Here is a 57054-nt window from a genome sequence, read left to right as displayed (position 1 = left end):
TGTGCGTCGGTGAGGCCGCCGGCGCGCAGCGCGCGGCCGAGCGCGCCGGGGAGCGGCACCCGGACGGGGGCGGCGCGCGAGCCGGTGACGTCGCGCCAGGCGCGCGCCAGGTCGCGCAGGTCGACCGCCTCGGGACCCGCGACGGTCGTGATGCGGCCGAGCGGGTCGCGCTCGGCCGCGTCCGCCACGGCGGCGCCGACCTCGGCGGCCGCGACCGGCTGGACCGGGGCGCGCAGCAGCGGCACGACGCCCCGGCGCGCCGCGGCCCCGAGCGTCGCGGCGACGAGCTCGTGGAACTGGGTCGCGGCGACGACCGTCCACGGCACGCCCCCGTCCGCGACCTCGCGCTCCTGCGCGACCTTGGCGGCGTAGTAGGCCATCGGCACATCGTGGCACCCGACCACCGACACGAGCACGTGGTGCCGCACCTCCGCGTCGCGCTCGGCGGCGAGCAGGCGCCGCGTCCCGTCGACGACCGCCGCGCGCACGTGCCGCAGCGACGTCGCGGTGTTGCTCGCGTCGACCACGACGTCGACGCCGTCGAGCGCCGCCGCGAGACCTGCGCCCGTCGTGAGGTCGACGGGGTGCTCCCGCGCGTGCCTGCTCAGCGCCCGCACCTCGTGGCCGCGCGCGGCCAGCCGCGCCACGACGTGCCGACCGACGGTCCCCGTCCCACCCACCACAGCGATCCTCATGCCCGGACGACGACGCGGCGCCCGCCGATGTGACATCTCTGCCCCGTCGAGAGTTGTATACAAGTGCGCAGGACGTGTGGCACGATGGCCGGGTGACGACGACGCCCGAGCTGCGCACCGCCGTCGGGCCGTCCGCGGCGCCCGGCGACGCGGGCCTCGCGCGCCGCCAGTCCGGGGCCCGCGCGGTCTACGACCTGCTGCGCGGCCGCATCATCGACGGTTCCCTCGCGCCCGACGCGCGGCTCACCGAGCCCGTGCTCTCCGCCGAGCTCGGCGTCTCGCGGACCCCGGTGCGCGAGGCGCTGCGGCTGCTCCAGGCCGAGGCGCTCGTCGTCGAGCTGCCCACCGGGGGAGTGCGCGTCGCGCCGCTCGATCTCGCCGACGCGCGGCGCGTCTACGACGTGCGCGCCCGCCTCGAAGGCCTCCTCGCCCGGGACGCGTGCGAGCGCGCCACGCCCGACGACGTCGCGCGGCTCGCGCGCCTCGTGACGCTCATGGACGCGGTCCGCGACCACGAGGACGAGGTGCTGCGCATCGGCGCCCAGTTCCACGGCGAGATCGAGGCGCTCGCCGACAACCGCTGGGGGTCGGCGCTCCTGCGCCAGATCCGCGGCCACGTCGACCGGTACCGAGCGCTCGCGGCGCGCCGCCGCGTGGGCACCACCGACCACGTCGACGAGCACCGCGCCGTCGCCGACGCCATCGCGAGCCGCGACGCCGACGCCGCCGAGGCGGCGATGCGCGCCCACATCGAGCGCAGCGCCGCCCTCGCCGAGCAGTCGCTGCGCGGCGCGGGGTCAGCGACCGACGACCTCCCCTGACCACCGCCCACCGCACGACGGAGACACCGATGCCGTACACCCACCACTTGCGCGTCTACCCCAGCGCGGAGCCGCTCGACCGCACGGACCAGCTCGCGTGGAAGCTCGCCGAGCTCGCGACCGACCCCGTCGAGGTCACGCCCGAGGTCGTCGACATGGTCGTCAACCGGGTCATCGACAACGCCGCGGTCGCCGCGGCCAGCCTGACGCGCGGCCCCGCGGTCGCGGCGCGCGGCCAGGCGCTCGCGCACCCCTACACCCCGGGGTCGACGGTGTTCGGCTGCGACCTCACCACCCGCACGAGCCCCGAGTGGGCGGCCTGGGCGAACGGCGTCGCGGTGCGCGAGCTCGACTTCCACGACACGTTCCTCGCCGCCGAGTACTCCCACCCGGGCGACAACATCCCGCCGATCCTCGCCGTCGCGCAGCACGCCGGGTCCGACGGCGCCGCCGTCGTCCGGGCGATCGCGACCGGGTACGAGGTCCAGGTCGACCTCGTGCGCGCGATCAGCCTGCACCGGCACAAGATCGACCACGTCGCGCACCTCGGGCCGTCGGCCGCCGCGGGCATCGGGACGCTGCTCGGCCTCGACACCGAGACGGTGTTCCAGGCGATCGGGCAGGCCCTGCACACGACGACGGCCACCCGCCAGTCGCGCAAGGGCCAGATCTCCACGTGGAAGGCGCACGCCCCGGCGTTCGCGGGCAAGGTCGCGGTCGAGGCGGTCGACCGCGCGATGCGTGGCCAGACGTCGCCCGAGCCGATCTACGAGGGCGAGGACGGGGTCGTCGCGTGGCTGCTCGACGGCCCGGACGCGGCGTACGACGTCGTGCTCCCGGCCCCCGGCGAGCCCAAGACGGCGATCCTCGACACGTACACCAAGGAGCACTCCGCGGAGTACCAGTCGCAGGCGCTCATCGACCTCGCCCGCGCGCTGCACGACGAGCACCCGTGGCTCGCCGACCCCGAGAACGTCACGTCGATCGTCATCCACACGAGCCACCACACCCACTACGTCATCGGCTCCGGCGCGAACGACCCGCAGAAGTACGACCCGACGGCGTCGCGCGAGACGCTCGACCACTCGATCCCCTACATCTTCGCGGTCGCGCTGCAGGACGGCGGCTGGCACCACGTCGACTCGTACGCCCCCGAGCGCGCGGCCCGCCCCGACACCGTCGCGCTGTGGGCCAAGGTCACGACGGCCGAGGACCCCGAGTGGACGCGCCGCTACCACTCGACCGACCCGGCGGAGAAGGCGTTCGGCGGGCGCGTCGAGATCGAGCTGGCCGACGGCGGCCGCCTCGTCCGCGAGATCGCCGTCGCCGACGCGCACCCGCTCGGCGCGCGGCCGTTCGGGCGCGAGCAGTACGTGCACAAGTTCCGCACGCTCGCCGCGGGCGTCCTCGAGGACGCCGAGATCGAGCGCTTCCTCGACCTCGCGCAGCGGCTCCCGGAGCTCACGCCCGCGGAGGTGCGCGAGCTGACGATCGTCGGGCGGCCCGGTCTGCTCGACTCCGTCCCCACCCCGACCGGCCTGTTCGAGCTCGGTCGCGACGACGCCCCCGCGCACCCCGAGGTCGAGGGCGACGGGTTCACCATGCACGAGGCCGACGCGACCACCGAGGGAGAGGCGCGCTGATGCTGTACAGCCAGGTGACGCCGTCGGACAAGCGGCGCGCGTTCCGCGCGGCGCTCGACGCCGCGGCGACCACGGGGGAGCCGCTGCGGCTCCCGGGCGCGTTCAACCCGCTGTCCGCGCGCCTGATCCAGGACAAGGGCTTCGAGGGCGTGTACGTATCGGGGGCCGTGCTGTCGGCCGACCTCGGCCTGCCCGACATCGGCCTCACGACCCTCACCGAGGTCGCGGGGCGATCGCAGCAGATCGCGCGCGTCACGGACCTGCCCGCGCTCGTCGACGCCGACACCGGCTTCGGCGAGCCGATGAACGTCGCGCGCACCGTCCAGGCGCTCGAGGACGCGGGCGTGGCGGGCGCGCACGTCGAGGACCAGGTCAACCCCAAGCGGTGCGGCCACCTCGACGGCAAGGAGGTCGTCGGGCTCGACGAGGCGGCGAAGCGCGTGCGGGCGGCCGCCGACGCGCGCCGCGACCCCGGCTTCCTGATCATGGCGCGCACCGACGTCCGCGGCACGATCCCCGGCGACGCCGGGCTGCGCGCCGCGATCGACCGCGCGAAGGCGCTCGTCGACGCGGGGGCCGACGCGATCTTCCCCGAGGCGATGAAGGACCTGTCGGAGTTCGAGGCCGTGGCGTCGGCCGTGGACGTGCCCGTGCTCGCCAACATGACCGAGTTCGGCAAGTCCGAGCTCTTCACGCGCCGTCAGCTCGGCGACGCCGGCGTGCGGCTGATCATCTACCCCGTCACGCTCCTGCGAGTCGCGATGGGCGCCGCCGAGCGCGCGCTCGACGAGATCGCCGCGACCGGCACCCAGGCGGGGCAGGTCGAGGGCATGCAGACGCGCGCGCGCCTCTACGAGCTGCTCGACTACGCCGCCTACAACACCTTCGACGAGGGCATCTTCACCTACCGGCCCTGACGACCGGCCGGTGCCGCGCGCCCGTCGGCCGCGGCACCGGTATCTCCCCGCGACCCGTGCTGCACGAAGGAGTGACCGCATGACCACCACCGCACCGACCACCGACGCGCCCGAGATCCGCAAGGGCCTCGCGGGCGTCGTCGTCGACGTCACCGCGATCTCGAAGGTCAACCCCGAGACGAACTCGCTCCTGTACCGCGGCTACCCGGTGCAGGACCTCGCCGCGCGCCGCAGCTTCGAGGAGGTCGCGTACCTCCTGTGGCACGGCGAGCTGCCCACGCCGGAGCAGCTCGCCGAGCAGACCGCCGTCGAGCGGGCGCACCGCGCGCTGCCCGGCCACGTGCGCAACGCGATCCTCGAGCTCCCGACGACGTGCCACCCCATGGACGTCGTCCGCACCGCGATCTCCCAGCTCGGCGCGCACGACCCCGACGCCGAGGACTCCTCGCCCGAGGCCGAGCAGGCCAAGGCGGTCCGCCTGTGGGCCGTGCTGCCGGCCGCCGTCGCGCTCGACCAGCGTCGTCGTCGCGGCCTCCAGCTCGTCGAGCCGCGCGACGACCTCTCCTACGCCGAGAACTTCCTGTGGATGACGTTCGGCGAGGAGCCCGAGCCCGCCGTCGTGCGCGCGTTCGAGGTGTCGATGGTGCTGTACGCCGAGCACTCGTTCAACGCGTCCACGTTCACGGCGCGCGTCATCACGTCCACGCTGTCCGACCTGCACTCCGCCGTGACGGGCGCCGTCGGCGCGCTCAAGGGCCCGCTCCACGGCGGCGCGAACGAGGCCGTCATGGCGACGTTCGCCGAGATCGGCACCGCCGACCGCGCCGCCGCGTGGCTCGACGACGCGCTCGCCCACAAGCGCAAGATCATGGGCTTCGGGCACCGCGTCTACAAGCACGGCGACTCGCGCGTCCCCACCATGCGCGCGACGCTCGACGACCTCGTCGACCACTACGGCCGCCCGGACCTCCTCGAGCTCTACACCGCGCTCGAGAGCGCGATGACCGAGCGCAAGAACATCCTGCCGAACCTCGACTACCCGGCCGGCCCGGCGTACCACCTCATGGGCTTCGACACCCCGATGTTCACGCCGCTGTTCGTCGCGTCGCGCGTGGTGGGCTGGACCGCGCACGTCATGGAGCAGCGCGCCGCCAACGCCCTCATCCGCCCGCTCAGCCAGTACGTCGGCCCGGAGCAGCGCGACCTCCCCTGACTCTGCCCCTGACTCCCGGCCCTGGCCCCCCGCCCCTGCGCCGAACAGGTGGTCCTGGCGCGTCCCGTCCCCCGGACGGACCGGGACCACCTGCTCGGACTGCCGGGATCGCCTGGTCGGCCGACGGAGGGGGTCAGCCGACGAACGACTCCAGCTCGGCGCGGTCGGGCGGGCCGTCGCGGTGGATGAGGGCCTTGATCTCCTCCATGCGGTCCCAGACGTTGACGGCCATGCCGGCCTCGACGCGGCCGTCCTGGAGCCAGAACGCGACGAGCTCGCGGTCCGGGACGGAGCCGGAGACCACGACCTCGTCGTAGGCGTCCGGGCCGGCGACGAAGCCGAGGTACTCCATGCCGACGTCGTACTGGTCGGAGAAGAAGTAGGGCAGCTCGGGGTAGGGGTCGGTCGCGCCGAGCATCGCGCGCGCGGCGTGCGGGCCCTGGTGGAGGGCGGTCGCCCAGTGCTCGACGCGCAGCGACCGCCCGTAGCGCGCCGACGGCACGCTCGCGACGTCACCCGCGACGAAGACGTCGGGGTCGGTGGTCTGGAGCGTCGCCGACGCGACGACGCCACCCGTCGCGGAGTCGAGGGCGAGCCCGGCGTCCCGCGCGAGCCCGACGTTCGGGACCGCGCCCACGGCGACGAGCACGAAGTCCGCGTCGACGTGGGTGCCGTCGGCGAGGTCCACCCCCGTGGCCCGACGACCGTCGCCGGAGACGCCCGTGACCTGCGCGCGGCGGTGGAGGTGCACCCCGTGGTCGGCGTGGACCTGCCCGTACAGCTCACCCATCTCGGGCCCCAGCACGCGCTCGAGCGGGTGGGTCCCGAGCCCGATCACCGTGACGTCCAGGCCGAGCGTGCGGGCGGACGCCGCGACCTCCAGCCCGATCCAGCCGTCGCCGACGACCGCCAGCCGCCCGACCCCGTCTCCCCGGGCCGCGCGCAGCGCCGCGGCCAGGGCGTCGCTGTCGTCGAGCGTCCGCAGCTCGTGCACCCCGGCCAGGTCGCCGCCGGGCAGGGGGATCCGGCGCGGGTCCGAGCCGGTCGCGAGCAGCAGCTTCTCGTACGACAGCGCGCGGCCGTCGTCGAGCGTCACGCTCCGTCCGGCGAGGTCGAGCGCGGTCGCCTGGGTCCCGGTGAGGAGCTCGACGTCGTGCTCGGCGTACCAGTCGGTCGCGAGCGGGAACACCGCCTCGCGCTCGGCCTCGCCGCGCAGGTAGTCCTTGGACAGCGGCGGCCGCTCGTACGGGCGGTGCGGCTCGCGCGCGACGACGGTGATCCCGCCGTCGTAGCCCTCCGCGCGCAGCGTCTCGACCGCCTTCGCCGCGGCGAGCCCTCCTCCGACGACGACGTGACGTCCAGCGCTCATGGCGACCTCCGCGGTGGTTCGGGACAGCGGGACGGCCTCAGTCTCGCGCGAACCGGGTCGCACCGCCGGGGGAGCGGCGGGCGGGAGAACGACGAGAGGCCCGTCGGGTGACAGGATTTGAACCTGCGACCTCTTCGTCCCGAAGGCAATCCGACGCCGGAAGTCGACCTCGGTTCGTTGTGCTTCTGCGGGTTGTCGTTCGCCGGAGTCCGCCGGTGGTCGAAGCAAAATGCCCCAAGTAGCGCCCCCGGCGCCTCATCTCGTGGAGGTGGGGACACTGGAAGGCGCTGAACCAATAGCGGAGCGCGAGAGGCTCGCGGAGGTCCGGGTCAGGGGTGCCGCAGGTCATCGCGAGCGACGCCGAAGGCGCCCTTGACACGAGCCGGAGGCGGCCGGATGCTCGGCGGTCGGTGCGGTACCGGATGGTGAGGTGGCTTCGGGAGCACCTCGAGGTCGCCTCTGTCATATGGGGGAGGCCGGACGGGTGGGGAGCGCGGAGCGAACCTGCGAGCGGAGCGCGGGCCCCCGCCCAGGAGGCCGACCCGCGCGGCGGAGCCGCGCGCTTGAGTCAGTAAGGGAAGTCCGCACGCATTGGACCGCAGCCTGGCTTGGGCGGCTCGGCATCGAACGCTGCCTCATCCGCTCCACGACACTCCCAACGCCTCGGGGCCATACCGCGTTGCGAGTCTCCATGTGACAACGGGTGAAGTCTGTGGCATCTGCGACTCGGGTTGTGGGCAGAGGCACGCGACAAGAGGGCGTTTGCACCGCGTAGTGGCTCGTCTGCGCTACGGTGCAAGCGTGCATCCGACCATCATCAGCGGCCCGCGATCCGCTGTCGTCCCTCGATCGGTTGAGGAGGGGGCCAATTGACACGGCTGCCTGTCCTGAAGAGTGTCGCGGTCAATGACTATGCGCTGTACCCAGGAACACCGACGTCTCCGGGCCTGCACACAGAGTTCTCCGCCGGCTTAACGCTCGTGATCGGAGCCAACGGCCTTGGCAAGACTACGCTAATAACCATGCTGTTTCGGCTCCTAACTGGGCCCTTCGACATGCAGGTAGCCACTGCCGGGGGAGCGCTTGGGACCCGGCGGATCGAAAGCCGACGACTGAGCACGTCTGAGGCACAGACTTTCGCCGCGCGAGTCGTAGACGGGGCAAAGGGGGCCACGGCCACCCTTGACTTCTCAATTGGTGACGACAACTACTCCATTACACGCAGCCTCGCATCTCTAAGTCTGGACTCTGCTTCCAAGAACGGCCAACCGATCGAACCAACCGAAGAATCGGTACAGAAGGAAGTAATTCTCTCGGCGCAAGTTGGAAGTTTCGGCGAGTGGATCCTCCTGCTCAGACTGTTGGTCTTCTACTTCGAAGATCGCCGGGCGCTGGTTTGGGATCGTACGGCACAGGTGCAACTCCTGCGCCTCTTGTTCCTTAGCACGACGGCATCGAACTCATGGTCGGAACAATTTCGGGAGATCGTCGAACTAGACAGCCTAGTGCGCAACTTGACCTACGTGATCAATAAAGAGGAGCGGTTGATTGTCAAGAATGAAGCCGCGATCGGAAGCTTGCCAGAACTACGGCAGCAACTCGACCTTCTAAGTGAGATTCAACAGCAAGAGCAGGCACTTCTCGAGTCGCTCAACGATCAATTGGTCGAGACTACGAGCGAGCGGCAGAACGCACGTCTCAGCGCTTTGCGCGCGGAGCAGGCTCTCGAAACTGCGACTAGGTCGCTCCAAAGACTAGAACTGCGAATACTGCGCGATTCCTTCCCTGACTCGACCACCACTTTCGAATACATCGCGGCCCAGATTCTGACGGACAATGTTTGTCTGACCTGCTCGAGTACCGTTCCCGAGTTCTCTGCCATGATGCGGCACCGGATTCACACAGGTGCCTGTCCCGTCTGTAACTCGCAGTTTTCCACTCGCGCTGGCGCGTCCTTGTCGGCGGGCCGCCTGGATGAGGCGAAACGCGACGTTGCGACGGCCTCAGTACAGATGGAAACGGCGCAGGCAAGGCGCGAACGTGTGGAAGAGGACTACGGGGAAATCCTCGAGAAGGTCGCGTCACTCTCTGCTTCAACGGCGATCCGAGATAGCGAAATCGGGGAACTCATTAGACGGCTTCCACCGGATCAGGCATCGGTGCAGGAGCGACGACACGGGCTCAACGCGGACAAAGCGCGACTTGCTACGCACAAGGAACGCCTTGGGCGATTGCGCGACGCTTTTGAAGCTACACAGGCCGGCGTGAATCGGATTATTGCAGAAAGCGCGGGCGAAGTTAAGCATGCGTTCCACGGGTACGCATCGGGGTTCCTTCTTGAGGACTGTGGCCTGGCCTGGACGACATTCAAGGACCGTGTCGGCGAAAGCGGAGTGCAAATCGACTTCCCGGCGTTCGAGCTCGACATGTCAGGCGCTGGCTTCCAATCCCCTGTGCGGCGGAGCGGACCGGAAAGTGTGTCAGAGAGCCAGCGGGAGTTTATCGATCTGTCGTTCCGAATGGCGCTTATGGACGTTGCCACGGCAAGCGCTGGAACTTTGATAATCGACGCCCCAGAATCATCGCTCGACGCCGTGTTCGTCGATCGCGCGTCAGAGGTTCTCACTCGGTTCGCGAAGTCGGCGGGCGACAAACGACTGGTAGTTACCTCGAACTTAATTGATGGCGATCTCGTCCCCGATCTTATGGCGCGTTCAGGGGTCACGTCCTCGGAAAGCCGCCGCGTGGTTGATCTGCTGGAGATTGCCGCGCCAACAGCTGCTACAACACAGATGCATGACGCGTACCTCAGGGTTCGGGAGAGGATCTTCGAACGCGCAAGGGAGAAGAGTGATGCCTAACTCGCTTCTTCCCGTCGAACTCCGGCAGGTCGAGCGTTGCACAAGACTTGTCCAGATTCTGAGTGCGTGCGCCGAGGTAGGCATGGTCCCAGTCACGGGGGCGGTTGTTCACGTCTTCGCGTACTTGACCGACGCCCTCGCCCCTGTATGGCATCTGCCTATCGTTAACGCTCAGTTGTTGAAGCGAGAGTCCCGACCGTTCTTTCCCGTCCTTCAACGCGATCTGGACGGCCTCGTGGGATCAGGCGTGGTCGTTGTCGATGCTCTCGACTACGGACGGGAGTCGAGCAACGGTTGGCGGCTTGCGGCGTGGTACCGCCTCAATGCGGATGCAGCCCGACCAGTCCTAGAACTCTCGTCGGAACTGGATTCGCAGGCGGCGAGTGCTACATTCGTTCGCGAAGTTGTCTTGGCTGGGTCCGGGCTGGGCGATGACGAGTTGAACGCCATCGGAAGGCTCGACGCTGCCTACTCAAACGAGATAACGGACATCGGCGAAGTCCTAGATCTGGAAACACAGGAGGGTGGTTTTGGCGCTCGCGCGGAGGTAAATCAATCCGCGGCAGTCGCGGTGAGGCTTGGCGAACTGGCCAGTGCATCCTTCGTCATGTCGGACTCGGAATTGATTCACATGTATATTCGACACCTCTACTCGCGAGCGCGCGTTGCGTGACCTCGGATCCGACTTTGCGGATGACCGCCTGCGTGAGACGTTGGCGAGGGACATCGGAGTGGGCGCGGACTCAGGGCAGCCTACGAGTGTTCGGTTTCTGAGAAGTGTCCAGAGCGTCGTGCGCAGGCGGATCGGCGTTGAAGTGGACGGTGACCTGCCGGCAGTATTCCTGCTGAACCGATCACGAGATATCCCGAACGGTGCGCGCCGTGTGGGCATGATTGACTACGGGGATAAGGCGCTCGAGGGTCAGATTTGGTATGTCGGCCCCTCGTTGGGGTTTGCCAGAGCACTTGATCACCAGTGCGGGCACGATGACGTCGCTCTATTCGATATGGTGGACCATCAACTCGGTGAGGGTTCAGCGCCTGCAGTGGTGTTTCTTCCGCGGTTGAGTCGAACAACTGTGCGCTATTATCCATCGGGGGTGGCGAACGAGGATGACTTCGAGGTCCTGTCTGTAGAGGCGAGGCCGGTGTCACTTGAGGAGGTTTTCGCGACTCTCGACCGGCTGCATCAGAATCAACTTGTAACTCCGATTGCGCAGAGCGCTGGGAACAAGTTGTGGAAGAACGCCGAGCGGTTCTACCCGGTGACGAACGCTGAACTGGTCGCGCAGTCGTACGTGGAAACTGCACTCTGGGCCCGGTTCAGCCACTGCAGAGTGAGGGCCGAAGGTTCGCAGGTCTCGGGTCGATTCGACGTAGCTCTCTTGGAGTACGACGTCTCAGGGGATTCTGCATTTACACGCTGCTATGCCGTGCTCGAACTCAAGGTCCTGCGTTCGTTTGGCGAGAATGGCTCCAGCGTGACAAGTGGGTATAACCGGGACTGGGTCCGCAAGGGAATGGAGCAAGCGTTCGCCTACGCAGAGGAACTGCAGGCCGAGGTGAAGGCCTTGTGCTGTTTCGATATGCGAAGCACTGACACGGGGGTTGAGTGCTTCGAACACGTTCTGTCCGACGCGGCCAAGCTTGATGTGAACCTGAGGAGATGGCACCTGTACGGACGTCTTTCAGATTACCGCGCCGCCAGGAGCGCGCGGGCGCTTAAGGGGTCAGCGCGAGAGAATGATGAGTGATTCAGGAAGATCGGCATTCCCGCCCTGCTGTGCGGAACTTCGCATGTGGCGGATCGGTTCCGAACTTTCAACGACCCACCCATTGGCGGCGCTTAGTTCGCAGAGTATAGAAGCCACCGGCACCGTGACGCCTCCGTAGCGACTGTCACCTACAACCATCCAAATTTGTCCCCCGGTGGTTAGAGCGAGACCGACGTTGTGTAGCACGTCAAGCATATCGCGGAAGTAGGTGTCGACCATTTCCGGGATCCGCTTGTTCCAAAGGGTTGGGCCGACATTCCGTAGCCTCGTTGACATCTCATCGAGGTGCGTAGACCCGGACGGCCGGGATGCGTATGAGCGGAGGACCTGAACATGTGACGATAGGGTCGATTGCCGCAGGAGACGGTTTTCACGCATGTCTCGGAGATAGCCCAGCATCCAAAGTTCCAGATTATACACGTCGGTGTAGTCGAAGGAGTTGGGATACGGGGGGGAGAAGACGCAAAGGTCGATCGGGGAAGTCGGCACGTTTTGCCTGGCGTCACCTTCGATGACATTCGCGTCTACCCGCGGACGGTCGTTAAAAGTGTTGATATCGCGGATCGCCTGACTGGCGCGGGTCGCGAAGAGACTCTCCACAGACGACGGGTCGCGACCTTCTGACGATAGACCGCGGCGATAGCGTCTGCCCTTGCCGCTCACTACTACATTACTGACGTCGACGAGTAGGCCTCCAACTATCACGCGAAACAGCCGGATTGCTTTGGGGTCGCTTAGACTGTCGATTGCCGTTAAGAGGGCCGCAAGCCTTTCCGCAATCGGTTGGTCGAATATCCATCGTCCGTTGCGCCCGGGTGGGAGAAATGTGGGGGGCAGCCCGGCAAAATGTGCTAGTGGTTCACCGGCGCCGACTCGTGTTTTGTGACGGATGTGCGCAAGAGCCCGTGTGAGGTTGTCAACGTCGTAGTATTCAAGTTTTGACCTGATTACATCTGCGAGGAACGGGTTAACTTCGACGGTTTCCGAGTTTGCGCCGAGGAACTGGGATGCAAGCGCGGTGGTGCCGCTGCCACCAAACGGATCGTAGCAGTTTCTTACCGGTATGGGCGATAGCTGGACTGCCTTGGCAACAAGTTCGGGTGTGTACGCTTCTTTGAACTTGTGCCATTTCTGGAATGGTAACGCGGGCGAGCCGTCATTGGTGCCGAGCGATGAGATCTGGCGGCCTGCCGTCCACTTCGCGAATGCTTGATAGTCGGGCGAGCCGTTTGTCGCCTGTCCGGACGGTTCTTGCACCGTTACTTGCTCCCTCGCGACTCGCGGGCGGTTGGTTGGTGTTACTCGGCCGTGTGATGATAGTGGATCCAGCGCTGTGCTTCGCTCGACTGGCCGTGAATCGTTGAAGCCGGCATCGGTTGCCGACGCGTGCGACCCGTTGCACGGAGGCAGTAGTGTTGCGTCGTGGCCGCAGATGTACGTCGGAAGTATGGCTTCCACCGGGATCGCGCTCGGAGGCGATCGAGCGCCAGAAGGAGGCTGCTGAGCGCGAGCGCGAGGCTCGAGTGGCTCGCGACGCTGAGGTGCTGGCGATGCTGGGGGGCGCCCGGTGCGTCACTCGGCTCCGTCGCTGCCGACGTCGGGCTGTCGAGGAGCATGGTCGCCTACGTTAACCGCACTGCCCGTGCGAACTTCGACAACGCTGAGCAGGCGCGCGTGCCTCAAGCAGCGCGACGCGTAATCAAGAGTTCACCGCCGGGCTGCTCGTGCCCGGCGCGTCGCGTCCCCGTTTCGTCGCCCGCGGCTAACCCTGGGACCGCCGGGCAGCGCATCGCAGCGCGTGCGAAGCGCCGTCGACATACCCGCGGGACAACCTCAGACCGCTCTGCGCCGAACCGCTCGTGGTCAGTCATCGGTCGCGGGCTGGCTCTCTGAGAACATCCTCGGGACGAAACGTCCGAACCGCTTCCTAGCAACTGTCGGATCCCGCGTGCTGTGCGTAATGCGTTGCACGATCGTGCATTGAAGTGGATTCCATCATGTTCGGTACCGGCGGCATCGCTCAGTGGATCCAGGACAACGTGGTTCCGCTCGTCCTGATCGTCATCGCGATCGGCGTCCTGTGGGCCGGCAACGCCGGCAACATCTCGAAGGCCGTGACCAAGGTCGGCGCGACCCTCGGCGGAGTGGCGTTCCTGGCCATGGTCGTAACCGGCTCGTTCGATCGAGGTCGGACAGTGGCTTCTCGGGCTCTTCCAGACGGCCTGATCATGCGGCTCCCGGACGACGACGAGATCTACGATGTCGACCAGACGTACCTTTGGCCCGCCGGGGTACTACATCGGCCGGTTGCGCTACCAGATGATCGCAGTCACGCCGGTGCTGCTCGGGCTGGCCTTCCTGCCCGAGACCGGAATCGGGTTCACGCTCCTGTCCTTCGCGCTGACAGTAATCGTCGCGTTGCGGCTGTCCCAGTGGATCGTCGACAGGATGACGCTCGAGCGGCCGATCAGCGTTCTGGTCGCCACGTTCTGGCACGAGCTCACCGCCACCCGCATGCCGATGCGGCGGGAGCAGGCTCGCCAGCCCGCAGCATTCCGCCGTCGCGCAACGTCCATCGGCGCCGACCACCGGCTCATGACGGGACGACGGCGGTGGCGGTGGCGGTCGTACGCGATGAATCGAACGCGAGCTCGACCGGCTCCGCCTCGCGCGCGAGTTCGTGCCGATGGAGCCGCTCGCCAAGAGCGGACACACCAGGCACCGGCCGGTCCTCAAGCTTGCGGCGGGCGTCCCCGCAGCCAAAGCGGAGGTCGGAGACAAAAGTGGAGTCCTGATCGGGTACACCAGAGGCTTTCCCGAGCGGCCGGTGGCCTGGGATCCCTGTTACGGGCCCGAGGTTGTCGAAGGCTCCGGCTTGGTGCCGATCGTCGGCGGGCTCGCGGGCAAGAGCTTCCTCGCCGGCGGCATCGTCTATAGGACGGGCGCTCAAGGGGTGCCCTGGACCGTCCTCGACCCCTCGGGCCGGCTCGGATCCTTGGCGGACCTTCCCGAGTTCAGGGTCGCCGCGACGGCGATCAACCTGCTGGAGCCGGCGCCTACCAGCAGCTCACGGGGAACAACGACCGGTGGGACGCCGCCGAAACTGTCGCGCTCAGGGTCGCCTTGATAATGCCCTTCCTGGCGGTCGCCGCGGTCTTCATCGTCATCGCCTACGTGGCGACGCTCGTGTTCGTCCCCATCGCGCCAGCGTTCGGCGTACTCGGGCTGCTGTACGTCACCCAGGCCTCGGTGATCGGGGTGCTCAAGCAGGTTGGCGGATTCATCATCCTCGGCCCAGCGTTCTTCGTCGCGGCCCTGGCGAACCTCCTGCTCGCCACAGCCGTACTCGACTCTGACCTGGCGTTCGGCCTCAAGCTTGTGATCGTGGCCACGGTGCCGTTCATCATGGTCAAGCTGCTGCGTCCTGGGCGCGCAGTTCCGGGCTCGCGGGCAGCAAGGCGCATGGCCCGGTCGGGGATGGGGACGCTGCTCAACGCGCTCGCCACGCGTCAGGCGGTCCGAGGGGGTGTCGAGGACCCGAAGAAGGGTGACGGCGAGCAGTCCGACGAGAAGAACCACGGGCGAGAGCCCAGCGTCTACCGACATGCCTACGCCAAGAGCGCTCCGGTGGCAGCGGGGAGCACCAGGGCACCGACCGCCGGGAAGGGACCACCGCGCGAGCTCGTCCCCGGTCGGTCGTCCGCCTCGGGGCGGGAGCTGCCAGAAGCGTCAGGCACTACGAGCCAAGGTCGTCACCGGGCGGATGAACGAGATCCCTGTGGCCCTGCAGGCCGAGCGCCGAACCCTGTCTCGCCGCACACGCGGGGAACTGGCGGCGGGCGCAAGCGTTGGTGCCATCGCCGGGGCCGCGGCGAGCCCCTCCGTGTCGAGATCCCGTGAAAGTGAAGGCCGAAAGCTCGTGGACGGAGCACGGCCTCGTGTTCACGACGACACTCGGCGCGGCGCTGGACGCAGCCAACGTGGGTCGTGGGTTCCGGTCAACGCTCAAGCTGGTGCCGAGCATCGAGCCTGCCGAGTAGACGCCGCGGGAGCTGCGGCACTCGTTCGTCTCGCTCATGTCGCTGGGCGGCGCGGCCGTCGAGAAGATCTCCGACGTCGTCGGGTACTTGGACACCTCGACCACGGAGCGCACCTACCGGCACGAGCTACGCCCGGTGATCCAGGACGGTACGACCTTGAAGAACTCGTTCGCCACCATCGAGGTCGTCACCCCCCCGCCTGGCACATGGAACCGCTGTTCAAGATGCCGGGAGACGGGCGCACTTCTCAGGCGTAAGCCCCTAGTTAAGCTCCCAGCGGCCGTTCCGGGGTACCAGGGGGCAAAGCAAGAGGCCCCCTGTCCAGCGTTTCCGCTGCTCAGAGGGCCTCTCTGGTGGGCGGGGTGACAGGATTTGAACCTGCGTCTTCGTCCCGAAGGGCTGAGATGGTTGATTTAGCGGGGCGAAACTGGCGGAAACGCGGGGTGTTCTGCCGCTGCGCGTCGGTCATCGTCGGGCCGGACGGTGCGGCGGTAGTCACCCAGATGGTCACCCAGGGGGAGGCGGGGACACTCGGAGGCACCGGACCGATAGCGGAGCACAAGAGGTCGCTGGAGGCCCGGGTCAAGGGTGGCCGAAGGCCATCGCGTAGCGACGCCGTAGGAGCCCTTTGGGCGGGGTGGAGACGGCCGGATGCTCGGCTGTCGGTGCGGGGCAGGGCGGCAGGGGGCGGACAGCTCGACGTGGTGCGGTCGCCGGCGGTGTAAGGGCGGTTCCGAGAGGACTCGGGGCCGCCTCCGTCGTGCGGATCGACGGTCGGACGGGTGGGTGCGCGGTGGGGTGCGCGCAGCGAGCTTGCGAGCGGAGCGCGGGGCCCCGCCGCGCGGGTCCCGCCCGGACGGCCGGGCGCGCGGCGAAGCCGCGCGCTTGAGCCAGTAGGAAAGTTCTCACCAGGCATCAGGCAGATCGGGCACATTACACGGGACCGGACAAGCAGGCACAGATGAGGCACGGGTCAGGCACGGATCTACGGAAGCTCCGGAGGCTCCGGGTGTGCCTGTCAGTCCGCACAAGGACGAGGTGACCAAGAGGTCCTGCGCTCAGAGCTCAGGGGGGACGCCGCGGAGGCGCCTCGCGTTGTGCCGTGACCGCGCAGGAACTACCATGGGGAGCGATCCCGGGGATGCGGCAACGCATCGCTGGGAGGCTTGGACTCGTGGAAGGCCTGCGAGAACAAGCACCCACATCGAGGATACCGGCGATAACGGTGGCGCATATAGCGAGCCCCGAAATTCCAACTTTCGAGTAGCGGTCCACCCGCACCGTCGGCGCAGAATCGATGCTGGACAGAGTGCTCGCCTCAAAGCTCGCAATGCCCCGGGTTTCTCCCGGGGCATTGCTGTTGGTTGGAAGGTCAGCGCTTTGCCTGCCACCACTCCTTTGCCCTGCCCCCGTGCCGGATGTGGGCGTCGGGGTAGATGTTGAGGTACCCGTGGCGCTCAACTTTCCAGACAGCCCTGCTGTTGGTAACTGTTGTTGCACTGGAATTGTTGGTTGCGTCCCAGTGGAACCCCCCTGGGAGCTCGAATTCACCGACGTAGAGGGCGCTTCGCTGGGCGCCTGCGGCACCGTGACGCTCGCGCGGGTCAGCCGGCTTCCATGTCCCAGCGGTCGGGGACTCCCAGACCCCGCCCCGGACCTGATGGGTGCGGCGAAAGCGCATGCGGCCCGTTTCGTCGATCAGTTCCGACGGTTGGACGCGACTCCCGAAGATGTGGTGCGGAATGATCCTGGGGTCCTTGAGTTCGGCACAGTCAGTCCATCGCTCCGCCAAGAGAAGCTCAGCCTGGGCGACAGGATCGCGTCCGTCTTCTACCACTCCGAAGTTCCCCTTATGGGACACGAATTCGCTCAGCGGGATGCAGTCACGTTTCGTCGGAGGGTCTCGGCGTGGATCTCTGAGCACGAAGATCTTGCCCTGGCTCAGGATACAACTCCTCTCAAGGTGGATACTCTGGTAGAGCTCATGAGCATCCAGGGGATGGAGAACTTCGATTGGCCGCCTGCGGCCGCCGTCCTGCGTGAGTCGGCGCTCCTGGCTGCGAAGGACACGGAAAGTGACGAGGTCGTGTCTAGCCTGCCATCGCTGGAGTCGGTCGATCACGCTCTTCTGAAACGGAGTGGACTTGGCATGAATGATGAGCCAGACAAATCCGGCTACGTCCCCGTTGTGGTCTCCAGTGCAAACTTCGGTCACCGCGACACCCGAGCGGCAACAGAAGCAGGGATGAGGAGTGCGCGAAGCTCACTCGGGCGCATTTCAGCAACGCACTTGAGCAGATAGCGGCGAAGTGCCTCGGTCTCTGAGTTGTTCGTGGTGCTGTCGGTGCGCGATTCGGTGTACTCCACCATATCGGAGGGAGGACTGATCTTGTTCTCGTCGAACCACATGTGGAGTCGACCGAGCGCCTTGAATCGGATGAACCGATTCCACTGCCCGCGCAGTGCGCCCGGAAGACCATACGTCGAGTAAGCCTTTTGACCCCACGCCTCAAGGTCGAGGTCTGGGTGCTGCAAAGAAAACTCGTGACGCCAACCGTCGAACTCAGCCTCCGTCAGGGTGGGTAGGCGCAGCGCACCTGTCGGCGTAGGAGTGACCGCCTGCTCGGCTTGAGTGCCGTTCCAGATGTACTCGCCTGGACCGCTGAAGTCGAAGACGGCATTCCAAAGGTCCGTTCGAATGCGAGCTACCTCAGGCCGACTCGGCTGAGGCTCGCGCGTTGCCGCAGATAGGAGTGTGACGCGGGGTGGCTTCGTGCTGTCGTCGACGCTCACCGTGTCGGGGATCAGGCGGACGAGGTCGAGGACAGCGTCCACGCCGTAAGTGGACTCGGAAAACTGCCTTGACGTGAGTTGGAGGAGTCGATTCTTGAGGACGGCTGTAGTCATCACCTGCCACTCCTGACGTCCAGACTGACGGGCCTGCTCGAACGCCTGGCGGACGAGGTCGCGCAAGCCGGCGAGATCGCTACTGCGCGTTGCGCTGAGCTCTGCATCGGTGGGAGCTGCTTCAGACATGCTCAGAGTCTCCCAGGGATACGAGTGCGTGACGACAGTGTGCGACGCTCCGGGCCTGGATGCAGAGTGACAAGCCGTCTACCTCGGCGCCGACCTGGGCTCGCGATCCACGATGATCGACCTGACGGCGCGGGTGCTCCCCGCGGCGAGCTCGACGCGCTCCAGCACCGCCTTGACGACGTCGACGAGATCATGGCCGGCCCGGGTATCGAGGCGATCCCCCGCCGTCGGGAACGAAATGGCCTGGCTCCTGGTCCGTTCCTTCGTCTTCGGCTGCCTCGCCCCGCGGCTGGAGCCACTCCGCTCGGTCTTCGACGCACCGCAGAGTAACGTCGTCGTCCGCGCCTCGGGCGTGTTCCACCAAGGATCCCGGGTGAGATGTGTCACCGAGGAACGCTCTGGGAGGACGAGGACCATGGCTGCTGAAGATGTGCTCGGGCAAGGCGAGTTCATCGAGCAACTTCTCGTGTCGGTCCCAGAGGTCGAACCTGAGGTGCGCGAGCACTTCGACGACAAGGGCGAGCTCCTGCTACACCTGCTAATGACCGACTTGCTCAGGGCCGCTGTCCGGTTCTTCCACGCAGGCGAACTCGAGGTCGAGCAGCGCCTGCTCCACTTCATCGGCTCGGCGCTGCGTCAAGGTGACGCCATGGTCGAGAACGCGGTCCAGGTCTCGTTCATCGAGCACGCCGGCGCCTTCCCGGAGGAAACACCGGCGTTCCTCGCATCGTGGCCGCCAGAGCTGCGGGCCGAGCTAAGGCGAGGGCGGAACGCCTAAACGGCATGAAGGACCGGTCGCCGGGTTGAGATCGGCTCTCGCAGTCCTACAGCTTCTCGCGCCCTTCGAGGGGGTCGACTTCAAGCTCGCCGGTCGCGAACGGGATATTCCAGGGCAGGTAGGGTCCCACGCCGAACAGCGTCCAGCCCCTGTCCTTGCGCCAGACCAGAGTCAGGACGTGGGCGCGTTGCGTGCCTGCGTCTCCCGGCAGCTCATCGAGCATCCGGACGTAGGCAATCCGCGGAGTCGGGTACCAGACGTGGAGGGCCAGATTTGCCATGCGGAGGAGCGTTCCACCTGCTGCGCGCGGTCTGGCTCGCGGTCCATCCGTTGACCTATGAGGCGGTGCTGGGCGGGCCGCTGCGTCGGAACGGCTGGCGACGCCGGGTGCGTCGGAACTGGAAGCGGATCGCCGACCGGTGCGGGCTGGCGACCGCGCGGCGTGTCGACGAGCCCCGGGTCATCCCCAGGCTGCGGCGGGTCCGGGCATCCGGGAACACGCTCACCTTCCAGGTCCGCGCCCGGGTCGGGCAGACCGTGGACGACCTCGTTGCGGCCGCCGAGGCCATCGGAACCGCGCTCGGGGCCGAGTCCGTCGAGACCCGCCGGGTCGGACCCGGCACCGTCGAGCTCGCGCTGACCATGCGCGAGCTGGTGGACGTGCCGACCCTGCCCACCATCCCGCAGGACCTCGACACGGGCGGGGTGACGCTCGGGCGGCGGGCGGACGGGTCGCCGTGGCGGCTCGACCTGGCCGGTCGGCACACCCTCGTGGTCGGACGTTCCGGGGCCGGCAAGGAGTCGATCTTCTGGGGCATCGCCGGCAACCTCGCCCCCGCCGCCCACGCCGGCCTGGTCCGGCTGTGGGGCGTCGACCTCAAGGGCGGCGTCGAGGTCGCCGTCGGCAAAGAGATGTTCGCCCACGTCGCCATGGACGAAGACGCCGCGGTGCGGCTGCTGCGCGGCCTGAACCGGACCATCGTGGACCGGCAGGCCGTGATGCGCGGCAAGTCGAGGCTGTTCGAGCCCTCGCCCGGGGACCCGGTGCACCGGCTGCTGATCGACGAGCTCGCCGTCCTGACCGCCTACGCCTCCAAAGAGGTCGTGACCGAGGCCGCAACCCTGCTCAAGCTCGTACTCACCCAGGGCCGAGCGTTCGGCGTCATGGTCGTCGCCTTCGTGCAGGACCCGCGCAAGGAGACCGTCGGCGGCGCGACCTGTTCACCCAGACCATCGCCCTGCGCCTGGCGTCTGCGGCCGAGACCCGGATGGTGCTGGGCGACGGCATGGCCGCGTCGCGCCCGCCCACCACATCCCGCACACCATGCCCGGCACCGGCTACACCGTCACCGACAACGGGCTCGTCGAGCGCGTGCGCGCCGACTACTGGGCCGACGACTTCATCCGCATGGTCGCCGCCACCTACCCCGCACCCGCCGCGCCGCCGCCGCCCGAGGAACGGGCCACGGCGACGACGGCTGTAGAGACCGAGGTTGTGGCGCCCGTCGTGGCTCCGGCCGGCGATTCAGCGACCTCGGATCCGGCGACCTCGCAGGCGGACGCCGACCCCGCGCCCGCGACGGCAGACTCGAGCCCCCGGCCGCGCGCCCCGCGCAAGCCGCGCCGCCGCGCCGGCCACACCACGCACAGCACCGAGGGCGCCGGGGTGGCGTGATGGCGACGGCGATCCTGCGCGAGGGCTTCGCGGGCTTCGAGGGCCACGGCCCCGACGCTCCGCTCGACCTGGGCGACCTCACCCCGGCCGAGATGCAGTCGATCGCCGGCCGCAGCATGCCCGCCCTCGCAGACACCCTCGCCCGGGTCGGCAACTGCGCTCACCCGGTGCGCCTGGTCGGCCAGTCCGACACCATCGACACCCGCACCGGCGAGGTCATCGACACGTTCCGGTCGGCCGACCAGCCGCTCGGGATGCTCTACAAGCCCTGCGGCAACCGGCGCGAGGACGTCTGCCCGGCTTGCTCACGCATCTACGCCCGGGACACCTTCGAGCTCATCTCCACCGGCCGGCACGGCGGCAAAGGCGTCCCCGACACCGTCCGGGCGAACCCGCTGCTGTTCGTCACCCTCACCGCGCCCTCGTTCGGTCCCGTCCACGGGGTGCGAGACAGCAACCAGCCCTGCCGTCCGCGCGCGGCCGCCGGCCTGTGCCCGCACGGGCGTCGGCTGACCTGCTGGGCACACCACGACGAGCACGACGAAGCGGTGGGCGCCCCGCTGTGCCCGGACTGCTACGACATCGACACGGCCGCGATCTGGCAGTGGCACGCCCCCGAGCTGTGGCACCGGTTCACGATCACGCTGCGCCGGCACGTCGCGGCCGCGCACGGCGTGCGGGAGGGCAACCTTCGCCGGCACGTGCGGTTGGAGTACGCCAAGGTGGCCGAGTTCCAGGACCGCGGCCTGGTCCACTTCCACGCCCTGATCCGCGTCGACGGGCCAGACGGCCCCGGCACCCCGTCACCGATCCGCGCGGCCGCGCTGGCCGACGTCGTACGTGAGGCCGCCGCCTCGGTGGCGTGCACGGCCCCGCCTGACGGCGACGATGTCGCCCGGGTCCTGCGGTTCGGTGCGCAGACCGACGTGCGGATCGTGCGTGAGCGCGGCGTCGTCCATGGTGACGTGACCGCTGAGCAGGTCGCCGCCTACCTGGCGAAGTACTCCACCAAGTCCGCCGGCGCCGACCCGAGCCGCCCGCGCCCGCACCTGGCGCAGCTCACCAGCACCTGCCGCGACCTGGCCGCCCACGCGCTGGCCGGCTGTCGCTTCAACTGCGCCGAGCGTGCCGCAGACCGGCACCCGCGGCTGTGCGGCGACTGCGCCGAGAACCCTTATGCGCTGCTCGGGCACTGGTCGCACGTGCTCGGGTTCTGCGGCCACTTCTCCACCAAGTTCCGCCGCTACTCGGTGACGCTCGGCGCCCTACGTCGCGCCCGACGACGCTTCCAGCGACTGACCGCTAACGCCCGCCGCCATGGCGCCACCCTCGACATCCGCGACCTCGAAGCCCGGCTTATGGCCGACGACGAGGCGGAAACAACGCTCGCCGTCGGCTCCTGGACCTACGAGGGCACCGGCTGGCCCGGCGCGGGTGACAAGGCCCTTGCCGACGCCGCCGCCTCCCGCGCCCGCGAGTACGCCCGATGGCGAGCAGACCAGCGCACCAACCGCCCGGCGCGATAGCCGGCCAAACCACGATTCGAGGGGGAGAACCATGGGAACCGAAGAGACGCCCGCCGTCGTCATCCCGGTCGTGTACCGGGTCGAGGAGGCCGCCGAGGCTTTGCGCATCTCGCGCGACTCGATATACGAGCTGATCCGATCCGGCCGTCTGCGCACGATCAAGGTCGGCAGCCGCCGCCTGGTGCCGGTCGTCGCGCTGAGCGAGTACGTCACGACGGCGCTGGACGGTGCCTCGTGAGCGCGACGGACGAGCGTGCGGAGCGGCGTCGCCGGCCGAAGGGTGATCACGGCGTGTACTTCGACGCGGCCCGCGACCGGTACGTGGCACAGGCCACGGTCGGTTACGACGGTCGCGGGAAGCGCATCGTCAAGAAGGGCACCGGCCGGTCGGAGACGGCGGCGCTGCGTGCCTTGCGTGCACGGATCAAGGAGCACGAGGCGGGGCTGGCAGTCGGAGCCGAGCGGTACACGGTGAAGGCGGCGGTCGAGGACTGGCTCGAGCTCGGGCACGGCAAGGTGGGGGAGCGCACCACGGAGAAGGACAGGTACCTCGCGCGGCACGTCATCGACAACCTCGGGGCGCGCAGGGTGAAGGACCTCACCGCGTCCGAGGTAGAGCGCTGGCTGCTGGACCTGGCGCGGTCGATGACCACGCGGACACTGCGCGACGTCCGCTCGGTCCTCAACCGGGCTGTGGCCAGGGCCATGGCTCGCGGGATGGTGACCCGAAACGTCGTCGAGCTCGTCGAGACTCCGCGCGGGCGTGCTGGTCGCGGAGCTCGGGCGCTGAGCCTCGACCAGGCGCGCGACGTCCTGACACTGACCAAGGGCCACTGGATGTACCCGTACATCGTCGTCTCGCTCGCGGCCGGCCTGCGTACCGAGGAGGTCCGAGCGTTGCGGTGGGATCGGCTCGACCTGGAGGGGGACACGGCCAAGGGCGTTCCGCCGTCTGTGCAGGTCTGGCGGTCGGTCCGGAGCGGCGGCGACACGAAGACGGCGAAGTCCCGGCGCACGCTCGGGCTCTCAGACTTTGCGGTTGCTGCACTGAAACGGCAGCGCACTTGGCAGGACGAGCAACGTGCCAGGGCCGGCACTGAGTGGACGGAGACCGGGCTGGTGTTCACCACCACGCTCGGAACGGGTCTCGATGCCGCCAACGTGCGGCGTGCGCTCCGTGGCGCTCTCGCTCTGGTGCCGAGCATCGAACCTGAGGACTGGACGCCGCGCGATCTGCGGCACTCGTTCGTCTCGCTCATGTCGGCCGAGGCGGTCCCGCTCGAAGAGATCGCGCGGCTTGTCGGGCACTCCGGAACCGACGTCACGGAGAAGGTCTACCGGCAGGAACTGCGCCCGGTGATCCAGACCGGCGCTCGGGTCATCGACACCGTGTTTGCCGACGTCGGGACGGATGTGAGCTGGGCGATGGACCCGCTGTTCTCGATCGCCGTGGCGAAGGGCCAGCGCGGTGCATAGTCACCCACTTGGTCACCCAAAGACACCCGCGGCGGGTCCGGTCCGGGAAAGCGAACCGGCCCCGACCCGCATAAGCGCTGGTCAGGGCCGGTTTCGGCTGGTCGGGGTGACAGGATTTGAACCTGCGACCTCTTCGTCCCGAACGAAGCGCGCTACCAAGCTGCGCCACACCCCGGTTGCTGGCCCACGTGACGGTCGACGAGGAGACCTCGCCTTCCCCGCAGGAAGCCTGCCCAGAATAGCCGACGAAGTGCCGTGCCACGAAACCCGATCCCCGTGACCCCGCCGACACCCCCCTTGACCCCCCGACCCGCGCCCGTCGAGCACGGGGTTGGCGACCGACAACCCGGGATCGCGGTCGCTGACCCCGTGTTCGGCGGGTGGTGGGGAAGGGGGTGTCGTCAGCGCGACGTCAGGGTGAGCAGCGTGGCCTCGGGGCGGCACGCGAACCGGACCGGCGCGTAGGGCGACGTGCCCGCACCGGCGGAGACGTGCAGCCACGTCGAGTCCTGGCCGCCCGCGGCGTCGGGGCGGGGGCCCGGCCAGCCGTGCAGGCCCTTGGCCCGCTTGCGGTCGATGTCGCAGTTCGTCACGAGCGCGCCGAACCCGGGCACGCAGAGCTGCCCGCCGTGGGTGTGGCCCGCGAGGACGAGCTCCGCGCCGTCGTCGTGCATCTGGTCCAGGACCCGCCGGTACGGCGCGTGCGTGACCCCGAGCCGGAGCACGCCGCCCTCCGGCGGAGCGGCCGGGGCCTGCGACGCGGGCGCGGGGAAGACGTCGCGGTCGAGGTGCGGGTCGTCGACGCCCACGAGGTCGAGGCGGACGCCGCCGACGTCGAGGACGTCACGACGGTTCGTGAGGTCGACCCACCCGGCGTCGCGCATCGCGCCGGCCATCTCGGCCGCGGGCAGGAGGCGGGGCTGCGACGCGAACGGCAGCCGCGCGTCGGGCAGGAGGTAGCGCGCCGGGTTCTTCGGGACCGGCGCGAAGTAGTCGTTCGAGCCCAGGACGAACGCGCCGGGCACCGCCAGGAGCGGGGCGAGCGCGTCGAGCAGCGGCTCGAGCGCGTCGACGTGCGCGAGGTTGTCCCCGGTGTCGACGACGAGGTCGGGCTCGAGCTCGGCGAGCGAGCGCACCCACTCGATCTTGCGCTGCTGGGTCGGGACGAGGTGCAGGTCGGAGACGTGCAGCACCCGCAGGTCGCGCGAGCCGGGTGGCAGGACGGGGACGGTCGCCTCGCGGAGCGTGAAGAGCTTCGTCTCCACGTGCGCGTACGCGACGCCCGCCACGCCGACGGCGGCCAGCGCCCCGAGCCCGCGCAGGGCCCGGCGCGCCCCGTCGGCGCTCAGCCGTTCCCCCCGCCGCCGAGGCCCTCCAGCCACGCGCCGAGGTCGCTCTCGCGGCCCGCGCCGTTGCTGCGGTCGCCGCGGTCGCCCCGGCCGTCGGCCTCGCTGTCGGGCTGGTCGTCGTCGGGCTCGTCGCCACCCGGCTGCTGACCGCCCTGGTCACCGCCGTCCTGGCCGCCCTCGGGCGTCGACGGGGTGCGCGGCGGGGGCTTGGGGGCGTTGACGCGGCCCCAGTCCGGCTCGGCGAACCCGGGGGCGGGCTGACCGGCGAGGATCTGGTTCATGTAGTCGCGCCACGTCGGGGCGGCGAGGCTCGACCCGTACCAGTACGGACGCGTCTTGCCGTTGATGGTGAAGCGGCCGTTCATCTCGACGTCGTTCTCGGCGTTGCCGATCCACACGGCCGTGGCGACCTGCGGCGTGTAGCCGATGAACCACGTGTGCTTGTTGAGGTTCGCGGTACCGGTCTTGCCCGCGGCCGGACGGCCGTCGGCGAGCGCGTTGCCGCGGCCCGAGCCCTGGGTGAGCACCTGCTGGAGCGCGTACGTGACCGTGTTGGCGACCGCGGGGTCGATGGCCCCGGGCTGGCAGTTCGCCGACGGGACGGGCAGCTCCTCGCCGTCGCCCGCGACCACCTTCGTGATCGCGATCGGCTGGCAGTACGTGCCGCCCGCGGCGAACGTCGCGTACGCGGCGGCCATGTGCATCGGCGACGAGTTCTGGGTGCCGAGGATCATCGACGGCACGATCTCGATGTCGGTCTTGTCCTTCGACGACGGCGTGAAACCGGCCGCCTTCGCGGTGTTCGCGACGCCGCAGAGGTCGAGCTGGGAGGCGATGGTCGTGTAGGCGGTGTTGACCGAGTTGTAGGTCGCCTTGAGCACCGTCATCGAGCCGCTGCCCGGGCCGTCGGAGTTCGCGGGCGTCCACGGGTCGTTGCCGAGACGCTTGCAGCTCGCGTGGAAGTCCCGGCTGCCGATCCAGGTGCGCTTGTTCGCGTTGACCGTGTCGTAGAGCGAGTGCCCCTCCTTGAGCCACTCGGCGAGGACGAACGGCTTCCAGGTGGAGCCGGGCGAGAACCCGCGCGATCCGCCGTGCGCCTCGTCGGTGCTGTAGTTCACGGCCGTCGTGTTGGGGGCGGGGTCCTGCGTGTTGTCGAACGCGCGGTTCTGCGCCATCGCGAGGATCTTGCCCGTCCCCGGCTCGATCGACACGATCGCGTCCTCGATCTGGCTCGGGTCGTCCGCCGGGACCGCAGCCGCCGCGTGCTGCTCCGCGGCCGCCTGCATGTTCGGGTCGAGCGTCGTGTAGATGTCGAGCCCGCCGCGGTACAGCAGCGCCTCGCGCTCGGCCTTCGTCTCGCCGAACACCGGGTCCGACATGATGATCTTCGTGACGTAGTCGCAGAAGAACGCGGAGCCGCCGGACGCCTGGCAGCCCGCCTCGAGCGGCTGGATGGCGAGCGTGTCCGCGATGGGGGTGGCCAGCCCGGCGTCGTACTCCTCCTTGGTGATGTACCCCTGCTGGTACATCGTGTTGAGGACGACGTTGCGGCGGTTCTGGGCCTTCTCCGGGTCGGCCGTCGGGTCGTACGTGGACGGCGCCTTGGTGATCCCGGCGATCGTGGCCGCCTGGAGGTAGTTCAGGTCCTTGGCCGAGACGCCGAAGTAGTGCCGCGCCGCCGTCTCGACGCCGTACACGGAGCGCCCGAACTGCGCGATGTTGAGGTAGCCCTGGAGGATCTCCTCCTTGCCCATCCTCTTCTCGAGCGAGATGGCGAGCTTCGCCTCGCGCGCCTTGCGCCCGAGCGTGTCGGCCTTGGCCTCGTGCTGCGCCATGACGTCGCCGTCGCGCACGGCCTGCTCGATGAGGACGTTCTTCACGTACTGCTGCGTCAGGGTCGAGGCGCCCTGCGTCGAGCCGCCCGTGAGGTTGTTGACGAACGCGCGCGGGATGCCCTCGACGTCGACCCCGCCGTGCTCCCAGAAGCGCTTGTCCTCGATCGCGATGACCGCGTTCTTCATGGGCTCGGAGACCTGGTCCAGCGGGACGACGATGCGGTTCTCCGTGTAGAACGTCGCGAGCCGCGTCGTGCCGTCGTTCGCGTAGATGCGCGACTGCTCGGACAGCGGGCCCGGCTCGAGGTCGGCCGGCAGCTCGTCGAACACCTCGACGGCGGTGTCCGTCGCGGTGTTCGCCCCGGCGGCCAGCGGCACGAGGAGCCCGGCCGCGAGCACGCCGCCGACGCCGGAGACCAGCACGAACGCCAGGAAGAGGGCGACGAGCTGGTACGCGTTGATCTGCCGGCCGCGAGGACGCACAGGGGAAGCCATGGTGCCAACCCTACGGGAGCAACCCCGGGAGAGGCCCGGAAAGCCGCCTCTCCCGGGTGTGCGGGTTGTGTAAGCATCCCGGGACGGCGCGCCCGTCCGGCCGCGCCGCGGCCCGCGCCGTCCGACTACGCTCGCCCCATGGCAACCACGTGGGAGTACGCGACCATCCCCCTCATCATCCACAACACGAAGGCCGTCCTCGACCAGTGGGGCTCCGACGGCTGGGAGCTCGTCCAGGTCGTGACCGGCCCGGACGGCAACGGCCTCGTCGCCTACCTCAAGCGCCCCACCGGGGAGAAGTAGTGACGGGCGTCCCCGCCGGGACGGTCGCCGCGCGCCTCGCGGAGCTCGGCATCACGCTCCCGCGGGTGGCGGCGCCGGTCGCCGCCTACGTCCCCGCGGTGCGCTCCGGCCGGTACGTCCACACCTCGGGCCAGCTCCCGTTCGTCGACGGCGCGCTGCTCGCGACCGGCAAGGTGGGCGACGGCGAGGGCCTCGTCGCGCCCGCCGACGCCGCGGGTCTCGCGCGCGTGTGCGCGCTCAACGCGCTCGCGGCCGTGCACGACGTCGTCGGGAACCTCGACGACGTCGTGCGGGTCGTCAAGGTGGTCGGGTTCGTGGCGAGCGACCCGTCGTTCACTGGCCAGCCCGGCGTCGTGAACGGTGCGAGCACCGTCCTTGGCGAGATCTTCGGTGAGGCGGGGGTGCACGCCCGCAGCGCCGTCGGCGTCGCGGTCCTGCCGCTCGACGCCCCGGTCGAGGTGGAGCTCGTCGTCGAGCTGGCGGAATAGCCTTCACGCCCGCACGAGCACGGGGTCGGCGACCAGATCCGGGAGGATCCGGTCGCCGACCCCGTTCTCGTCGACGTCTCGGCGGTGCAGCCGGTCAGCGCGCGCGGCGCTCCAGGCGGTCCATGTCGAGCAGGACGACGGCCCGGCCCTCGCGGCGGACCCAGCCGCGCGTCGCGAAGTCGGCGAGCGCCTTGTTCACGGTCTCGCGCGACGCGCCGACGAGCTGCGCGAGCTCCTCCTGCGTGAGGTCGTGCGCGACGCGGATGCCCTCGTCCGTCTCCTCGCCGAACCGGGTCGACAGGTCGAGGAGCGCCTTGGCGACGCGGCCCGGCACGTCGGAGAACACGAGGTCGGCCAGCGTCTCGTTCGTGCGGCGCAGGCGGCGCGCGAGGGCGTTGAGCAGGTGCTTCGCGACGCTCGGGTGCTTCTCGATCCACTCGACGAGCTGGTCGTGGCCGAGCTCGTAGATGACGGAGTCGGCGACGGAGCTCGCGGTGGCGGTGCGGGGGCCCGGGTCGAAGAGCGAGAGCTCGCCGAACATCTCGCCGGGGCCGAGGATCGACAGGAGGTTCTCGCGGCCGTCGTTGGAGCGGCGCCCCAGCTTGATCTTGCCGCTCGCGATCACGTAGAGGCGGTCGCCCGGCTCGCCCTCGCGGAAGAGCACGTCCCCGCGCGAGAGCTCGATCTGCTGCATCGACTCGAAGAGGGTGCGCGTCTCGTCCGCGTCCATCGTCGCGAACAGGGGGGCGGAGAGCACAACGTCGTCGTCCACGCGGGGTGTCCTATCGTCTCGTCCTCGGAAATGTTCCAGGACAAGTCTGCCCTACCGCTGCAACTCGGGTGTCGGGGGCGGCGGCTACGGTGGGTTCCGTGACCACCACCGAGCAGGCCCGCGCGCGGGCTCCGAAGCCCGAGTCGCACCTCGCGCTCGTGCGGCGCGCGCGCCGCACCAACCGTGAGCTCGCGGTCACCTACCCGGACGCGCACTGCGAGCTCGACTTCACCACGCCGCTCGAGCTGCTGGTCGCGACGGTCCTCTCGGCCCAGACGACGGACAAGCGCGTGAACCTCACGACGCCCGCGCTGTTCGCGCGCTACCCGGACGCCGCGGCGTACGCGTCGGCGGACCGGGCCGAGCTCGAGGAGATCCTGCGGCCCACGGGCTTCTTCCGGGCCAAGGCGCAGTCCGTCCTCGGGATCGGCCAGGCGCTCGTCGAACGGTTCGACGGCGAGGTGCCCGCCCGCCTGGAGGACCTCGTCTCTCTGCCGGGCGTGGGCCGCAAGACGGCGAACGTCGTGCTCGGGAACGCGTTCGGCGTGCCGGGGCTGACGGTGGACACGCACTTCGGCCGCCTCGTGCGCCGCCTGGGGTGGACCACGGAGGAGGACCCGGTCAAGGTCGAGCAGGTCGTCGGCGGGCTCATCGAGAAGTCGGAGTGGACGATGCTCTCCCACCGGCTGATCTTCCACGGCCGGCGGGTGTGCTTCGCGCGCAAGCCGGCGTGCGGCGCGTGCACGATCGCGCGGTGGTGCCCGTCGTTCGGCGTCGGCGAGGTCGACCCGGTCAAGGCGGCCGCGCTCGTCAAGACGAGCTGAGGTACCGCCGGGTCACGCGCGCACGATCCCGCGGCCGCTCGGGTCAGCCCGCGGGCCGCTGCGTCGTGGGGAGCCAGTCCAGGAGCAGCTCCGTCACGGTGTCCGGGGCCTCCTCGGGGAGGAAGTGCCCGGCGTCGTCCACGACCTCGAAGCGGAAGTCCCGGGAGAGCGCGGCGCCGTCGGCGTCCGCGAGGTCGCGGCGCAGCAGGCCGTCCTGCGCCGCGTGCACCTGGAGGGCGGGGACCTCCACGGGGTGGCGGAGCGCGGCGAGGAAGCGGCGCCCGTCGGGCCGGGGGGTGGAGCGCACGGCCCAGCGCAGCGACTCCATCGCGGTGTGCGCCGCGAACGGGATGCGCATGACGGTGCGGTACGTGTCGACGACGTCGGGCGCGAAGGGCTGCGCGGCGCCCGTCGCGAGCACGTCGGCGACGAGGTCGCCGCGGACGAGCGCGCGCTCGGGCAGCGTCGGAACCTGGTAGAACGCGAGCTGGCGCTGCGCGGCGGGCGTGAGGAGCCGTCGGGCCGACGTGTGCAGCCGTGCGGGGTGCGGCGCGGAGAACGCGGCGACCCCGGCCGTCACGGCGGGCTGGAGCGCAGCCATCGCCCAGGCGAGGCTGCCGCCGGTGCCGTGGCCCACGACGACCGCGCGCCCCGACCCGAGCGAGCGGATCACGCCCGCGATGTCGCGCGTGCGCGTCGGGGCGTCGTAGCCGATCGGCGGCTTGTCGGACGCTCCGACGCCGCGCACGTCCATGGCGGCGACGCGGTAGCCGGCGGCGGCCAGGGGCTCGAGCTGGTGCCGCCACGCCCACCAGAACTGGGGGAACGAGTGGAGCAGCACGACGAGCGGCGGGCCGGGGTCCCGCACGCCACGGTCCTCGGGACCGGCGAGCGCCACGTGGAAGCGGGCCCCGTTGGCCGGCACGAACTCGTGGCGCCAGGGGCCGTCGAGGAGGGCGGACGTGAAGTCGGAGGGGTCGGGCGTCACCCGGACGAACCTACCGGCGTCCCGGACCCGCTGTCGGCCGACGACCCGGAGTCGGCACCGGCGGCGTCCGCTCCGGACGCCTCCGCGGCCGCCGCGGGACGGCGGTCCTTCGGCGGGTCGAACCGGTAGCCGACGTTGCGCACCGTGCCGATGAGCTGCTCGTGCTCCGGCCCGAGCTTGGCGCGCAGACGGCGCACGTGGACGTCGACGGTGCGCGTGCCCCCGTAGTAGTCGTAGCCCCAGACCTCCTGGAGGAGCTGCGCGCGCGTGAACACGCGGCCCGGGTGCTGGACGAGGTACTTGAGGAGCTCGAACTCCTTGTACGTGAGGTCGATCGGGCGGCCGCGCAGCCGGGCGGTGTAGCCGCTCGCGTCGATCGCGAGCTCGCCCGCCGCGATCTCCTGCGGGCCGTCCTCGGCCGGTCCCCGCGCGGAGCGCTCGATGACGAGCCGGAGCCGGGCCTCGACCTCGGCCGGTCCTGCGCCCTCCAGGAGGAGGTCGTCGGCACCCCACTCGGCGGTCACCACGGTGAGCCCGCCCTCGGTGAGCACGAGCACGAGCGGGACCGTCAGGCCCGTGGCGTGCAGGAGCCGGCACGTGGTGCGGGCGGCGACGAGGTCGCGACGCGCGTCCAGCAGCACGACGTCCGAGTCCGGTGCGTCGACGAGCGCCGACGGCTCCATGGGCAGGACCCGGATGCGGTGCGAGAGCAGGCCGAGCGCGGGCAGCACCTCGACGGAACCGCCAGTGGCGGGGGTGAGGATGAGCAGGTCGGCCATCCGGCACCTCCTTCCGGGTCGCGGGGCGCGGGCGGCGCCCCCGGGCGTCGACGCGTGGCGACCGGGCGGGACGGACCTCTACGGGGCACGCCACGTCGTCGGCCACGTCCGCGGTCCGTGGACGGTTACCGTATCGCGTGCCGGCCGCGCGCACGGTGCGTGTCTCACATCGCGCGCGTCCGCCCTCCCCGGCCGGTGACAGCGCTGCCCGGCAGCGACGCCGAGGCCCGCTCGCGAGACCGCCGCCCGGCCGTCGACAGGGAGCCGGTGAGCGGCCCGTGGCGAGTCTCTGCGACACTCTGAGGCGTGCTGCACGACCCGACGCCCTCCCGCGACCCCCGAACGGGGCGCTGACCGCGTGGACCTCTCGACCCGTGCCGTCGTGACGGCATGCCTGGCGGCGGTCGTGGCCGTCGCCGCGTTCTTCGGCCCGCTGCCGCTCACGATCGCGTCGGGCGCGCTGGCGCTGGGCGTCGCGATCGGCTGGCCGCGGCTGCTCGACATCCCCGTCCACGGCGGGACCCGGGTCGTCATCGCGATCGCCGGGCTCGGCGCCGTGGCCGCGACCGCCGCGACGCACGGGGAGCCCGCGCTGCGCCACCTGCCCGTCGTGCTCGCTCTCTCCGTCGTCCTCGCGTTCGTCGCCGAGCTCCTGCGGCGCGACGGCCGCCCGCGCCTGGTCGAGTCGCTCATCGGCACGGTGAGCGGGATCGTCGTGGCGACGTCGAGCGCGGGCTGGATCGCCGCGGGCCGCACCGACGCCGGCGAGTCCCTCGTCGTCACGACGGCGGTCGCGCTCGCCGTGGCGTCCGCGGTGTCCGCGCTGCCGCTCGGCGGCTGGCTCAACGCCGCGCTGACGCTCGGCCTCGCGGTGCTCGCGGGCGGCGCCGTCGGCTACGTCATGCCCGACCTCGAGCTGCTGGGCGGCGTCTGGGCGGGGGTCGTCGCGGGCCTGCTCGTCGCGTCGCTGCACGCGCTCTTCGACCAGCTCCCCGAGCTGCGCGGCCGTCTGGGCGCGTTCTCGGCGACCGCCCTGCCCGTCGCCGTCGGCGGGACCCTGATCTTCGTCGTCGGCCGGGTGATCGTCGGGTGACCCCGTCGCCGCTCGCCGTCGTGCTGCTCGTCGTGACCCTCGTCGCGACGGCCGCTCTCGGCGTGTGGTGGCAGCGCCGCCAGGGCGTCGTGCGGGCCGCGCGCGGGAGAGCGGGCGCCGGGTCGCCCGCGGACGGCGCTGCTGGGCGCGCCCCCGTGGACTGGGCGGCGCACGGCGTCGCGCTCGCGGAGCGCCGCACGTTCGTCCAGTTCTCCGCCGAGCTCTGCGCGCCGTGCCGCGCCACCGCCCGGGTCCTGCGCGACGTGAGCGCCGCGCACCCGGACGTGACGCATCGTGAGATGGACATCGACGACCACCTCGACCTGGTGCGAGCATTCGGCATACTGCGCACGCCGACCGTCCTCGTGCTCGACGCGGAGGGCCGCGAGGTCGCCCGCGCGAGCGGGGGCATGAACCGCGCCCAGGCGCTCGCGGCGCTCGCCGTCGCGGACCCGGGCGCGCGGCCCGCGAGCGTGCCAGGCAGCTGACCGCCGTCTCCGACGGCCGACCGGAGGAGACCCGAGTGAGCGACCAGGCAGGCCCGGAGGCCACCGTCACCGAGCCGGGCGGCGCGCCCGCCGGCATCGACCCGCGCGGGCCGCGCGCGGGGGCGGGCATGACGGCCGTCCTGCTCGCCGTGGTGATCCTGCTCTGGACGTCGCCCGCGGCGCTCGTGCTGCTCGCCGTCGTCGCGGCGAGCTTCCTGCTCGGCACCGTCCGCGGCGCGCAGGGCACGTGGCAGGCGGCCGTCTATCGGCTGGTCCTGCTCCCGCGCATCGGCCCGACGACGGAGCGCGAGGACCCGAGGCCGCCGCGGTTCGCGCAGGCGGTGGGCCTCGTGATCACCGGTGCCGGGGTCGTGCTCGGGCTGGTCGGCGTCGCGGGCGCCGTGCCGGCCGCGGCGGCGCTAGCGCTCGTGGCCGCCGTCCTCAACGCCGCGTTCGGCCTGTGCCTCGGGTGCGAGCTGTACCTGCTGCTGCGCCGGGTCGTGCCGGCCCGCTGACGGCCCGGCGCGCGCCTGCCCGGCACGCGAGCGCCTGCGGGCGCCGCTCGCTCAGTAGACGAGCGCCTGGGCGCCCTCGCGCAGCGCCTCCTCGACGAACACCGCCGCCCCCGCGATGCGCACGCCGGGCAGGACGTCGTCGGCCGTGATCCCGCGGCGCGCCGCGCACTGCGTGCAGACGGTCAGCGTGCCCGCGGCGAGGACCGCGTCGAGCAGGTCGGGCAGCGGTGCCGCGTGCTCGAGCTCGAGCTCCGCCGCGCGGCCCGGCACCCCGAACCACGCCGCCTCGCCCGTGAGCCACACGCTCACCTCGACGCCCGCCGCGACCGCGGCGGCGGCGACGGTGAAGGCCTGGTTCGCGGCCTCGGGCCGGTCGAGCCCCGACGTCGTCTTGACGACGAGGGAGCGGGAGCGGGGGGCGGCGGCAGGGAGCGAGGAGTCGGTCACGCGGCCGAGCGTAGTCCCGCGGGTGACCACGGCCACGGCGTGCCGGTGCCGTCCGGCCGGTAGGATCGCCCGCATGAGCCCGCACACTCTCGAGCTGATCTTCCTCGGCCTGCTCCTCGCGGCGACGGTGACCATCACGTGGTTCGCCGGGTACGTCGTCTACAAGCTCTTCAAGGGCCAGCGCTGACGTCGCCGCGCGGGGCCCGTCCCCGCGCGGGCGCCGCGCGCCGCCCGACTCCGAGAGGTGGTCGCTGATGCCGTTCGAGTTCCCCGAAGGCCTCGCTCCCGAGGTGTACCCGCTCGCCTGGCTCGTCGGGAGCTGGCGCGGCGAGGGCGTCGTCAAGTACCCGGGCATCGAGGAGACGCCGTTCGTCCACGACGTCGTGTTCGACCACGACGGCGGCCCCTACCTGCGCTACGAGTCGACGCTGCGCGTCCTCGACGCCGCGGTCCCCGAGACGGTGCCCGCGGAGGGCGAGTGGCCCGAGCGTGACGAGGCCACCCTCGACGCCGCGGCCGCCGCGTCGCCCGTCTGGTCCACGGAGACCGGCTACTGGCGCGTGTCGACCGACCGGCCCGAGGGCCTCGAGGACGACCGCCACCCCCTCGAGGTCCTGGTCGCCGACCCGGCGGGCCGCGTGTCGGTGTACCTGGGCGCCGTCGGCAACGGCCGCGTGGACCTGGCGAGCGACCTCATCGCGCGCACGTCCACCGCGTCCGAGGTCACGGCCTCGAAGCGGCTCTACGGGTTCGTCGAGGGCCAGCTCCTGTGGGTGTGGGAATTGGCGGCCTTCGGTCAGCCGTTGCAGTCGTACGCGTCCGCGAAGCTGACCCGGCGCCCGTCGGCCTGACGCAGGCCACCGGGCGGCCCGAGGGCCCGCCCGGCCCGGACGCGTCGACGAAGGAGGACCACCCGTGACCACCGGTTACACCAGCCCGCTCCTGTCGCGCCACGGCGCCGTGCCCGCGACGGGCCCCGACGAGGGCGTCGCCTGGCACTACGGCGACCCCACCGGGGAGCAGCGCGCGCTGCGCACGGGCGGCGCCGTCGTCGACCAGTCGCACCTGGGCGTCGTCACGGTCACGGGCCCGGACCGGCTGAGCTGGCTGCACTCCATCACGTCCCAGGACCTCACGGACCTCGCGCCGCGCACCTCGACGGAGCTGCTCGTGCTCTCGCCGCAGGGCCACGTCGAGCACGCCGCGTCGGTCGTCGACGACGGCACCACGACCTGGCTCGTCACCGAGCGCTCGCACGCGGCCGACCTCGCCGCGTGGCTGGACCGCATGAAGTTCATGCTCCGCGTCGAGATCGCCGACGCCACGGACGAGTGGGCCGCGCTCGGCGAGCCGGTCGACGCCGAGGGCGCCGAGGACGAGCCCGTGACCTGGCGCGACCCGTGGCCGCGCGTCCTCGCGGGCGGCACGCGGTACGGCCCGCCCGAGGACGAGCACCCGGGACGCGAGCGCCCGTGGCGGCTCGTGCTCGTCCCGCGCGCGGAGCTGGCCGACGCCGTCGCGGCGCGCGAGGCCGCCGGGTGGCGCCTCGTGGGCACGTGGGCGAGCGAGGCCGCGCGCGTCGAGGCCTGGCGCCCGCGCCTCGCGACGGAGGTCGACCACCGGTCGATCCCGCACGAGACCGACTGGCTGCGCACCGCCGTCCACCTGCACAAGGGCTGCTACCGGGGGCAGGAGACCATCGCGCGCGTGCACAACCTCGGGCGTCCGCCGCGGCGCGTGGTCATGCTGCACCTCGACGGCTCGGGCCACCTGCTGCCCGCGCCGGGGGCCGAGGTCACGCTCGACGGCCGCGCCGTCGGGGCCGTCACGTCGGTCGCGCGCCACCACGAGCTCGGGCCGATCGCGCTCGCGGTCCTCAAGCGGAGCGCGCCGGTCGACGCCGAGCTCCTCGTCGACTGCGACGGCGGCGCGATCTCCGCGGCGCAGGAGGTCGTGGTGCCCGGCGAGGGCGTCTCCGTCGACCGTCCGGCCGCGCGCGGTCCCGTCGGGCGCGGCGTCACGCCGCGCGGCGAGGGCGCACCCACGAGCATGCTGTGACGTCGGGGCCGGCGCGCGGGCAGTCCCCGGGGGCGGTCGACGTCGCCCGGACGGCGTGGCGCCGGCTCCTCCTGCGGGCCCGGGTCCGGCAGGGCGCGTCGCGCGTGCGCGTGGCGCTGTGGCCGATCCTCCAGGCGTCGGCGGCTGCCGGCCTCGCGTTCGGCATCGCCCGGTACGGGCTCGGGCACACGGCCCCCTTCTTCGCGCCGGTCTCCGCGTGGATCTGCCTCGGCTTCAGCCAGGACCGTCAGCTCCGCCGCGTGCTCGAGCTCGCGGTGGGCGTCGCGATCGGCGTCGGCCTCGGGGACCTCGTGGTCCACGCGATCGGGTCGGGCTGGTGGCAGGTCGCCGTCGTCCTCGCGGTCTCGGCCCTCGCCGCACGCTTCATCGACCGGGGCGCGATGCTCACGACGCAGGCGGGCGTGCAGGCCATCGTCATCGTCGGGCTCCCGGCCGCGCAGGCGGGCGGCCCGCTCGGGCGGTGGACGGACGCGCTCGTGGGCGGCGCCGTCGCGCTCGCCGTCGCGGCCCTCACGCCGGGCGACCCCCGACGACGACCCCGCCTGCTCGGGTCCGAGGCGACGTCGGAGCTCGCGGGCGTGCTCGACGTGCTCGCGCGCGGTCTGCGAGCGCGCGACCCCGCGGACCTCGACGCGGCGCTGGTCAAGGGCCGGGCGTCCGAGGGCGCGCTCGAGGAGTGGCAGTCGTCCGCGACGTCCGCGCGCGAGCTCGCGCGCGTGAGCGCCGCCGGGCTGCGGCACCGGGACGAGCTGGGCGGGCTCGAGCGGCAGGCGGTGCTCGTCGACCGCGCGATGCGCAGCGTGCGCGTCCTGGCGCGGCGTGCACGGCCGGTCGCGAGCGGCCCGGACCACCACGAGCTCGACGCCGTGGCGGACCTCGTCGCCCGGTTCGGCGCCGGGGTCCACGTGCTCGCCGAGGCCGTCGGCGCGGGGCGCGACCCGGCGGTCGCGCGCGAGGTCCTCCTCGAGGTGGCCCGCAGCGCCGACCCCCACGCGCTCGGCGACGGCGACTGGCAGGTGCAGTCGCTCGTGATGCTCGTGCGGTCGCCGATCGTCGACGCCTTGGAGGCGGCGGGCGCGACGCCCGAGCAGGCGCGCGACGCGCTCCCCGAGCTCTGAGAGCGTTCGCACCCGGGACGACCGACCCCTGCACAGCGGTACCGCGGGCCGGTACGGTCGGGGCATGGAGGTCCCTGTCAGCGCGCTGCGCGCCGAGCTCAAGTCGTGGATCGAGCGGGCCAGGGACGGTGAGGAGGTCGTCATCACCGAGCGCGGCGTCCCCGTCGCCCGGCTGACCGGCGTCGCGACGGCGGACCTCGTCACCGAGCTCGTGCGCGACGGCGTCCTGGTGCCCCCGGCGGGGGAGCGCCCCGTGCACGCGGTGCCCGCGCCGGCGCTCGTCGCGGCGACGGACGGGGCACGTCCGGCGGGTCCCGACGGCCCGCGCCCGTCCGACGGCGCCCGGGCCGCCCGCGGCGGCGGGGTCGCGGCGCTCGTGCGCCGGATCCGGCGCTGAGGGGCCCGCGGTGGCCCTCGTCTACTTCGACGCGAGCGCGCTCGTGAAGCTGTGCGTCCCCGAGGCCGGCTCCGCGCTGGCGAGCCGCCTGTGGAACCGTGCGGACGTCGTCGTCACGAGCCGCCTCGCCGACGTCGAGGTCCGCGCCGCGCTCGCCGCGGGAGCCCGCGGCGGGGTCATCGACGGCCCGGGGCACGCCCGCGCGCAGGGCACGTGGGACACGCTGCGACCCGCGCTGCACGTGGTCGAGGTGTCCGGTGCCGTCACCGACCGCGCGTCGCGGCTCGTCGCCGCGGGGTCGCTGCGCAGCAACGACGCGGTGCACGTGGCGAGCGCGCTCGCCGTCGCGCACGACGACACGGTCGTGGCCGCGTGGGACCCGCACGTCGTGACCGCGGCGCGTGCCGCCGGGCTGCGCGTGGTGCCGTGGCCGCTCGCCAGACCGTAGGCTCGTGCCCGTGGGAATCTTCGGGTCGCTGCAGTGGATCGTCTACCTCCTCCTGTCGCTGGTCGTGTTCGGGACGCAGCTCTTCGCGCTCGTCGACGCGATCCGGCGGCCCGCGAGCGCGTTCACGGCCGAGGGCAAGCTGAGCAAGCCGATCTGGCTCGCGATCCTCGGCGTCGCCGCGGCGCTCGGCTTCCTCTCCATCCCGCTCGGCGGCGGGATCAACCTCGGCTTCATCGGGATCATCGCGGTCGTCGCGGCGATCGTGTACCTCGTCGACGTGCGTCCCCGCCTCCAGCCGTACGGGAACGGGCGCGGCAACGGGTCGTCCGGCCGGCCCGGCGGCTGGTGAGCGCCGCGGTGACCGACGACGTCCGCACCGGGGTCGCGCGCGCCGCCGTCCCGCTGGCCGAGGTCGTGCGCGGCGACCTCGTGGAGTCCGTCCACACGGGGCACCTCGTGCTGCTGGAGCCCGACGGCGGCACGCTCCTCGAGCGCGGCGACGCCGGCACGGTCGTCTGGCCGCGCTCGAGCGTCAAGCCGTTCCAGGCCGTCGCGATGCTGCGGCACGGCCTGCGCCTGCCGCCGCGCCTCCTGGCCCTCGCCGCCGCGAGCCACAACGGCGAGCCCGAGCACCTCGCGGGGGTGCGCGAGATCCTCGCGGGCGTCGGGCTCGACGAGTCCGCGCTGCGCAACACCCCGGACCTCCCGCTGCACCCGCCGGCCGCGCTCGCGTGGCAGGAGGCGGGGAACGGCCCGTCGTCGATCACCCAGAACTGCTCCGGCAAGCACGCGGCGATGCTCGCGACGTGCGTCGTCGCGGGCTGGGACCCGCGCACGTACCTGGAGCACGACCATCCGCTGCAGGTCGCGGTGCGCGAGACCGTCGCGGAGGCGACGGGCGTCGCCGTCGAGCACGTGACGGTCGACGGCTGCGGCGCGCCGCTCTTCTCGACGACCGTGCGCGGGCTCGCCCGCGCGTTCGGGCGCCTCGCCGCGGCCCCGCAGCACGACCCGGGTTCGGCCGAGGCCGAGGTCGCGCGCGCCATGGCGGCGTTCCCCGAGATGGTGGGCGGCACGGGACGCGACGCGACCCTCGCGATGCGCGCCGTCCCGGGCCTGGTCGCCAAGGACGGGGCCGACGGGGTGTACGGGGCCGGGCTGCCCGACGGCCGTGCCCTCGCCCTCAAGGTGCTCGACGGCGCGTCCCGGCCCCGCCCGGCGGTGCTCGCCGCGGCGCTGCGCCGTCTCGGCGCGCTCGACGTCGAGGGAACGGACGGGTCGGCGCTCGACGCGCTCGGCGACGTGCCCGTGCTCGGTGCCGGGCAGCCGGTGGGCACCGTGCGCGCCGTGCTCGACGAGCCCGGGACGGACGCGGCGCACGATGCCTCGCAGGGCCTCTCGTCCGCCGCCGCGCGGCGCGACGACGGGGGACGGCCGTGAGGGCCGTCGTGCAGCGCGTGACGCGCGCGAGCGTGAGCGTCGTGGCCGAGGACGGGACGGCGGAGGTCGTCGGCGCGATCGACCGACCGGGCCTGCTCGCGCTCGTCGGTGTCACGCACGACGACGGCGACGCGCAGGTGGAGACGATCGCGCGCAAGATCGCCGAGCTGCGGATCCTCGCGGGGGAGCGGTCCGTGCTCGACGAGGGCGCGCCCGTGCTCGTCGTCTCCCAGTTCACGCTCTACGCGGACACGCGCAAGGGCCGGCGGCCGTCGTGGAACGGCGCGGCGCCCGGTCCCGTCGCGGAGCCGCTCGTCGACGCGGTCGTCGAGGCGCTGCGCGCCCGCGGGGTCGAGGTGGCGACCGGGCGGTTCGGCGCGCACATGGCGGTCGACCTCGTCAACGACGGCCCGGTCACGCTGATCCTCGAGGCCTGACGCGGCGTCGTACGGGCTGTCCCGTACGGGGCCTGCGTACGGAGGACCGCGTACCCCGCGCGGCGCGCGTGACGCGAAGAGTGTGGGAAGCACGTAGTCCCGCGGGCCCCGCCCACGGCTACGGTCGCTCACGTCAGCCGGTCGCTCAGGCCCCGCAGGAGGCCGCACCGCCGCGCGTCCGCGCGGGTCGGCGACCGACCTCGTCGACGAGAGGTCCTCTCGATGCACCGTCCTCGCCCGTCCGCCCCGCGCCGCGCCCGCGCCACGCGCGCGGCCGCCGGCCTCACCGCCCTCGCGCTCGCCGCGAGCGGGGCCGTCGCCGCCGCGACGACCGCCGCCGCCGCGCCGACCGCCCACCTGACCGCCACGACGGCGGCCACCATCCCGACGCCCGACTCCCCGAACGGCGACGCCGCCCTCAACGGGTACCGCAACGTCGGCTACTTCATGTCCTGGGCCCCGGAGAACTACGGCTACACCGTGCGCGACTTCGCCGAGTCGGGCCAGGCCGAGCAGATCACCCACGTGAACTACGCGTTCGGCAACATCCACCCGACCGACCTCACGTGCTTCCTCGCGGACGCCCCGGGCACGCCCGAGCCGGGCGGCAACGACGGCGCCGGCGACGCGCAGGCCGACTTCGTGCGAGCCGTCTCCGCCGAGGACTCGGTGGACGGCGTCGCGGACGAGCCGGGCCAGGCGCTCGCGGGGAACTTCAACCAGCTCCGCAAGCTCAAGGAGGAGCACCCCGACACCAAGGTCCTCATGTCGCTCGGCGGCTGGACCTGGTCCAAGTTCTTCTCGAAGGCCGCGGCGACGCCCGAGAGCCGCGAGAAGTTCGTCGCGTCGTGCATCGACCTCTACATCGACGGCAACCTGCCCGTGATCGACGGCCGCGGCGGCCCCGGCGCGGCCGCGGGCCTGTTCGACGGCATCGACGTCGACTGGGAGTGGCCCGGGGCCCCCGACTGGTCGCAGCACCCCGAGAACCACGTCGACCCGGTCAACGACAAGGCGAACTTCACCGCCCTGCTCGCCGAGTTCCGCAAGCAGCTCGACGAGCGCGGCGCCGCGCAGGGCAAGGACTACCTGCTCTCCGCCTACATCCCGGTGAGCCCCACCGTGGTGAACGCCGGCTGGGACGCCCCTGCGATCTTCGACTACCTCGACTACGGCAACATGCAGGGCTACGACCTGCACGGCGGCTGGTCGCCGAACCTCGCCGGGCACCAGGCGAACCTGCACGACACCTCGCAGCCCGGCACGATCTCGCTCGAGGACGGCATCGACCTCTACCTGTCGCGCGGCGTCGACCCCGCCCAGCTCACGCTCGGCATCCCGGCGTTCGGCCGTGGCTGGTCCGGCGTCGAGGCCGGCGACTCGGACGGCGCCTGGCAGCCCGCCGCGGGCGTCGCCCCCGGCACCTACGAGGCCGGGAACAAGCAGTACTTCGAGCTGCGCGACCACGGGACCGAGTACTTCGACGAGGTCAGCGGGGCCTCGTGGCGCTACGACGGCGACCAGTGGTGGAGCGTCGACACGCCGCGCGCCGTCGCGTACAAGGCGTCGTGGATCACGGAGAAGGGCCTCGGCGGCTCGATGTTCTGGGACCTCGCGGGCGACTACGAGGACGAGCTCGTCGGCACGGCGGCCGACGTCTACCGCGCGGCCCCGGCCGGTCCGGTCGACCCGACCGCGCCCGGCTCGTGCTTCCCGGGCTGGGACCGCAGCACCTCGTACGTCGGGGGGCGCGTCGTCTCGCACGAGGGCGTGAACTACCGCGCCGCGTGGTGGGTCCGCACGAACGTCCCGGGCACGGAGAAGTGGTACCCGGCCTGGCGCGTCGTCGGCACCTGCGCCTGACGACCTGACGGTGCGGTGCGCGGCCTCGGCCGCGCACCGCACCGTCCGTCGCTCAGCGCAGCCAGCCGCGGCGCTTGATGTACGCGAGCGGGATGACGGCGGCGACGAGCGTCACCAGGACCGTGAGCGTGAACCCGTACGGCCGGTCGAGCTCGGGCATGTGCGTGAAGTTCATGCCGTAGAACGACGCGATGAGCGTCGGGGGCAGGAACACCGCGGTGATGATGGTGAAGACCTTGACGATCTGCGCCTGCTTGACGTCGAGCGACGTCATGATCGCCTGCTGCAGGTAGCGCACCTTGTCGTGCTCGAACCCGGCGTGCTGCTTCACGCCGTCGACGTCCGCGACGAGCGTCTCGACGAGCCCCGCGAGCACGGGGTCCGAGTCCGCGATCTCGCTGCGCAGGTGCCGCGCGGCGCGCGCGAGCGAGAGCTGGGACTCCTGGGCGCGCGACACGATCTCCTCGGCGCGGTTCATGCGCGTGATCGTGTCCTGCATGTCGCTCACCCCGATCTCCCGGCCGCGCGAGTCGACGCCGCGCGTGGCCTCGTCGATCTCGTCGGACATGTCCTCGAGCAGGTCGCTCGCGTAGGACACGACGCGGTCGGCCGCCTCGTTGAGCGCGTAGAGCAGCGCGTACGCGACGCCGTACGACGAGCGGATGAGCCACGGCGTGCGGCGCATGCGGGCGATCGCCTTGTCGAAGACGGCGTAGTGCCGCTGCGGCTGGGCCGTCACGACGACGTCGGCGGACAGGGCGAGCACGATGCGCTCGTCCACCACCCGGTCGCCGTCGCGCCGGGTCGCCGTCACCGGCAGGTAGACGTGCGCGTCCGTCTCCCAGACGCGCCCTCCGGCGGCCGCGAAGTCGACGCCGTGCTCGGCCGCGCGGGCCGCGGAGCCGGGGTCGCCGACCGCGACCTGCACCCAGCGCGAGCGCAGGACGCGCGGGTCGAACCGGGGCGAGCCGTCGCCGTGCGCGCGGGCGTGCAGGTCGAGCCCGCCGCGCGCCGGGGCGGGCAGGCGGGTCTCCGTCCCGGGGGCGAGGCCCGGGGTCTCGGGCAGCATCGTCGTCATCACGCACCGCCGGCCGTGAAGTGCGCGGTGAGGAGCGCGGCGCAGATGAACAGGTAGAGCCCCACGGTGAAGGAGATCGACTGCCGTTCGAGGTTCGGCCGGCGCGTGCGGCGCCGCTCCTCGCGCGGGGCGCGCAGGGGCGTCCGGGCGGGGCGGGTCCGCACCGGGGCGGCGGGGGTGGTGGTCGGCGTGGTCGCAGGGGAGCGCTGCGTCATGGTGGTCGTCCTTTCCGGCGGGCGGACGGCACGGGCGCGGCCACGGGCGGGCGGCGCGGGTGCGTCGGCGGGGGAGGTCCGGCGGCGCGCGCGAGGCGCGCGCGGAGCGCACTGGCGACCTCCCCGCGCGGGACGGACGACGGCCGGGGACGCAGGGACCTGCGTCGGCCGGGCTCAGGCGTCGGGTCGCGAGCCACGGGGGGTGAGCGCGCAGTGCACGGATCTATGACTGCTGCCGTCAGGCATGGGGCTCACCTCGCTCTCGTGGCGGCGGCGCCGCGGGCGCCGCACCCGGGTCGGGGCGCACGAGGGTCGTGGCCGCGACGGGGATCGAGGCCAGGCTAGTCCTCCGGGCAGCGGGCAGCAACCGTCGAGGTGCGGGCGTCGGCCCAGGTGGCGGCCGTGTGACGAGCGGGAAACGATGAGGTGATCCCTTGTTTACGGAGGGTTGTTAACATTTCATCCGGTCGACGGGCGACGAAGCCCCCGGACGGAGGGTCCCGACATGTCAGAACAGCAGGACTACATGGTTCCCGAGCCGGTCCGTCGCGCGGACTCGCGGTTCGCGCGACGGCTCGAGCGGCTCTCGTCCCGCGCGCAGGAGGTCGACCGCGCGCTCGCCGCCGTGAGCGAGGGCAAGGGCGGTCTCGTGTGGACCGCCGAGCACGGCATGGGCGCGAGCGCGACGCTCGAGCTCGTGTGCGAGGCCGTCGCGACGCACGAGTTCGCGCAGCCGACCGTCACGCTCCGCTGTCGCCCGCCCGCGGGCGTCCCCGCTCCCGGGTCGGCCGTCGTCTCCGTCGTGTCGCAGGTGTCGCAGCTCGCGGGCGGCGTGGTCCCCGAGCGGCTCACGCGGGTCCTCGAGCCGGTCGACCCGGGCTTCGGCCACCTCCCCGAGGTGGCGGCGGTCGCGCTCGCCGAGCTCCTCGTCGCGACGTTCGACGGCGCGACCGTCGTCCTCGTCGCCGACGACCTGCACCTCCAGGACGAGCTGAGCCGGTCGGTCCTCGCGAGCCTCGTGGCGCAGCGGCACGCGCCCGTCGTCCTGCTGGGGACGGCGCCCGCGGGCGCGCTCGACCCGTCCGCGGGGCCGTTCGAGCTGCGCGCCGTCCCGCCGCTCGCGCCGGCCGACGCGCTCCACCTCCTGCTCGTCGAGCGGCGGCTCGCCGTCGCCCCGCACGTCGCGGCGCGGCTCGCGCACCTCCTCGGCGGCAACGCCGCGGCCATCACGCAGACGGCGGCGCTCCTCGCCCCCGAGCAGCTCTCGGGCGGGTCGATCCTGCCCGACCCGCTGCCCGCCGTCCCCGCCGTCCGGTCGCTCTTCGCCGACCGGCTCGCCGCGCTCAGCGAGGCGGAGCGCCAGGCGCTGCTCGTCGCGGCGGTCGCCGTCGTCGACCGTACCGAGCTCGTGCTGTCCGCGACGGGGCTCGCGATGGAGCAGGTCCTCGACGGCCCGCTCGCGGAGCACCTCGTCCTCGCGGGGGGCCGCTTCGCGTTCGTCGACCCGCGCATGCGCTCGCTCGTCCACGCCGACGCCCGCCTCGCCGAGCGCACGGCGGCGCACGTCGCGCTCGCCGAGGCGCACCGGCGGGCGGGGGAGGAGGACGTCGCGGTGTGGCACTCGGCGCTCGCGACCCTCGTGGGCGACCCGGCGCTCGTCCCGGGCCTGCTGCGCATCGCGCGCCGCCACCTCGACCGCGGCGACGTCGTCTGGGCGCACGAGGTCGCGCGCGAGGCGGCGAGCCAGGCGGGCGCCGAGCACCGCGCCGAGGCGTTCGCGATCGCCGGGGTCGCGGCCCTGCGCTCGGGCCACGTGCAGGACGCCGCCGACTGGCTGCGCAAGGCCTCGCGGAGCGGGGACGACGCGCTGCGCGCGTGCACGCTCGGCCCGCTCGTCGCGGCGCTCACGCTCGCCGAGGGCCAGGTGCCCGACGACGTCCTGTCGCCCTACCTGCGCGGGGGCCGGCCGGACGGCCTCCCCCCGGACGCCGTCGCCGGGGTCGTGACGGGCGTGCTCACGGCGGCGCGGCTGCACGCCGAGCGGGGCGACGGCGTGAGCACCTCCCAGCTCCTCGACACCGCGACGTTCCTCGCGTCGTGGTGCGAGGACGACGCGACCCCGGCGCGTCTCGCCCTCGCCCGATCCTGGGCCGCGGTGTTCGGGGTGGGGGAGCGCGGCGTCGTGCCCGACGTCGACCTGGGCCCGGACCACGAGGCCGCGCTCCAGGTGAGCCGGGCGCTCGGGCTCGCCGCCGACGACCGGCTGGACGACGCCGCGCAGACGCTCGCGAGCGTCGTCGCCTCCCTGGCCCCGGTGCGCGACGGCGGCCGGTGGTTCGACGGCCCGGACGCCGCCCTCACGCCGCTCGCCGAGGCGCACGTCCGGCTCGCGCAGGCGCTCGTGCACCTGTGGCGCGGCACCCTCACGCGCGCCGCGGACGAGCTCGCGGAGGCCGCGTTCCGCCTGCCGCTCGGCCTGCCGTTCGCGGGGATGGGCGTGGCCGCCGCGCGCCGCCTCGACATGATGACCCGGGGCGTCGTCGGGCCCGTCGCGACGGCGCTCGAGGAGACGTGCGCGAGCCCGACGTCGCGGCCCGTGCGCCTCGGCCTGCTCGTGGACCGCGCCATGGGCGCCGCGTTCGCCCACCACGTGACCCAGGCCGCGACGCTGCTCGAGCTCGCCGCGGAGCGCGAGCGTCCCGACAGCGCACGCATGCTGCCGCTGCCCGGGCTGGACGACGTCGAGGCCTGGGTCGTCGCCGGGCGGCACGACGCGGCGCAGCGCGCGCTCGCGCGGCGCCGGGTCGACGCCAAGGAGCTCCCGCCGTCGCTGCGGTCGGCGACGCTCGTGCGCGCCGACGTCTCGCTCGCCGCGCCCGAGGACCTCACCGCGCCGCTCGAGCGGGCCACGCGCGTGAACCGCACGACCGCGTCGCCCTACGAGCACGCGCGGACCGACCTGTGCGCCGCGCGCGCCCTCGTGCGCGCGGGCGAGCTGCAGCGCGCCCACGGCCTGTTCCTGTCCGCGATCGAGCTGTTCGACGACGCGGGCGCGGACGCCTGGACGACGATCGCGCTCGACGAGCACGCCGAGGTGGTCCGCCTCCTCGGGGGCCCGGTGCCCGAGGACCTGACCGCGGTCGTGCCGGGGGTGCCCGGCGTCCTCGGCGGCGGGGCCGTCGTCCCGGGCGGCACGTGGCCCGCGGCCCCGCGGGCCGGGAGCATGCACGCCGCCCTCGGGGTCGCGCGCGCCGGCGTCGAGGCGCAGGCCGCGCTGCGGCCCGCCCCGCCGGACGCGTGCCGGCTCGCGGTGCGCGAGAGCGACGTGACGGACGAGGCGCTCGCGGAGCTGCGGGGACGGTGGGCGGACGAGCTCACGGAGCGCGAGCTCGACGTGGCGCTCCTCGTCGTCCAGGGGGCCTCGAACCGGGAGGCGGCGGACCAGCTCTACCTGTCGGTCCGCACGGTGGAGGTCCACCTCGGGCGCGTGTTCCGCAAGCTCGGGGTGCGCTCGCGCGTCGAGCTCACGGTCCTGGCGCACCGCGTGGGCCGCTGAGCTCGGGGCACTTCGGGGGCACTTGTCACGCCTTGACCCGTTTTGTCCCACGGGTCTTCCCCTACGCCGACCGCGCGGAGGAGCTGGGAACACTGCGGGAAGCGCGGATCACGCGCGGGGTCCGGCGTGGCTACGTTCGGGGTGACCTGAGGGCAGGGCGGCCCGGAGCACGGAGCCGCCGCAGCTCCCCGCACGAGCACGAGGCAGGACCCATGGACGTGTCCCTCTCCACCCGACCACCGCGCCCGGCCCGGCGGCGCGGCGCGCGCCTCGCGGCGCTCGCGACGGCGGCCGCCCTCGTCGGCGGCCTCCTCGCGGGCGTCGCGCCGGCGCAGGCGGCGCCGACCGCCACGGCGGCGGTCGGCAACCCCGGCGACAGCGACGTCAACGGCTACCGCAACGTCGGCTACTTCACCCAGTGGGGCGTGTACGGCCGCGCCTTCCCGCTCAAGAAGGTGCAGGACTCCGGCGCGGCCGCGGACCTCACCCACATCAACTACTCGTTCGGCAACATCCACCACCAGAACCTCACGTGCTTCATCGCGAACAAGGCGCAGGGCACCGGGCCCAACGGCTCCGACGGCGCGGGCGACGCGTGGGCCGACTTCGGCATGGGCTACACGGCCGCGAACTCCGTCGGCGGCGTCGCCGACGCGTGGGACCAGCCGCTCGCGGGCTCGTTCAACCAGCTCAAGCAGCTCAAGGCGAAGAACCCGCAGCTGCGCGCCCTCATCTCGATCGGCGGCTGGACCTGGTCGAAGAACTTCTCCCGCGCGGCGGCGACGCAGGCGTCCCGCGAGAAGCTCGTGTCGTCGTGCATCGACCTCTACATCAAGGGCAACCTGCCCGTGATCGACGGCCGCGGCGGGCCGGGTGCGGCCGCCGGCGTGTTCGACGGCATCGACATCGACTGGGAGTGGCCGGGCTCGAACAACGGTGAGGTCGGCAACTCGGTCGACCCCGTGAACGACCGCGAGAACTTCCGGCTCCTGCTCGCCGAGTTCCGCAAGCAGCTCGACGCATACGGCGCGCAGACCGGCAAGCACTACCTGCTCTCGGCGTTCCTGCCCGCCAACCCGGCCGACATCGCGGCCGGCGGCTGGAACGACCCGCGCATCTTCCAGTCCCTCGACTACGGCAACGTGCAGGGCTACGACCTCCACGGCGCCTGGGACCCGGCGCTGGCCGGCCACCAGGGCAACCTCTACGACGACCCGGCCGACCCGCGGGCCGCGAGCCGCCAGTTCAGCGCGGACAAGGCCGTCCAGGAGTACCTGCGCGCCGGCGTCGCCCCGAGCCAGCTCGGCCTCGGCCTCGCCATGTACGGCCGCGGCTGGAAGGGCGTCACGTCGTCGCAGCCGTGGTCGGCCGCGAACGGGGCGGCCCCCGGCACGTGGGAGGCGGGCAACGAGGACTACGACAAGCTCCGCACGCGGGGCCAGGACTACTACGACCCGACGACCGTCTCCGCCTGGCGGTACGACGGCGACCAGTGGTGGAGCTACGACAACGCCCGGTCGGTGGCGGCCAAGGCCGAGTACATCGACCGGTTGAACCTGGGAGGCGCCATGTGGTGGGACCTGTCCGGCAACCACGACGGCACGCTGCTCGGCGGCTTCACGGACAAGGTCCGCACGCTGCCGGCCGGTCCCGTCGACGGCACGAGCGGCCCGACGAACCCGCCGACGAACCCGCCCACCAACCCGCCGACGAACCCCCCGACCACCCCGCCGACGGACCCGACGGCCTGCGTGGCCGCGTGGTCGGCCGCGACGGTCTACACGGGCGGGGCGACGGCGTCGTTCGAGGGCAAGAACTACCGCGCGAAGTGGTGGACCCAGGGCGACCGGCCGAGCGCGGGTGGCCCCTGGGAGGCGACGGGCGCGTGCGGCGGGACCACCCCGACGACCCCGCCGACGACGCCGCCCACGAACCCCCCGACCACGCCGCCCACGACGCCGGGCACGTGCACCGCGCCGGCGTGGTCCGCGACGGTGGCCTACACCGGGGGTGCGACGGTCTCCTACCAGGGCCAGTCGTACCGCGCGAAGTGGTGGACGCAGAACAACGTCCCGGGTGCGGAGCAGTACGGCCCGTGGCAGGCCCTCGGCGCGTGCTGACGCCCTGCCGCCCCTCCTGACGGGGGACCACCGGGGCGGCCCGCGGGTACGGGGAATCCCGTACCCGCGGGCCGCCATCGTGTGGTTCTCCCGCATCTCGACCAGCCCTCGCGCTCGTTAGCGTGAAGGGGCCGACGAGGACCTCCGCAGCCCTCCCCAGTGGGTTGCGGGGCTCCTCCGACCGTGAAAGGCGGTCAGCGTGCCCGTGCGTCACCGAACGACCCGACCCCGCACCTCCCGTCCCCTCCCGCCCTCCGTGGCCTCCGCCCTGCCCGTGGCCCTGACGGCCGTGCTCGGCGCCGCGCTCCTCGCGGGCTGCACGAGCGGCTCCGACGACGCCGGGGCGGCCGTCGACGGCGGGTCGGGTCCCGCCCAGGCCGAGGACCACGGCTCGCACGGCGACCACGCCGACGCGGGCAAGGTGCCCGTCGGCCCCCTCCAGCTCCCCGGCGCCGACTACTGGTCGGTGCTCCAGCCGGCCGACGGCGTCACGCAGGTCCGGGCGGGCGGGTGCCCCGAGGACGCCGCGTGCCCGAGCTTCGAGGTGCTGACCGGTGCGGCGCTCGACGGCGTCGACCCCGCGACGGCGCTCCTGCCCGACGGCGCCACGTGCCCCGGGACGGACGCGCTCGCGGCCCGCGCGGTCGGCGACCCCGCCGAGTCGGACGTCGAGGTCGCCGGCACGCCCGCGACGCTCGCGCGCTGGACGCTCTCGTGCGTCGACGAGGCCGGGGCCGAGGTGCGGACCGTCGAGCAGCTCCAGTGGTACGTGCCCGACGCCCCCGGCGGTGCGGTGCTCGTCGTCGACCGCTGGGCGTTCGAAGGGCTCGAGTCGCGCCTCGCCGCGGGAGGCTGGGCGTCCGCCTGACCGACCCCGGCCCGCACCGACGACGGCCTCGCACCCGGGAGGGTGCGAGGCCGTCGTCGTGCGCCCGGCCGTGCCGGCGGCCGGGTCAGCCCTTGCGCGTGCGGCGCGTCAGCAGCACGACCGCGGCGCCCACGGCGGCGAGCCCCGCGGCGACGGCGGCGTACAGGCCCACGGTCGCGCCCGTCGTCGCGAGCGACGAGGACGACGAGCCGGTCGCGACGGTGTGCGAGACCTCGGACGCCGTCGTGGTCGGCGTGGGGTTCCCCTGTCCCGGCGGGTTCGTCGCGCAGCTCGGGGACGACGGCGGGTAGTCCACGCTGACGACCGTCTCGGGGTTGACCTGGAAGAGCACCTGGACGCTGGGGCGCACCCAGTCGAACTCGTCGCCCTCGACCCACTGCCCGTCCACGAGGCTCCAGCCGGGCCAGTCGGCGCCGCGGCCGTCCGCCCCGACGACGGCGCCGGGCCACAGCACGCGGCCCTGCAGGGGGAGGCCCGACTGGACGACGTCCGCGCCCCCCGGGTTGAGCCACGTGATCGTTGCGGTGTCGTTGTCCGTGCCGGTGACGGCGATGGCGTACTCGAGGTACGGGACGTCCCCGTCGCAGACGGGGGACAGGGTGGTGAGCTCGATCGTCGGCTCCGGCACGTACGTGTCGTCCTCGGCGGCTCCCGCGACCGGTGCGGTGAGCAGCACCGCCGTCGCGGCTGTAGCGGTGACGGCCAGCGCGCGGCTCCCGGCGCGGCGTCCTCCCGACGTCTTCATGGTGATTCCTGTCCGTGGGCGGGAAAGGCTGTTCGTGGAGAGGGAGCCGTGCCCCGAGGTCCCTGATACGTGCAGGTGCCACACGCGCGCGAGGTGTTTCCGTCCTGCCAGGCTAGCGAGGCGGGCGCCCGAGTTGGACGCTTGTCCAGGGTGAAAAAGGGGCGGTGCGCCGGATCGTGACCGCGCCGTGACGCGACCCGCCGCGGCTCAGCCGCAGGGCGCGACGTCCACCGTGCGCAGGCCCGGCTGGGTGGTCGTGGGCGTGCTCCACACGTCGAGCGAGGTCGCGGCGGCGGTCCCCGCGTCCCGCGGCGTCGTCGTCGTGAACGACAGGGTCGTCGACTGGCCGGGCGCGAGGTCGACCATCGCGGAGAGCGCGCCGCGGCCCGCGACGTCACCGGGCTGCGCCGGGAGCGGGGCGTCGTCGCGGCGCAGGCCCGAGACCTGCCCGTCGCGCGGCGGGTAGAGCACGACGAACGTGCGCGTGACGCCCGGCTCGACGCCCGCCGTGCCGCCGCCGGTGACGTACCAGGGCAGGCTCGTCGCGGCGTCGGCCGGGGCGGACGACGCGAGGTCGACCTCGAACGTGTCCACGCGGCCCGCGGCCGTGCACGTGCTGCCCGCGAGGCGCACGTCGCTGCCGAGGTAGACGCCCATCTTGCCGCCGGTGCCGTCGTTGAGGAACACGCCGACGGAGCCGGCAGCCTGGTCGGCGGTGTCGATGTCGCCCGCCACGACCGTGCCCGCGAGACGCACCTGCTCCGCCTCGCGCGCCGACCACAGCAGCACGCGGTGCTCGTCCGCGCCGCGCACGAGCGCGTCCCGCGCGACGGCCGGGTCGGCCCCGCCCGCGAGGAACTCCTCCAGGACCTGGGCCGCGACCGCCGCGAAGAACGTGTCCGTCTGCTCGCCGGGCTCGAGCTCGGCGTACGCGTCGGAGAGGAGGGTCTGCACGACGTTGCCCGCGTCGAGGTCGACCGCGCCGCCGTCGACCGGGACGGTCACCGGGCCCGTGGCCTCGAGCAGGTAGGAGAGCGCGACGGGGTCGGTCGCGACCACGCCGTCGACCTGCTCGCCCTGCGCGCGCTCCCACATCGTCGACGCGAGCGCGGCGGTCGTGGGGAAGTCCGGCGTCAGCGGGGTGTCCTGGAGGTAGCGGCCCACCCGGTCCGTGAAGAGCTCCTCGACCCCGGGGTCGAGGGGCAGCACCGGCTCGTCGAAGGACGGGAAGCCGACCGTCGAGGCCTGCCGCTCCAGCGTCACCCTGCCCTGGTCCGCCGAGATCACCGCGAGCGCGCCGGGGATCCCGCCGCCGGCGCGCAGCTCGGCGTTGTTCAGCGCGAGGACGAGGTAGCGGCGGGGGCCGTCGGCGCCGAGCATCGCGGGCGCGAGCGCCGTGAGCCGGTCGGCGGTGCGGACCACCGGGCGCAGGTCGTCGGTGCGCGCGACGAGCGCAGCGTACGGGTCGGCGACCTCCGCGTGCAGCGCGTCGCGGTCGACGGTGGCGAGGCGCGCGTCGATCGCGTCGAACGCGTCGGCGGCGCGCGCCACGGTCGGCGCCGCGGCGACGAGCGGTGCGAGGTCGACGCCGTCGCCCGTGAGCGCGAGCCCGTCGCCCTCGACGCTGCCGAGGGTCTGCGTGAGGGACGGCAGCACGACGGCGGCGAGGTCGTCGGCCGTCGCGGCGGCCACGGAGAAGGCCCGCACGTCCTGCCCGTAGACCGGCAGGTGCGCGGCCAGGGACCACAGGGGTCCGTCGGTGTGCGCCCGTGCGGACGCGGTGAGGGGCTGGACCCGATCGAGCGCGGCGTCGGCGGCCGCGACGTCGCCGTTCCGGAGCGCCTCCTCGGCGGCGGGGACCTCGTCCAGCGCGCGCGTCAGGGCGTCGCGCGCGGCGAGCGCGTCCCGGGCGAGGAGCCCGGCGCACACGACGAGCGCGACCGCGAGCAGGATGAGACCCCAGCCCAGCCAGGCCGCCCGGCTCCGCCGACGGCGGGGGTGGCGCGGCGGGGCGTCCCGCTCCGTCGTCGTCATGCCTCTCAGCGTAGGGGCCGGGGATGGCAGGATCGGGGCCGTCGCGGGTGAGGTTCGGGTGAACCGCGGGGCGTGCAAGGAACGCGCGCCCCGGGACACAGAGCGGTTGACAGCCCGCCCCGCCGACGAGGAGCCGCCGTGACGACCGACGAGGGCAGTGACGAGACCACCGAGGCCGCCGTCCACGACGAGGCCTGGTTCGCCGCGCTCTTCGCCGCGCACGCGACACCGCTGTACCGCTACTTCCGCCGGCGCCTGCCGAGCGCCGTCGGGGGCGTCGCGCCGGACGCCGACGACCTGACGGCCGAGGTCCTCGCGACCGCGTGGCGGCGTCGCGACGACGTGCCCGACGGCGCCGAGCTGCCGTGGCTGTACCGCACGGCGGGGTTCCTCCTCGCCAACCACCGCCGCAAGGCGCGGGCCCTGCCCGTGGCCGAGGTGCCCGAGCGCCCGGACGACGGGGCCGACGTCGAGCACGTCGTCGTGCAGGACGACGAGGTGCGCCGCGCGCTCGGCGCGCTGTCCGACCGCGACCGGCGCATCCTCCTCCTGCACGCGTGGGAAGGGCTCGGCGGGGCGGACCTGGCCGCCGTCCTCGGCACGTCGCGCGGGGGCGCGGACGCGGCGCTGTCCCGGGCCCGCGCTCGTCTGCGGACGGCGTGGGCGGAGCAGGCGGCGCTCGCGCAAGAGACCGGCGCCTGAGCACACATCACGGGTAGACCCGACCGGCCGCACCTGCGCGGTACGGCCCCTGCGGTACCTGGAGGGCGACATGACCACCCGAACCCCCGAGCAGCCCGACGACGCGGACCTGGAGCGCCTGCGCGCCGCCGACCCGGCCGCGGACGCGACCCCGGACGCCACGGCCCTGGAGGCCGCGGTGCGCGACCGCGTCCCCGAGGCGTTCGCCCGCCCCGCGGCGACCGGCCCGGGCGCCGCTCCCGCGGAGCTCCCGGCCGCGGCCGGCCTCGCCGGGGCGGACGGCCCGACGGCCGCGCTCGTCGACGAGCTCGCAGAGCGCCGCGCGCGCCGGCTGCGCCGTCGGGCTCCGCTCCAGGTGGCGGCGGCCGTGGTGGGCGCGCTCGTCATCGGGACGGGCGGCTACGCGCTCGGCGCCGGCGAGTGGGGGACCACGGCGGGCGACTCCGCCGCGGAGAGCACGGCGCTCGCCCCGATCCGCCTCGGCAGCGCGGACGCGCCCGCGTCGGCGGACGCGCTCGCGGGGGCTACGGCCACCGAGGAGAGCTCCACCAGCTCCCGCGCGACCACGGACATGGCCTACCCCGGCGGCTGGGGCGGGCGCACCGTCTTCCACGCCGAGGGGCTGTCGTCGGACGGCGCGCGCGCGGACGCGTGGGCCTACGACGCGGCGGGCGTGTTCTCGCAGGAGACGGCGCGCCGCGTCGCCGACGTCCTCGGGGTCACGGGCGAGGTGCGCGAGGAGTACGGGTCGTACGCGGTCGGCCCGGCCGACTGGACGGGACCGACGGTCTCGCTCCAGCCGGACGGCCTCGCGAGCGTGAGCTTCAACGACCCGGCCAAGGACCCGTGGGGCTGCGTCGTCGTGACGCCGATGCCCGCCGAGGAGGGCGACGGGGCCGGTCCGTCGGCCGAGCCGGGCACGTGCGAGGAGGCCGACCACGGCGCCCCGCCGAGCGGCGCCGAGGCCGGCGACCGGCTGCGCGAGGTGCTGAGGTCCCTCGGCCTCGATCCCGACGGCTACGAGATCGTCGCGGAGGAGCAGCCCGTGGACCAGGGCGCCCCGCGCGCGACGACGGTGACGGCGGCCGAGGTGGTCGACGGGCAGAGCACCGGGACGCAGTGGAGCGCGACGTACTCGGGTGCGGGGCTCGCGTCGCTCTACGGGAGCCTCGCGCCGCGCGTCGCGATCGGCGCGTACGACGTCGTCAGCCCGGCCGAGGCGGTCGAGCGGCTCGGCGACCCGCGGTTCGGCGGGGGCGGGATGATCGCGTGGGCCCGCGAGGACGTGCTGGCCGTCCCGGAGGCCGCGCCGGAGCCCGAGGTCCCGACGGTCCCGCCCACCGTGGGGGAGGGGGCTCGGTTCGCCTGGCCCGTCACGGACGTGACGATCACGGACGCGCGCCTGGGGCTGGCGGTGCAGTACCAGCCGGACGGCGCGGCGGTCCTGCTGCCCGCCTACGAGCTGTCCGACGCGGACGGGAACGTCTGGTCGGTCGTGGCGGTGGTGGACGACCAGCTCGACTTCACGCCCTCGGTCGGGTGACCGAGCACGACCCGGCGGTCGGTATCGTGATACCGACCGCCAGGTCGGCTTCGCCTGCGCGCTTTTGCACGTTGCAAGCATCCGAGGTCGCGAAAGTGGCCACGCTTTTGATTGACCACCGACAAAAGTGTGGTTAGGGTCGCAGCAGACCGAGCGCCACCGGGTCGGAGAGCGAGCAGAGCGACCCTCTCCCGGGGCGTGCGGTCCGACGGTGGCAGGGAGGCCATCGTCGTCGTGATCGGCGGCGCCGCGGCGTCCGCCGTCGGAACGGGAGCAACGATGCACCACTTCGCCCCTGACGGATCGTCGGACCGCCCCGCCCCGGACGCACGCACCGGGTTGTGGCTCGTCGGCGCCCGCGGCTCGGTCGCCACCACCGCCGCCCTCGGCCTCGCGGTGATCGCCGACGGGCGCGCGGAGCCGACCGGGTGCGTCACCGCGGGCGAGCCCTTCGCCTCCGCCCCGCTGCCCGCGTTCGGCGACCTCGTCGTGGGCGGCCACGACATCTCCGACGTGTCGATGGTCAAGCGCGCCGAGCTGCTCGTCGAGGCCGGCATGATCGCGCCGCGCCTGCTCACCGCCGCGCACGCCGCGCTCGAGCGGGCCGACGCCGAGGTGCGCCCCGGCTACTCGGCCCACCCCGCGGAGGGCGCCGCGCGCGAGTCGCAGCAGGCCGCCGCGGAGCGCCTCGCCGCGGACATCGTGGACTTCCGCGAGCGCCACGGCCTCGCGCGCGTCGTCGTCGTCGACCTCGTGTCGACCGAGCCGCTGCCCGAGCCCGCGCCCGAGCTCGCCGACCGCGACCTGCTGCGCGCGGCGCTCGCGGACCCGGAGCGCGCGGTGCTGCCGCCGAGCTCGGTCACCGCGTACGCCGCGCTGCTCGCGGGCGCCCCGTTCGCCGAGTTCACGCCGTCGGCGAGCATGCACCTGCCGGTGCTGCTCGAGCTCGCCGAGGAGCGCGGCGTGCCCGTCGCGGGCCAGGACGGCAAGACCGGCCAGACGTGGCTGCGCACGATCCTCGCCCCGGCGTTCGGGGCCCGCGGGCTGCGCGTCCTGTCGTGGGCGGGGGCCAACCTGCTCGGCGGCGGGGACGGTGCCACGCTCGCCGACCCGCAGGCGGTGCAGAGCAAGCTCGTGTCCAAGTCGCGCGGGCTCCAGGACCTCACGGGCAGCGACGTCACGCCGCTGCACATCGACAACGTGCCCGACCTCGGGGACATCAAGGTCGCGTGGGACCACGTGCACGTCGAGGGCTTCCTCGGCTCGCGGCTCACGCTGCAGACCACGTGGTCGGCGTACGACTCGATGCTCGCCGCGCCGCTCGTGCTCGACCTGGCGCGCCTGCTCGCGCTCGCGGACGCGGCCGGGTACGCAGGCCCCGTCCCCGAGCTCGGGTTCTTCTTCAAGGACCCCTGGGGCAGCGGCGTGCACGACTTCGCCGCGCAGACCGTCGCGCTGTCCGACTGGGTCCGCGAGGCGACCGCCCGGGTGGGCGGCGACGCGACCGCCGCGGCCGACCGGTCGTGACGGGCTCCCTCCACGACCACCTGGACCTCGTCCGCGCCCCCGCGGTCCTCTCGGTGGTCGGTGACACGCTCGCGGGCGCGGCGGCGGCCGGGCACGCGCTCACGCCGCGCCGCGCGCTCCTGCCCCTCGCCTCGGCGTGCCTGTACGCGGGCGGCATGGCGCTCAACGACTACGCGGACCGGCACCTCGACGCGGTCGAGCGGCCCGAGCGGCCGATCCCGTCGGGCCGCGTGACGGAGCGGCGCGCCCTCCAGGTCGCCGTCGGCCTCACGGCCGCGGGCGTCGGTCTCGCCGCCGCGGGCGGGGGATCGCGCGCGCTCGCCGTCGCCGTCCCGCTCGCCGCGAGCGTGTGGACGTACGACACGGTCGCCAAGGAGCGCGCGGCCGGTCCGCTCGTCATGGCCGCGTGCCGCGGCCTCGACGTCCTGCTCGGGGCCGGCGTCGGGCACCTGCGCGCCGCCCTGCCGGCCGCGGCCGGGATGGCCGTGCACACCGCGGGCGTCACGTACCTGTCGCGCGGCGAGGTGCACGGCACGACGTCGTCCCTCGCCGCGGGCGTGGCCGCCGCCACCGCGGTGGGCGGGGCGGTCGTCGGCGCCGGCGCGGTGCGCCGCGCGCGGGCGGCCGACGGCGGCGCGAGCGGCCGGGCAGATCGGAAGAGC

Annotated in this window: 52 protein-coding genes, 1 tRNA gene and 1 pseudogene (1 of these 54 only partly in view); 35 read left to right on the top strand and 19 right to left on the bottom strand. The window is 72.6% G+C overall.

The genetic code is table 11. The annotated features are described in order from the left end of the window. Positions 1–695 carry the 5' portion of an SDR family oxidoreductase gene (locus ACI769_RS15400; RefSeq protein WP_409141906.1) on the bottom strand. The gene continues 76 nt to the left of window position 1, outside the view, so the window shows 695 of its 771 coding nt (coding positions 1–695); the start codon lies at positions 693–695; the stop codon falls past the left edge of the window. 92 nt (positions 696–787) lie between these two features. Between ACI769_RS15400 and ACI769_RS15395 the strand changes: the two genes are divergently transcribed. From ACI769_RS15395 to ACI769_RS15380, 4 genes and pseudogenes are all read left to right on the top strand, one after another. Then, positions 788–1516 carry a GntR family transcriptional regulator gene (locus ACI769_RS15395; protein ID WP_409141905.1) on the top strand — a complete coding sequence of 243 codons (729 nt, stop codon included), beginning with the start codon at positions 788–790 and terminating at the stop codon, positions 1514–1516. Between the two features lie 29 nt (positions 1517–1545). Next, a pseudogene (locus tag ACI769_RS15390) lies at positions 1546–3060 on the top strand (MmgE/PrpD family protein); the annotation flags it as partial. A gap of 98 nt (positions 3061–3158) precedes the next feature. Then, entirely contained in the window at positions 3159–4076 is a 918-nt protein-coding gene (gene prpB / locus ACI769_RS15385) for a methylisocitrate lyase (protein ID WP_085387314.1), read from the top strand. Between the two features lie 79 nt (positions 4077–4155). Continuing rightward, the gene (locus tag ACI769_RS15380; protein WP_085387315.1) at positions 4156–5289 is read left to right on the top strand and encodes a bifunctional 2-methylcitrate synthase/citrate synthase; all 1134 of its coding nucleotides are present in this window, start codon (positions 4156–4158) and stop codon (positions 5287–5289) included. Positions 5290–5422: 133 nt separating this feature from the next. Here the strand turns inward: ACI769_RS15380 and ACI769_RS15375 are convergent, their stop codons facing one another. After that, a complete protein-coding gene (locus ACI769_RS15375) occupies positions 5423–6658 on the bottom strand; it encodes an NAD(P)/FAD-dependent oxidoreductase (RefSeq protein WP_085387316.1) in 1236 nt (411 codons plus the stop codon). An 869-nt stretch (positions 6659–7527) separates the two neighbouring features. Here ACI769_RS15375 and ACI769_RS15370 point away from each other — a divergent pair. The 3 genes from ACI769_RS15370 (at position 7528) to ACI769_RS15360 (ending at position 11273) form a co-directional block, all read left to right on the top strand. Continuing rightward, positions 7528–9519 carry an AAA family ATPase gene (locus ACI769_RS15370; protein WP_409141904.1) on the top strand — a complete coding sequence of 664 codons (1992 nt, stop codon included), beginning with the start codon at positions 7528–7530 and terminating at the stop codon, positions 9517–9519. Beyond that, positions 9512–10192, top strand: coding sequence for a hypothetical protein (locus ACI769_RS15365; protein ID WP_409141903.1), 681 nt, complete (start codon positions 9512–9514; stop codon positions 10190–10192). Before ACI769_RS15370 ends, ACI769_RS15365 begins: the two co-directional genes overlap by 8 nt. 427 nt (positions 10193–10619) lie before the next feature. Continuing rightward, positions 10620–11273, top strand: coding sequence for a hypothetical protein (locus ACI769_RS15360; RefSeq protein ID WP_409141902.1), 654 nt, complete (start codon positions 10620–10622; stop codon positions 11271–11273). Here ACI769_RS15360 and ACI769_RS15355 read toward each other — a convergent pair. Together ACI769_RS15355 and ACI769_RS15350 are read right to left on the bottom strand one after the other, a co-directional pair. Continuing rightward, a complete protein-coding gene (locus ACI769_RS15355) occupies positions 11250–12551 on the bottom strand; it encodes a hypothetical protein (protein ID WP_409141901.1) in 1302 nt (433 codons plus the stop codon). The genes ACI769_RS15360 and ACI769_RS15355 overlap by 24 nt on opposite strands. A gap of 1055 nt (positions 12552–13606) precedes the next feature. After that, the gene (locus ACI769_RS15350) at positions 13607–13891 is read right to left on the bottom strand and encodes a hypothetical protein (protein ID WP_409141900.1); all 285 of its coding nucleotides are present in this window, start codon (positions 13889–13891) and stop codon (positions 13607–13609) included. Between the two features lie 89 nt (positions 13892–13980). Between ACI769_RS15350 and ACI769_RS15345 the strand changes: the two genes are divergently transcribed. Together ACI769_RS15345 and ACI769_RS15340 are read left to right on the top strand one after the other, a co-directional pair. Continuing rightward, positions 13981–14421, top strand: a complete 441-nt coding sequence (locus ACI769_RS15345; RefSeq protein WP_409141899.1) for a hypothetical protein — start codon at positions 13981–13983, stop codon at positions 14419–14421. A 2-nt stretch (positions 14422–14423) separates the two neighbouring features. Further along, positions 14424–15194 (top strand): hypothetical protein, encoded by a 771-nt coding sequence (locus tag ACI769_RS15340; RefSeq protein ID WP_409141898.1) that lies wholly within the window; start codon positions 14424–14426, stop codon positions 15192–15194. Positions 15195–16706: 1512 nt separating this feature from the next. On the opposite strand, the gene ACI769_RS15335 is transcribed toward ACI769_RS15340, so the two are convergent. The 3 genes from ACI769_RS15335 to ACI769_RS15325 form a co-directional block, all read right to left on the bottom strand. Further along, positions 16707–17456 (bottom strand): hypothetical protein, encoded by a 750-nt coding sequence (locus tag ACI769_RS15335; RefSeq protein ID WP_409141897.1) that lies wholly within the window; start codon positions 17454–17456, stop codon positions 16707–16709. A gap of 89 nt (positions 17457–17545) precedes the next feature. Beyond that, positions 17546–18370 (bottom strand): hypothetical protein, encoded by an 825-nt coding sequence (locus ACI769_RS15330; protein WP_409141896.1) that lies wholly within the window; start codon positions 18368–18370, stop codon positions 17546–17548. Between the two features lie 78 nt (positions 18371–18448). Next, on the bottom strand, positions 18449–18757 hold the full coding sequence (locus ACI769_RS15325) for a hypothetical protein (RefSeq protein WP_409141895.1): 309 nt from the start codon (positions 18755–18757) through the stop codon (positions 18449–18451). 28 nt (positions 18758–18785) lie between these two features. Between ACI769_RS15325 and ACI769_RS15320 the strand changes: the two genes are divergently transcribed. Beyond that, the gene (locus ACI769_RS15320; RefSeq protein ID WP_409141894.1) at positions 18786–19148 is read left to right on the top strand and encodes a hypothetical protein; all 363 of its coding nucleotides are present in this window, start codon (positions 18786–18788) and stop codon (positions 19146–19148) included. A gap of 46 nt (positions 19149–19194) precedes the next feature. Here ACI769_RS15320 and ACI769_RS15315 read toward each other — a convergent pair whose 3' ends face one another. Beyond that, complete coding sequence (locus tag ACI769_RS15315; protein WP_409141893.1) at positions 19195–19428, bottom strand: hypothetical protein; 234 nt, start codon at positions 19426–19428, stop codon at positions 19195–19197. 50 nt (positions 19429–19478) lie between these two features. On the opposite strand from ACI769_RS15315, the gene ACI769_RS15310 reads away from it, so the two are divergent. From ACI769_RS15310 to xerC, 3 genes are read left to right on the top strand one after another with little or no spacing between them, the layout of a single operon-like run. Then, positions 19479–22349 carry a replication initiator gene (locus tag ACI769_RS15310; protein ID WP_409141892.1) on the top strand — a complete coding sequence of 957 codons (2871 nt, stop codon included), beginning with the start codon at positions 19479–19481 and terminating at the stop codon, positions 22347–22349. A gap of 31 nt (positions 22350–22380) precedes the next feature. Beyond that, on the top strand, positions 22381–22587 hold the full coding sequence (locus tag ACI769_RS15305; RefSeq protein ID WP_409141891.1) for a helix-turn-helix domain-containing protein: 207 nt from the start codon (positions 22381–22383) through the stop codon (positions 22585–22587). Then, entirely contained in the window at positions 22584–23825 is a 1242-nt protein-coding gene (xerC, locus tag ACI769_RS15300; protein WP_409141890.1) for a tyrosine recombinase XerC, read from the top strand. Before ACI769_RS15305 ends, xerC begins: the two co-directional genes overlap by 4 nt. Before the next feature lie 98 nt (positions 23826–23923). Here the strand turns inward: xerC and ACI769_RS15295 are convergent. From ACI769_RS15295 to ACI769_RS15285, 3 genes are all read right to left on the bottom strand, one after another. Then, positions 23924–24000: transfer RNA gene (locus tag ACI769_RS15295), tRNA-Pro, on the bottom strand. Positions 24001–24226: 226 nt separating this feature from the next. Further along, positions 24227–25207, bottom strand: coding sequence for a metallophosphoesterase (locus tag ACI769_RS15290; RefSeq protein WP_409141889.1), 981 nt, complete (start codon positions 25205–25207; stop codon positions 24227–24229). Then, entirely contained in the window at positions 25171–27504 is a 2334-nt protein-coding gene (locus tag ACI769_RS15285; RefSeq protein ID WP_409141888.1) for a transglycosylase domain-containing protein, read from the bottom strand. Before ACI769_RS15285 ends, ACI769_RS15290 begins: the two co-directional genes overlap by 37 nt. A gap of 138 nt (positions 27505–27642) precedes the next feature. Here ACI769_RS15285 and ACI769_RS15280 point away from each other — a divergent pair, with 138 nt between their 5' ends. Together ACI769_RS15280 and ACI769_RS15275 are read left to right on the top strand one after the other, a co-directional pair. Then, positions 27643–27807 (top strand): hypothetical protein, encoded by a 165-nt coding sequence (locus ACI769_RS15280; protein WP_021481786.1) that lies wholly within the window; start codon positions 27643–27645, stop codon positions 27805–27807. Beyond that, complete coding sequence (locus tag ACI769_RS15275) at positions 27807–28295, top strand: RidA family protein (protein WP_409141887.1); 489 nt, start codon at positions 27807–27809, stop codon at positions 28293–28295. Before ACI769_RS15280 ends, ACI769_RS15275 begins: the two co-directional genes overlap by 1 nt. A 94-nt stretch (positions 28296–28389) precedes the next feature. Here ACI769_RS15275 and ACI769_RS15270 read toward each other — a convergent pair whose 3' ends face one another. Further along, positions 28390–29067 carry a Crp/Fnr family transcriptional regulator gene (locus ACI769_RS15270; protein ID WP_021481784.1) on the bottom strand — a complete coding sequence of 226 codons (678 nt, stop codon included), beginning with the start codon at positions 29065–29067 and terminating at the stop codon, positions 28390–28392. Positions 29068–29165: 98 nt separating this feature from the next. Here ACI769_RS15270 and nth point away from each other — a divergent pair, with 98 nt between their 5' ends. Further along, a complete protein-coding gene (gene nth, locus ACI769_RS15265; RefSeq protein WP_409141886.1) occupies positions 29166–29891 on the top strand; it encodes an endonuclease III in 726 nt (241 codons plus the stop codon). Positions 29892–29934: 43 nt separating this feature from the next. Here the strand turns inward: nth and ACI769_RS15260 are convergent, their stop codons facing one another. Next, positions 29935–30879: an alpha/beta fold hydrolase gene (locus ACI769_RS15260; RefSeq protein ID WP_409141885.1), complete on the bottom strand. Its 945-nt coding sequence runs from the start codon at positions 30877–30879 to the stop codon at positions 29935–29937. After that, complete coding sequence (locus ACI769_RS15255; protein WP_051028149.1) at positions 30876–31658, bottom strand: response regulator transcription factor; 783 nt, start codon at positions 31656–31658, stop codon at positions 30876–30878. The genes ACI769_RS15260 and ACI769_RS15255 overlap by 4 nt, the downstream gene beginning before the upstream one ends. Before the next feature lie 358 nt (positions 31659–32016). Between ACI769_RS15255 and ACI769_RS15250 the strand changes: the two genes are divergently transcribed. From ACI769_RS15250 to ACI769_RS15240, 3 genes are read left to right on the top strand one after another with little or no spacing between them, the layout of a single operon-like run. Next, on the top strand, positions 32017–32751 hold the full coding sequence (locus ACI769_RS15250) for a hypothetical protein (protein ID WP_043654716.1): 735 nt from the start codon (positions 32017–32019) through the stop codon (positions 32749–32751). Further along, the gene (locus ACI769_RS15245) at positions 32748–33239 is read left to right on the top strand and encodes a thioredoxin family protein (protein WP_409141884.1); all 492 of its coding nucleotides are present in this window, start codon (positions 32748–32750) and stop codon (positions 33237–33239) included. Before ACI769_RS15250 ends, ACI769_RS15245 begins: the two co-directional genes overlap by 4 nt. A gap of 35 nt (positions 33240–33274) precedes the next feature. Beyond that, the gene (locus ACI769_RS15240; protein ID WP_043654720.1) at positions 33275–33754 is read left to right on the top strand and encodes a DUF4395 domain-containing protein; all 480 of its coding nucleotides are present in this window, start codon (positions 33275–33277) and stop codon (positions 33752–33754) included. Between the two features lie 51 nt (positions 33755–33805). Here ACI769_RS15240 and ACI769_RS15235 read toward each other — a convergent pair whose 3' ends face one another. After that, positions 33806–34201 carry a DsrE family protein gene (locus tag ACI769_RS15235; protein ID WP_233139832.1) on the bottom strand — a complete coding sequence of 132 codons (396 nt, stop codon included), beginning with the start codon at positions 34199–34201 and terminating at the stop codon, positions 33806–33808. 254 nt (positions 34202–34455) lie between these two features. On the opposite strand from ACI769_RS15235, the gene ACI769_RS15230 reads away from it, so the two are divergent. The 9 genes from ACI769_RS15230 to ACI769_RS15190 all read left to right on the top strand — a co-directional run bounded on the left by ACI769_RS15230 (position 34456) and on the right by ACI769_RS15190 (position 41983). Then, positions 34456–35052 carry an FABP family protein gene (locus ACI769_RS15230; RefSeq protein ID WP_043654723.1) on the top strand — a complete coding sequence of 199 codons (597 nt, stop codon included), beginning with the start codon at positions 34456–34458 and terminating at the stop codon, positions 35050–35052. Positions 35053–35116: 64 nt separating this feature from the next. Next, positions 35117–36259, top strand: a complete 1143-nt coding sequence (locus ACI769_RS15225; RefSeq protein WP_076404532.1) for a folate-binding protein YgfZ — start codon at positions 35117–35119, stop codon at positions 36257–36259. Further along, positions 36256–37398, top strand: coding sequence for an FUSC family protein (locus tag ACI769_RS15220; protein WP_168945272.1), 1143 nt, complete (start codon positions 36256–36258; stop codon positions 37396–37398). The genes ACI769_RS15225 and ACI769_RS15220 overlap by 4 nt, the downstream gene beginning before the upstream one ends. A gap of 64 nt (positions 37399–37462) precedes the next feature. Beyond that, entirely contained in the window at positions 37463–37795 is a 333-nt protein-coding gene (locus tag ACI769_RS15215; RefSeq protein ID WP_061267982.1) for a type II toxin-antitoxin system prevent-host-death family antitoxin, read from the top strand. 10 nt (positions 37796–37805) lie between these two features. After that, a complete protein-coding gene (locus tag ACI769_RS15210; RefSeq protein WP_409141883.1) occupies positions 37806–38243 on the top strand; it encodes a type II toxin-antitoxin system VapC family toxin in 438 nt (145 codons plus the stop codon). A gap of 10 nt (positions 38244–38253) precedes the next feature. Continuing rightward, complete coding sequence (locus ACI769_RS15205) at positions 38254–38592, top strand: DUF2516 family protein (RefSeq protein ID WP_308200541.1); 339 nt, start codon at positions 38254–38256, stop codon at positions 38590–38592. 8 nt (positions 38593–38600) lie between these two features. Beyond that, positions 38601–39683, top strand: a complete 1083-nt coding sequence (locus ACI769_RS15200) for an asparaginase (protein ID WP_085388650.1) — start codon at positions 38601–38603, stop codon at positions 39681–39683. Continuing rightward, entirely contained in the window at positions 39680–40120 is a 441-nt protein-coding gene (gene dtd, locus ACI769_RS15195) for a D-aminoacyl-tRNA deacylase (protein ID WP_409141882.1), read from the top strand. Before ACI769_RS15200 ends, dtd begins: the two co-directional genes overlap by 4 nt. A gap of 222 nt (positions 40121–40342) precedes the next feature. Next, positions 40343–41983 carry a glycosyl hydrolase family 18 protein gene (locus ACI769_RS15190; protein WP_409141881.1) on the top strand — a complete coding sequence of 547 codons (1641 nt, stop codon included), beginning with the start codon at positions 40343–40345 and terminating at the stop codon, positions 41981–41983. A gap of 52 nt (positions 41984–42035) precedes the next feature. Here the strand turns inward: ACI769_RS15190 and ACI769_RS15185 are convergent, their stop codons facing one another. Together ACI769_RS15185 and ACI769_RS15180 are read right to left on the bottom strand one after the other, a co-directional pair. Continuing rightward, on the bottom strand, positions 42036–43061 hold the full coding sequence (locus tag ACI769_RS15185) for a CorA family divalent cation transporter (protein WP_409141880.1): 1026 nt from the start codon (positions 43059–43061) through the stop codon (positions 42036–42038). After that, entirely contained in the window at positions 43061–43276 is a 216-nt protein-coding gene (locus ACI769_RS15180) for a hypothetical protein (RefSeq protein ID WP_085387325.1), read from the bottom strand. The genes ACI769_RS15185 and ACI769_RS15180 overlap by 1 nt, the downstream gene beginning before the upstream one ends. Positions 43277–43781: 505 nt before the next feature. Between ACI769_RS15180 and ACI769_RS15175 the strand changes: the two genes are divergently transcribed. The 3 genes from ACI769_RS15175 (at position 43782) to ACI769_RS15165 (ending at position 49820) form a co-directional block, all read left to right on the top strand. Continuing rightward, entirely contained in the window at positions 43782–46832 is a 3051-nt protein-coding gene (locus ACI769_RS15175; RefSeq protein ID WP_409141879.1) for a LuxR C-terminal-related transcriptional regulator, read from the top strand. 212 nt (positions 46833–47044) lie between these two features. Next, complete coding sequence (locus ACI769_RS15170) at positions 47045–48952, top strand: glycosyl hydrolase family 18 protein (protein WP_171468360.1); 1908 nt, start codon at positions 47045–47047, stop codon at positions 48950–48952. A 256-nt stretch (positions 48953–49208) separates the two neighbouring features. Further along, on the top strand, positions 49209–49820 hold the full coding sequence (locus ACI769_RS15165) for a hypothetical protein (protein ID WP_043658999.1): 612 nt from the start codon (positions 49209–49211) through the stop codon (positions 49818–49820). An 85-nt stretch (positions 49821–49905) separates the two neighbouring features. On the opposite strand, the gene ACI769_RS15160 is transcribed toward ACI769_RS15165, so the two are convergent. Both ACI769_RS15160 and ACI769_RS15155 read right to left on the bottom strand, forming a co-directional pair. Further along, entirely contained in the window at positions 49906–50586 is a 681-nt protein-coding gene (locus ACI769_RS15160; RefSeq protein ID WP_409141878.1) for a peptidase, read from the bottom strand. A gap of 207 nt (positions 50587–50793) precedes the next feature. Further along, positions 50794–52620 (bottom strand): DUF4012 domain-containing protein, encoded by a 1827-nt coding sequence (locus ACI769_RS15155; protein ID WP_409141877.1) that lies wholly within the window; start codon positions 52618–52620, stop codon positions 50794–50796. Positions 52621–52758: 138 nt separating this feature from the next. Between ACI769_RS15155 and ACI769_RS15150 the strand changes: the two genes are divergently transcribed. The 4 genes from ACI769_RS15150 to ACI769_RS15135 form a co-directional block, all read left to right on the top strand. Then, positions 52759–53322 carry an RNA polymerase sigma factor gene (locus ACI769_RS15150; protein WP_114554081.1) on the top strand — a complete coding sequence of 188 codons (564 nt, stop codon included), beginning with the start codon at positions 52759–52761 and terminating at the stop codon, positions 53320–53322. A gap of 70 nt (positions 53323–53392) precedes the next feature. Then, positions 53393–54865: a hypothetical protein gene (locus ACI769_RS15145; protein WP_409141876.1), complete on the top strand. Its 1473-nt coding sequence runs from the start codon at positions 53393–53395 to the stop codon at positions 54863–54865. Between the two features lie 279 nt (positions 54866–55144). Then, positions 55145–56392, top strand: a complete 1248-nt coding sequence (locus tag ACI769_RS15140) for an inositol-3-phosphate synthase (protein ID WP_137280712.1) — start codon at positions 55145–55147, stop codon at positions 56390–56392. Next, on the top strand, positions 56389–57054 hold a 666-nt coding region (locus ACI769_RS15135), incomplete at its 3' end, for an SCO3242 family prenyltransferase (RefSeq protein ID WP_409141875.1). The genes ACI769_RS15140 and ACI769_RS15135, both read left to right, overlap by 4 nt.

It is taken from the genome of Cellulosimicrobium sp. RS, from assembly GCF_046159675.1.
Taxonomy (GTDB): Bacteria; Actinomycetota; Actinomycetes; order Actinomycetales; family Cellulomonadaceae; genus Cellulosimicrobium; species Cellulosimicrobium funkei.
The sequence above is the reverse complement of the archived record's forward strand: the minus strand, read 5'-3'. Positions and strand labels throughout refer to the sequence as shown.

What these genes read in the sequence shown, in the direction of transcription:
- prpB (WP_085387314.1), top strand. Translation starts at nt 3,159, where the DNA reads ATGCTGTACAGCCAGGTGACGCCGTCGGACAAGCGGCGCGCGTTCCGC.
- ACI769_RS15380 (WP_085387315.1), top strand. Translation starts at nt 4,156, where the DNA reads ATGACCACCACCGCACCGACCACCGACGCGCCCGAGATCCGCAAGGGC.
- ACI769_RS15375 (WP_085387316.1), bottom strand. Translation starts at nt 6,658, where the DNA reads ATGAGCGCTGGACGTCACGTCGTCGTCGGAGGAGGGCTCGCCGCGGCG.
- ACI769_RS15365 (WP_409141903.1), top strand. Translation starts at nt 9,512, where the DNA reads ATGCCTAACTCGCTTCTTCCCGTCGAACTCCGGCAGGTCGAGCGTTGC.
- ACI769_RS15350 (WP_409141900.1), bottom strand. Translation starts at nt 13,891, where the DNA reads ATGAGCCGGTGGTCGGCGCCGATGGACGTTGCGCGACGGCGGAATGCT.
- ACI769_RS15345 (WP_409141899.1), top strand. Translation starts at nt 13,981, where the DNA reads ATGGAGCCGCTCGCCAAGAGCGGACACACCAGGCACCGGCCGGTCCTC.
- ACI769_RS15340 (WP_409141898.1), top strand. Translation starts at nt 14,424, where the DNA reads ATGCCCTTCCTGGCGGTCGCCGCGGTCTTCATCGTCATCGCCTACGTG.
- ACI769_RS15330 (WP_409141896.1), bottom strand. Translation starts at nt 18,370, where the DNA reads ATGTCTGAAGCAGCTCCCACCGATGCAGAGCTCAGCGCAACGCGCAGT.
- ACI769_RS15320 (WP_409141894.1), top strand. Translation starts at nt 18,786, where the DNA reads ATGGCTGCTGAAGATGTGCTCGGGCAAGGCGAGTTCATCGAGCAACTT.
- ACI769_RS15315 (WP_409141893.1), bottom strand. Translation starts at nt 19,428, where the DNA reads ATGGCAAATCTGGCCCTCCACGTCTGGTACCCGACTCCGCGGATTGCC.
- ACI769_RS15305 (WP_409141891.1), top strand. Translation starts at nt 22,381, where the DNA reads ATGGGAACCGAAGAGACGCCCGCCGTCGTCATCCCGGTCGTGTACCGG.
- ACI769_RS15285 (WP_409141888.1), bottom strand. Translation starts at nt 27,504, where the DNA reads ATGGCTTCCCCTGTGCGTCCTCGCGGCCGGCAGATCAACGCGTACCAG.
- ACI769_RS15280 (WP_021481786.1), top strand. Translation starts at nt 27,643, where the DNA reads ATGGCAACCACGTGGGAGTACGCGACCATCCCCCTCATCATCCACAAC.
- ACI769_RS15255 (WP_051028149.1), bottom strand. Translation starts at nt 31,658, where the DNA reads ATGGCCGACCTGCTCATCCTCACCCCCGCCACTGGCGGTTCCGTCGAG.
- ACI769_RS15230 (WP_043654723.1), top strand. Translation starts at nt 34,456, where the DNA reads ATGCCGTTCGAGTTCCCCGAAGGCCTCGCTCCCGAGGTGTACCCGCTC.
- ACI769_RS15215 (WP_061267982.1), top strand. Translation starts at nt 37,463, where the DNA reads ATGGAGGTCCCTGTCAGCGCGCTGCGCGCCGAGCTCAAGTCGTGGATC.
- ACI769_RS15190 (WP_409141881.1), top strand. Translation starts at nt 40,343, where the DNA reads ATGCACCGTCCTCGCCCGTCCGCCCCGCGCCGCGCCCGCGCCACGCGC.
- ACI769_RS15185 (WP_409141880.1), bottom strand. Translation starts at nt 43,061, where the DNA reads ATGACGACGATGCTGCCCGAGACCCCGGGCCTCGCCCCCGGGACGGAG.
- ACI769_RS15180 (WP_085387325.1), bottom strand. Translation starts at nt 43,276, where the DNA reads ATGACGCAGCGCTCCCCTGCGACCACGCCGACCACCACCCCCGCCGCC.
- ACI769_RS15175 (WP_409141879.1), top strand. Translation starts at nt 43,782, where the DNA reads ATGTCAGAACAGCAGGACTACATGGTTCCCGAGCCGGTCCGTCGCGCG.
- ACI769_RS15170 (WP_171468360.1), top strand. Translation starts at nt 47,045, where the DNA reads ATGGACGTGTCCCTCTCCACCCGACCACCGCGCCCGGCCCGGCGGCGC.
- ACI769_RS15160 (WP_409141878.1), bottom strand. Translation starts at nt 50,586, where the DNA reads ATGAAGACGTCGGGAGGACGCCGCGCCGGGAGCCGCGCGCTGGCCGTC.
- ACI769_RS15155 (WP_409141877.1), bottom strand. Translation starts at nt 52,620, where the DNA reads ATGACGACGACGGAGCGGGACGCCCCGCCGCGCCACCCCCGCCGTCGG.
- ACI769_RS15145 (WP_409141876.1), top strand. Translation starts at nt 53,393, where the DNA reads ATGACCACCCGAACCCCCGAGCAGCCCGACGACGCGGACCTGGAGCGC.
- ACI769_RS15140 (WP_137280712.1), top strand. Translation starts at nt 55,145, where the DNA reads ATGCACCACTTCGCCCCTGACGGATCGTCGGACCGCCCCGCCCCGGAC.